This window comes from Streptomyces sp. NPDC006012 (assembly GCF_042871185.1).
Taxonomy (GTDB): Bacteria; Actinomycetota; Actinomycetes; order Streptomycetales; family Streptomycetaceae; genus Streptomyces.
The window spans coordinates 1-57135 of sequence record NZ_JBIAIE010000027.1 but is presented as its reverse complement, the minus strand read 5'-3'; the positions used below and the strand labels follow the sequence as shown (position 1 = coordinate 57135).

Annotated in this window: 51 protein-coding genes and 2 pseudogenes (1 of these 53 only partly in view); 37 read left to right on the top strand and 16 right to left on the bottom strand. The window is 71.8% G+C overall.

Annotated features, from left to right (window positions below):
- Together ACFYPJ_RS32260 and ACFYPJ_RS32255 are read right to left on the bottom strand one after the other, a co-directional pair.
- Positions 1-483 carry the start of an OmpL47-type beta-barrel domain-containing protein gene (locus ACFYPJ_RS32260; protein ID WP_389024865.1) on the bottom strand. The gene continues 1716 nt to the left of window position 1, outside the view, so the window shows 483 of its 2199 coding nt (coding positions 1-483); its start codon is at positions 481-483; its stop codon lies beyond the left edge, outside the window.
- The gene (locus ACFYPJ_RS32255; protein WP_389024863.1) at positions 480-2966 is read right to left on the bottom strand and encodes a ThuA domain-containing protein; all 2487 of its coding nucleotides are present in this window, start codon (positions 2964-2966) and stop codon (positions 480-482) included. The genes ACFYPJ_RS32260 and ACFYPJ_RS32255 overlap by 4 nt, the downstream gene beginning before the upstream one ends.
- 189 nt (positions 2967-3155) lie before the next feature.
- Here ACFYPJ_RS32255 and ACFYPJ_RS32250 point away from each other — a divergent pair, with 189 nt between their 5' ends.
- The 3 genes from ACFYPJ_RS32250 to ACFYPJ_RS32240 all read left to right on the top strand — a co-directional run bounded on the left by ACFYPJ_RS32250 (position 3156) and on the right by ACFYPJ_RS32240 (position 5836).
- Positions 3156-4154 carry a multicopper oxidase domain-containing protein gene (locus tag ACFYPJ_RS32250; protein ID WP_389024861.1) on the top strand — a complete coding sequence of 333 codons (999 nt, stop codon included), beginning with the start codon at positions 3156-3158 and terminating at the stop codon, positions 4152-4154.
- 133 nt (positions 4155-4287) lie between these two features.
- Positions 4288-4692 carry a hypothetical protein gene (locus ACFYPJ_RS32245; protein ID WP_389024859.1) on the top strand — a complete coding sequence of 135 codons (405 nt, stop codon included), beginning with the start codon at positions 4288-4290 and terminating at the stop codon, positions 4690-4692.
- 106 nt (positions 4693-4798) lie between these two features.
- Positions 4799-5836: a LacI family DNA-binding transcriptional regulator gene (locus tag ACFYPJ_RS32240; protein ID WP_389024857.1), complete on the top strand. Its 1038-nt coding sequence runs from the start codon at positions 4799-4801 to the stop codon at positions 5834-5836.
- Positions 5837-5845: 9 nt separating this feature from the next.
- On the opposite strand, the gene ACFYPJ_RS32235 is transcribed toward ACFYPJ_RS32240, so the two are convergent.
- Positions 5846-6829, bottom strand: a complete 984-nt coding sequence (locus ACFYPJ_RS32235; protein ID WP_389024855.1) for a helix-turn-helix domain-containing protein — start codon at positions 6827-6829, stop codon at positions 5846-5848.
- 566 nt (positions 6830-7395) lie between these two features.
- Between ACFYPJ_RS32235 and ACFYPJ_RS32230 the strand changes: the two genes are divergently transcribed.
- The 5 genes from ACFYPJ_RS32230 (at position 7396) to ACFYPJ_RS32210 (ending at position 11471) form a co-directional block, all read left to right on the top strand.
- Positions 7396-7563 (top strand): hypothetical protein, encoded by a 168-nt coding sequence (locus tag ACFYPJ_RS32230; protein ID WP_389024853.1) that lies wholly within the window; start codon positions 7396-7398, stop codon positions 7561-7563.
- Between the two features lie 89 nt (positions 7564-7652).
- The gene (locus ACFYPJ_RS32225; RefSeq protein ID WP_389024851.1) at positions 7653-8402 is read left to right on the top strand and encodes a MauE/DoxX family redox-associated membrane protein; all 750 of its coding nucleotides are present in this window, start codon (positions 7653-7655) and stop codon (positions 8400-8402) included.
- On the top strand, positions 8399-8950 hold the full coding sequence (locus ACFYPJ_RS32220) for a hypothetical protein (RefSeq protein WP_389024850.1): 552 nt from the start codon (positions 8399-8401) through the stop codon (positions 8948-8950). Before ACFYPJ_RS32225 ends, ACFYPJ_RS32220 begins: the two co-directional genes overlap by 4 nt.
- The gene (locus ACFYPJ_RS32215) at positions 8947-10842 is read left to right on the top strand and encodes an ABC transporter ATP-binding protein (RefSeq protein WP_389024848.1); all 1896 of its coding nucleotides are present in this window, start codon (positions 8947-8949) and stop codon (positions 10840-10842) included. Before ACFYPJ_RS32220 ends, ACFYPJ_RS32215 begins: the two co-directional genes overlap by 4 nt.
- Entirely contained in the window at positions 10839-11471 is a 633-nt protein-coding gene (locus tag ACFYPJ_RS32210) for a S26 family signal peptidase (RefSeq protein ID WP_389024846.1), read from the top strand. The genes ACFYPJ_RS32215 and ACFYPJ_RS32210 overlap by 4 nt, the downstream gene beginning before the upstream one ends.
- A 21-nt stretch (positions 11472-11492) precedes the next feature.
- On the opposite strand, the gene ACFYPJ_RS32205 is transcribed toward ACFYPJ_RS32210, so the two are convergent.
- Positions 11493-12284: a VOC family protein gene (locus tag ACFYPJ_RS32205; RefSeq protein ID WP_389024844.1), complete on the bottom strand. Its 792-nt coding sequence runs from the start codon at positions 12282-12284 to the stop codon at positions 11493-11495.
- Positions 12285-12501: 217 nt separating this feature from the next.
- On the opposite strand from ACFYPJ_RS32205, the gene ACFYPJ_RS32200 reads away from it, so the two are divergent.
- The gene (locus tag ACFYPJ_RS32200) at positions 12502-12786 is read left to right on the top strand and encodes a WhiB family transcriptional regulator (protein WP_389024842.1); all 285 of its coding nucleotides are present in this window, start codon (positions 12502-12504) and stop codon (positions 12784-12786) included.
- 206 nt (positions 12787-12992) lie between these two features.
- Positions 12993-13484 (top strand): peptidylprolyl isomerase, encoded by a 492-nt coding sequence (locus ACFYPJ_RS32195; RefSeq protein ID WP_389024840.1) that lies wholly within the window; start codon positions 12993-12995, stop codon positions 13482-13484.
- Between the two features lie 186 nt (positions 13485-13670).
- On the opposite strand, the gene ACFYPJ_RS32190 is transcribed toward ACFYPJ_RS32195, so the two are convergent.
- From ACFYPJ_RS32190 to ACFYPJ_RS32175, 4 genes are all read right to left on the bottom strand, one after another.
- Positions 13671-14645 (bottom strand): acyl-ACP desaturase, encoded by a 975-nt coding sequence (locus ACFYPJ_RS32190; RefSeq protein ID WP_389024838.1) that lies wholly within the window; start codon positions 14643-14645, stop codon positions 13671-13673.
- A gap of 259 nt (positions 14646-14904) precedes the next feature.
- Positions 14905-15681, bottom strand: a complete 777-nt coding sequence (ddaH, locus tag ACFYPJ_RS32185) for a dimethylargininase (RefSeq protein ID WP_389024836.1) — start codon at positions 15679-15681, stop codon at positions 14905-14907.
- 154 nt (positions 15682-15835) lie between these two features.
- Positions 15836-17458, bottom strand: a complete 1623-nt coding sequence (locus tag ACFYPJ_RS32180; RefSeq protein WP_389024834.1) for an ABC-F family ATP-binding cassette domain-containing protein — start codon at positions 17456-17458, stop codon at positions 15836-15838.
- A gap of 287 nt (positions 17459-17745) precedes the next feature.
- Positions 17746-18159, bottom strand: a complete 414-nt coding sequence (locus ACFYPJ_RS32175) for an SsgA family sporulation/cell division regulator (RefSeq protein WP_389024833.1) — start codon at positions 18157-18159, stop codon at positions 17746-17748.
- 204 nt (positions 18160-18363) lie between these two features.
- Here ACFYPJ_RS32175 and ACFYPJ_RS32170 point away from each other — a divergent pair, with 204 nt between their 5' ends.
- Both ACFYPJ_RS32170 and ACFYPJ_RS32165 read left to right on the top strand, forming a co-directional pair.
- Positions 18364-19467, top strand: a complete 1104-nt coding sequence (locus tag ACFYPJ_RS32170) for a WD40/YVTN/BNR-like repeat-containing protein (protein ID WP_389024831.1) — start codon at positions 18364-18366, stop codon at positions 19465-19467.
- A gap of 71 nt (positions 19468-19538) precedes the next feature.
- A complete protein-coding gene (locus ACFYPJ_RS32165; protein WP_389024829.1) occupies positions 19539-20261 on the top strand; it encodes an endonuclease V in 723 nt (240 codons plus the stop codon).
- Here ACFYPJ_RS32165 and ACFYPJ_RS32160 read toward each other — a convergent pair.
- Positions 20210-20398 (bottom strand): hypothetical protein, encoded by a 189-nt coding sequence (locus ACFYPJ_RS32160; RefSeq protein WP_389024827.1) that lies wholly within the window; start codon positions 20396-20398, stop codon positions 20210-20212. The two genes, ACFYPJ_RS32165 and ACFYPJ_RS32160, sit on opposite strands and share 52 nt — an antisense overlap.
- 258 nt (positions 20399-20656) lie before the next feature.
- Between ACFYPJ_RS32160 and mmpA the strand changes: the two genes are divergently transcribed.
- The 4 genes from mmpA to ACFYPJ_RS32140 all read left to right on the top strand — a co-directional run bounded on the left by mmpA (position 20657) and on the right by ACFYPJ_RS32140 (position 25823).
- Complete coding sequence (gene mmpA / locus ACFYPJ_RS32155) at positions 20657-20803, top strand: morphogenic membrane protein MmpA (protein ID WP_389024825.1); 147 nt, start codon at positions 20657-20659, stop codon at positions 20801-20803.
- Positions 20804-21085: 282 nt separating this feature from the next.
- Complete coding sequence (locus ACFYPJ_RS32150) at positions 21086-22240, top strand: CaiB/BaiF CoA transferase family protein (protein ID WP_389024823.1); 1155 nt, start codon at positions 21086-21088, stop codon at positions 22238-22240.
- 136 nt (positions 22241-22376) lie between these two features.
- The gene (locus ACFYPJ_RS32145; RefSeq protein WP_389024821.1) at positions 22377-23591 is read left to right on the top strand and encodes an acetyl-CoA C-acetyltransferase; all 1215 of its coding nucleotides are present in this window, start codon (positions 22377-22379) and stop codon (positions 23589-23591) included.
- Positions 23592-23633: 42 nt separating this feature from the next.
- Positions 23634-25823, top strand: coding sequence for a 3-hydroxyacyl-CoA dehydrogenase NAD-binding domain-containing protein (locus ACFYPJ_RS32140; RefSeq protein WP_389024819.1), 2190 nt, complete (start codon positions 23634-23636; stop codon positions 25821-25823).
- A 64-nt stretch (positions 25824-25887) separates the two neighbouring features.
- Here the strand turns inward: ACFYPJ_RS32140 and ACFYPJ_RS32135 are convergent, their stop codons facing one another.
- Together ACFYPJ_RS32135 and ACFYPJ_RS32130 are read right to left on the bottom strand one after the other, a co-directional pair.
- Positions 25888-26622 (bottom strand): MerR family transcriptional regulator, encoded by a 735-nt coding sequence (locus tag ACFYPJ_RS32135; protein WP_389024817.1) that lies wholly within the window; start codon positions 26620-26622, stop codon positions 25888-25890.
- A gap of 214 nt (positions 26623-26836) precedes the next feature.
- A complete protein-coding gene (locus ACFYPJ_RS32130; protein WP_389024815.1) occupies positions 26837-28324 on the bottom strand; it encodes a M1 family metallopeptidase in 1488 nt (495 codons plus the stop codon).
- 199 nt (positions 28325-28523) lie between these two features.
- On the opposite strand from ACFYPJ_RS32130, the gene ACFYPJ_RS32125 reads away from it, so the two are divergent.
- Positions 28524-30482, top strand: a complete 1959-nt coding sequence (locus ACFYPJ_RS32125) for a Xaa-Pro dipeptidyl-peptidase (protein ID WP_389024813.1) — start codon at positions 28524-28526, stop codon at positions 30480-30482.
- Positions 30483-30680: 198 nt separating this feature from the next.
- On the opposite strand, the gene ACFYPJ_RS32120 is transcribed toward ACFYPJ_RS32125, so the two are convergent.
- Positions 30681-31595: an NAD(P)/FAD-dependent oxidoreductase gene (locus ACFYPJ_RS32120; protein WP_389024947.1), complete on the bottom strand. Its 915-nt coding sequence runs from the start codon at positions 31593-31595 to the stop codon at positions 30681-30683.
- 227 nt (positions 31596-31822) lie between these two features.
- Here ACFYPJ_RS32120 and ACFYPJ_RS32115 point away from each other — a divergent pair, with 227 nt between their 5' ends.
- The gene (locus ACFYPJ_RS32115) at positions 31823-33463 is read left to right on the top strand and encodes an ABC-F family ATP-binding cassette domain-containing protein (RefSeq protein WP_389024811.1); all 1641 of its coding nucleotides are present in this window, start codon (positions 31823-31825) and stop codon (positions 33461-33463) included.
- A 67-nt stretch (positions 33464-33530) separates the two neighbouring features.
- Here the strand turns inward: ACFYPJ_RS32115 and ACFYPJ_RS32110 are convergent, their stop codons facing one another.
- Positions 33531-35948: a Tex family protein gene (locus ACFYPJ_RS32110; protein WP_389024809.1), complete on the bottom strand. Its 2418-nt coding sequence runs from the start codon at positions 35946-35948 to the stop codon at positions 33531-33533.
- Positions 35949-36117: 169 nt separating this feature from the next.
- On the opposite strand from ACFYPJ_RS32110, the gene ACFYPJ_RS32105 reads away from it, so the two are divergent.
- Both ACFYPJ_RS32105 and ACFYPJ_RS32100 read left to right on the top strand, forming a co-directional pair.
- Complete coding sequence (locus ACFYPJ_RS32105; RefSeq protein ID WP_389024807.1) at positions 36118-37077, top strand: GlxA family transcriptional regulator; 960 nt, start codon at positions 36118-36120, stop codon at positions 37075-37077.
- Between the two features lie 177 nt (positions 37078-37254).
- Positions 37255-37887 (top strand): DJ-1/PfpI family protein, encoded by a 633-nt coding sequence (locus tag ACFYPJ_RS32100; RefSeq protein WP_389024805.1) that lies wholly within the window; start codon positions 37255-37257, stop codon positions 37885-37887.
- Here ACFYPJ_RS32100 and ACFYPJ_RS32095 read toward each other — a convergent pair.
- Positions 37874-38629: an enoyl-CoA hydratase/isomerase family protein gene (locus tag ACFYPJ_RS32095; RefSeq protein ID WP_389024803.1), complete on the bottom strand. Its 756-nt coding sequence runs from the start codon at positions 38627-38629 to the stop codon at positions 37874-37876. The genes ACFYPJ_RS32100 and ACFYPJ_RS32095 overlap by 14 nt on opposite strands.
- A gap of 223 nt (positions 38630-38852) precedes the next feature.
- Here ACFYPJ_RS32095 and ACFYPJ_RS32090 point away from each other — a divergent pair, with 223 nt between their 5' ends.
- On the top strand, positions 38853-39347 hold the full coding sequence (locus ACFYPJ_RS32090) for an ATP-binding protein (RefSeq protein ID WP_389024945.1): 495 nt from the start codon (positions 38853-38855) through the stop codon (positions 39345-39347).
- Positions 39348-39353: 6 nt separating this feature from the next.
- Here ACFYPJ_RS32090 and idi read toward each other — a convergent pair whose 3' ends face one another.
- Complete coding sequence (idi, locus tag ACFYPJ_RS32085) at positions 39354-39947, bottom strand: isopentenyl-diphosphate Delta-isomerase (RefSeq protein WP_389024801.1); 594 nt, start codon at positions 39945-39947, stop codon at positions 39354-39356.
- 246 nt (positions 39948-40193) lie between these two features.
- A pseudogene (locus tag ACFYPJ_RS32080) lies at positions 40194-40688 on the bottom strand (cation diffusion facilitator family transporter); the annotation flags it as partial.
- Between the two features lie 511 nt (positions 40689-41199).
- On the opposite strand from ACFYPJ_RS32080, the gene ACFYPJ_RS32075 reads away from it, so the two are divergent.
- From ACFYPJ_RS32075 to ACFYPJ_RS32000, 16 genes and pseudogenes are all read left to right on the top strand, one after another.
- Positions 41200-43017, top strand: coding sequence for a DUF5941 domain-containing protein (locus ACFYPJ_RS32075; protein WP_389024799.1), 1818 nt, complete (start codon positions 41200-41202; stop codon positions 43015-43017).
- On the top strand, positions 43014-43775 hold the full coding sequence (locus tag ACFYPJ_RS32070) for a sugar phosphate nucleotidyltransferase (protein WP_389024797.1): 762 nt from the start codon (positions 43014-43016) through the stop codon (positions 43773-43775). The genes ACFYPJ_RS32075 and ACFYPJ_RS32070 overlap by 4 nt, the downstream gene beginning before the upstream one ends.
- Positions 43763-44824, top strand: a complete 1062-nt coding sequence (locus ACFYPJ_RS32065) for an iron-containing alcohol dehydrogenase family protein (protein WP_389024796.1) — start codon at positions 43763-43765, stop codon at positions 44822-44824. The genes ACFYPJ_RS32070 and ACFYPJ_RS32065 overlap by 13 nt, the downstream gene beginning before the upstream one ends.
- Positions 44802-45581 (top strand): CDP-alcohol phosphatidyltransferase family protein, encoded by a 780-nt coding sequence (locus ACFYPJ_RS32060; protein WP_389024794.1) that lies wholly within the window; start codon positions 44802-44804, stop codon positions 45579-45581. The genes ACFYPJ_RS32065 and ACFYPJ_RS32060 overlap by 23 nt, the downstream gene beginning before the upstream one ends.
- A 23-nt stretch (positions 45582-45604) precedes the next feature.
- Positions 45605-46477 (top strand): glycosyltransferase family 2 protein, encoded by an 873-nt coding sequence (locus tag ACFYPJ_RS32055; protein ID WP_389024943.1) that lies wholly within the window; start codon positions 45605-45607, stop codon positions 46475-46477.
- 75 nt (positions 46478-46552) lie between these two features.
- Positions 46553-47482, top strand: coding sequence for an ABC transporter permease (locus tag ACFYPJ_RS32050; RefSeq protein ID WP_389024792.1), 930 nt, complete (start codon positions 46553-46555; stop codon positions 47480-47482).
- The gene (locus tag ACFYPJ_RS32045; RefSeq protein ID WP_389024790.1) at positions 47475-48263 is read left to right on the top strand and encodes an ABC transporter ATP-binding protein; all 789 of its coding nucleotides are present in this window, start codon (positions 47475-47477) and stop codon (positions 48261-48263) included. Before ACFYPJ_RS32050 ends, ACFYPJ_RS32045 begins: the two co-directional genes overlap by 8 nt.
- Positions 48264-48637: 374 nt before the next feature.
- A complete protein-coding gene (gene hpnC / locus ACFYPJ_RS32040; RefSeq protein WP_389024788.1) occupies positions 48638-49525 on the top strand; it encodes a squalene synthase HpnC in 888 nt (295 codons plus the stop codon).
- Positions 49522-50472, top strand: a complete 951-nt coding sequence (gene hpnD, locus ACFYPJ_RS32035; RefSeq protein WP_389024786.1) for a presqualene diphosphate synthase HpnD — start codon at positions 49522-49524, stop codon at positions 50470-50472. Before hpnC ends, hpnD begins: the two co-directional genes overlap by 4 nt.
- Positions 50472-50615 carry a DUF6380 family protein gene (locus ACFYPJ_RS32030; RefSeq protein ID WP_389024784.1) on the top strand — a complete coding sequence of 48 codons (144 nt, stop codon included), beginning with the start codon at positions 50472-50474 and terminating at the stop codon, positions 50613-50615. Before hpnD ends, ACFYPJ_RS32030 begins: the two co-directional genes overlap by 1 nt.
- Positions 50612-52039 (top strand): hydroxysqualene dehydroxylase HpnE, encoded by a 1428-nt coding sequence (gene hpnE, locus ACFYPJ_RS32025; RefSeq protein ID WP_389024782.1) that lies wholly within the window; start codon positions 50612-50614, stop codon positions 52037-52039. Before ACFYPJ_RS32030 ends, hpnE begins: the two co-directional genes overlap by 4 nt.
- Positions 52039-53172, top strand: coding sequence for a polyprenyl synthetase family protein (locus ACFYPJ_RS32020; RefSeq protein ID WP_389024780.1), 1134 nt, complete (start codon positions 52039-52041; stop codon positions 53170-53172). The genes hpnE and ACFYPJ_RS32020 overlap by 1 nt, the downstream gene beginning before the upstream one ends.
- A gap of 116 nt (positions 53173-53288) precedes the next feature.
- A complete protein-coding gene (shc, locus tag ACFYPJ_RS32015) occupies positions 53289-55319 on the top strand; it encodes a squalene--hopene cyclase (protein ID WP_389024778.1) in 2031 nt (676 codons plus the stop codon).
- Entirely contained in the window at positions 55319-55954 is a 636-nt protein-coding gene (locus ACFYPJ_RS32010; protein WP_389024776.1) for a 1-hydroxy-2-methyl-2-butenyl 4-diphosphate reductase, read from the top strand. Before shc ends, ACFYPJ_RS32010 begins: the two co-directional genes overlap by 1 nt.
- A gap of 5 nt (positions 55955-55959) precedes the next feature.
- Positions 55960-56982, top strand: coding sequence for an adenosyl-hopene transferase HpnH (gene hpnH / locus ACFYPJ_RS32005; protein ID WP_376533890.1), 1023 nt, complete (start codon positions 55960-55962; stop codon positions 56980-56982).
- A gap of 5 nt (positions 56983-56987) precedes the next feature.
- Positions 56988-57135: pseudogene (locus ACFYPJ_RS32000) on the top strand (4-hydroxy-3-methylbut-2-en-1-yl diphosphate synthase); the annotation flags it as partial.

The following is a 57135-nucleotide window of genomic DNA, read 5'->3' as shown; positions in this document are numbered from 1 at the left end:
GCCGTCGACCGTGGCCTTGGTCTCGGGCGGTGTGCTGTCCGAGCCGCCGCCCTCGGTCACCACCAGGACGCCCTGCATCTGGGTGTGGCCGGGGATGGTGCAGTGGTAGAAGTAGCGGCCCGGCGTCAGGTTCACCTCGACGGAGTGCCGGCCGCCCTGGTCGTCGAACGGGTTGGCGAGGATGTTGACCTGGACGTCGCTGTTGTACTCGGGGTCGGAGTTCACGAAGGTCAGCGTGTGCGGCATGCCGGTGGTGTTGCCGGTGGCCGCGCTGTTCTCGAACACGATCGTGGCCTGCCCCGCGACCGCCGTCGTGGGCGCCGACCCGTACTTGGTGATGTCGTCGCCCGCGGTCCAGGTGAGGACCTGCTCGGCCGCCGCCGAAGGCGCGTCGCCGCGCCCGGCGGCCGGCACCGTCTGCAGCCCGAGCAGCACGAGGACGGCGGCCAGCAGGGCCGTGAGGAGTCTTCGTCGTCGTATCACTTCGCCCCCCTGGCGAGTTGGTCGGCCGGTGGCGTCGGACCGCCGCCGGTGTACGTCACCCGCCACAGCGCCGACTTGGAGTCCGAGGTGAAGAAGCCGCGCCCGTAGTCGAGGACGTAGAGCGAACCGTCCGGACCGAACTTCCAGTCCATGAGGTTCTTGATGCCGTCGTTGCCGATCGGCACGATCTTCTTCAGGGACTGCGAGTGCACCGGCAGCCCGCCGTCACCCTGGGTTCTCGGGTCCATGACCACGGCGTTTCGCGGCTGGTCGGCGTCGTAGAAGTCGCCGATGAACCACTTGCCGTCCCAGTACGCGGGCCACTTCACGGCACTGGTGCTGCTCGCGTCGTAGCGGTAGACGGGACCGTTCATCGCGGCCTGCCCGCCGCCCTTGAGCCACGGCAGCCGGTAGGTGGCCTCCTCCTTCTTGTACGAGGGGATCCCGTTCGCGTCACGCGGGTAGTCCGGGCCGCCGCCCTGCGGCGAGTACCAGACGTTGTTGCCGGTGACCGGCGGAAGGTTGACGAGTCCGTCGTTGTTCGGTGACTCGTTCTTCGGGTGGTCGCAGTCGTACCAGCCCAGCGGCTTCGACGGATCGGGCAGGTTGCGGTCCCGGTAGGGCTGCTTGTTGCCCATGCAGTACGGCCAGCCGCGGTTGCTCGCCTTGGTGATGACGGCGAACGTGTCGTACTTCGCCGGTCCCCAGGTGGTCGACGGCTCGCCGGCGTCCGGGCCGACCCAGCCGGCGTACAGGATGTCCGTCGCCTTGTCGACGGAGATGCGCGCGGGGTTGCGCACGCCCATCACATAGATCTCGCCGCGTGTCTTGCCGCCGCCCTCCTCGGTCTCCTTGCCGGTGAAGAGGTTGCCGTCCGGCAGGGTGTACGTGCCGTCGGCCTCCGGGTGGATGCGCAGGATCTTGCCGTTGAGGTTGTTGGTGTTGCCGGCGGTGCGGCGCGCGTCGGCGAAGGAGACACCCTTGTAGTTGGGCTGCGGGTTGTTGCCGGAGTACCCGTCGCTGAACTGGCTGGAGTTGTTGTCGCCGGTGGCGATGTACAGGTTGCCCTTGGAGTCCCAGGCCATCCCGCCGCCCGCGTGGCAGCAGCTGTGCACCTGCACCGGCCACTTGAGCAGTACCTTCTCACTGCTCAGGTCCAGCTTGTTCGTGGTGAGGTCGAGGGTGAAGCGGGAGACCCGCCGCTCGGCCATCTGGGTGTCGCGGTTGAGCTGCGCATGGGGTGTGTAGTGCAGGTACACCCAGCCGTTCTGCTCGAAGCGCGGGTCGAGCTCGATCCCGAGCAGACCCTCCTCGACCTTCGTCAGTTCGTCGCCGCCGCCCTTGTTGCCGAAGACCGTCAACTCGCCCGCGAGGGTGACCTGCTTGGTCTTCGGGTCGTAGACGTGGATCTGGCCCTTGCCCTTGCCCACGTCCGGGTTGTTCCAGTCGGTGATCACGGGCTGCGCGGAGTCCGCGCCGCCGCGGCCGATGTACAGCACCCGCCCGTCGGGCGCGGCGACCATGCCGTGCGGCTCGCCGATCTGGTCGTTCTGCCCGGCCTTGTTGGGCTGGGTGAGGCGTTCGGCGTGGTAGTTGGAGTTGATGGTGGCCTTGCAGTCGGCCTGGGCGAGCCGGGTGGTCCACAGCAGGGCGCCGCGCAGGTGGGCCCGGAAGTCGGTCTCGTCGTACGACGACACCGTGCCGCCCATGCCGGTGTAGAAGGACCGGCCGCCGTCGTAGTCGCGGCACCAGCTGACCGGGTGGTCGGCGCCGTTGGCACCGGTCCCGGGCCGGTACGTCGACTCGCGCACCCGGGCGACCGTGTGCACGTCGCCGGACGGGTTCTTCACCCAGTTGAACCACTGGTCGGGCCGCTTCCATTCGAGCGGCAGGCTCTGCGTGGCCGGATTCAGCCGGTCGCCCACCTCGACCGTGGCCCGTTGGGCCGTCGTCGGACTGGACGAGGCCGGACGGGCGCCGATCAGCCCGGTGAACCAGTCCGAGTACGGTTCCGCGCGGGCCGCGTCATGGATGCCGACGAAACCGCCGCCCGCCTCCATATAGGCTTCCAGGCCCGTTTCCTGGTCCGGGTCGAGGACGTCGCCGCCGCCGGTCAGGAAGACGACGGAGTTGAAGCGGCCGAGCTTGGTCGCGTTGGTGAACACGGCCGCGTCGTCCGTGGCCTCGACGGTGAAGCGCTCCTTGGCGGGGCCCGACAGGCCGATCTTCTCGATCGCCTCGATCCCCGCGTTCACCAACGGTGACTCGTCGCCGGCGGCCGCGGAGCCGTAGAACAGCAGCACTCTTACGTTGGCGCCGCCTGGCGGCGACTTGATCGACATCGTTGTCAAGGATGGGTCCGGGGCCGGCCGCGCGCTCGCGGCCGGGCCCGAGAGGAGTCCGGCCGCGACGATCCCCGCGGTCACGGTGGCCGCCCAGGTCCGTCTCCCCTTGCTTCTGGCGCTCAACGCTCTCAAGTGCATGGGCACCTCCTCGGTCACGGCAACAGCGCCAAGAAAGCTAGGCGGCTTTTCACGACTCGCCAATACCTATGACCGCAATCAAACGAACTTTGTCCTTAGAGTGGATAAACGGCCGCCGGGCCGGTACCGTCGCACAGGTTCATCACAGGTGCACCTCCGCAAAGTCCTTACCAGGGTGGGGAGTTCCGCATGGACAGACGCGCGTTCAACCGCAGGGTGCTGCTGGGCGGCGCGGCGGTCGCGACATCGTTGTCTCTGGCGCCCGAGGCCGTCAGCGCGGTCACACCGCCGCGCACCGCACCGGCCGGCGGCGAGGTCAGGCACATCAAGATCTACGCCGAGAAGCTGGCCGACGGGCAGCTGGGCTACGGCTTCGAGAAGGGCAAGGCGTCGATCCCCGGCCCGCTCATCGAGCTGAACGAGGGCGACACGCTGCACATCGAGTTCGAGAACACCCTGGACGTGGCCGCGAGTCTGCACGTCCACGGCCTCGACTACGAGATCTCCAGCGACGGCACCAAGATGAACAAGAGCGACGTCGAGCCCGGCGGCACCCGCACCTACACCTGGCGCACCCATGCCCCCGGCCGCCGCTCGGACGGCACCTGGCGGGCGGGCAGCGCCGGCTACTGGCACTACCACGACCACGTCGTCGGCACCGAGCACGGCACCGGAGGCATCCGCAAGGGGCTGTACGGTCCGGTCGTCGTCCGGCGCAAGGGCGACGTCCTGCCCGACCGGACGCACACCATCGTCTTCAACGACATGACCATCAACAACCGTGCGCCGCACACCGGGCCGGACTTCGAGGCGACGGTGGGCGACCGCGTCGAGTTCGTGATGATCACGCACGGCGAGTACTACCACACGTTCCACATGCACGGTCATCGCTGGGCCGACAACCGCACCGGGCTGCTCACCGGGCCCGACGACCCCAGCCAGGTGATCGACAACAAGATCGTGGGTCCCGCGGACTCCTTCGGCTTCCAGGTGCTGGCGGGGGAGGGGGTCGGCGCGGGCGCGTGGATGTACCACTGCCACGTCCAGAGCCATTCCGACATGGGGATGGTGGGCCTGTTCCTGGTGAAGAAGACGGACGGGACGATTCCCGGGTACGAGCCGCATGCACCGCATACTGCGCAGGAGACGCCCGCGGCGGGCGGGACGGGTGCCGCGCACAAGCACTGAGGGTCGGAACGCCGAGGCGGCGACCCGGTGTGCGGGCCGCTTTGCATCACCTTGGCGCAGGGGAATCCGCACCTGGTCCGACGGCAGGCGGAGCCGACGGGCCGGCGGGCGGGTCCTCGCCTCCGCGCCGCAGGTGGCCGGCGCGGCCGACGTGGTGCTGCTGGCGACCTGGTCCCGCGCCCCGCTCCTCGGGCTCGCCGACACCCGGCCGGGGCAGCACCTCACCAGCCTCGGCGCGGACGAGCCGGGCAAGCGCGAACTCGCCGACGACCTGCTCGACGCCGCGCTGCTCGTCGTCGACGACCGCGAACTGGCCGTGGGATCAGGCGTGTTGGCCACCTCCGGGCTGCCGGAGACGACGATGGACGCCACCCTCGGCGAGATCCTGGACGGCATCCACCCCGGCCGGACCACGCCCGGCCGGCTCTCCGTCTACGCCCCCGTCGGACTGCCCTGGCAGGACCTGGCCCTGGCCTGGATCGCCTACGAAGAGGCGCGGCGGCGGGGTATCGGCCGCCCGATCGACCTGCTGGCCTGAGCGTCGGCCGCGGGCCCGACGGCAGGGGCCCGCGGGCCGGAGCGCCCTCACTTCCGTGTGCGGCCCGGAGCTATCCTGAGCCGGAACCGCCGAGGGGAGTTCCGCCGTGTCCGAGCCAGCGCCGCGTCCCACACTGGAGGCCGTCGCCGCGCTGGCGGGGGTGTCACGGGCGACCGTGTCCCGCGTGGTCAACGGCGGCCACGGGGTGCGGGAGCTCCTGGTGCAACGGGTCCGGCGGGCGGTCGAGGAACTCGGATACGTCCCCAACCGTGCGGCGCGCAGTCTGGTGACCCGGCGGCACGACGCCGTCGCCGTGGTCATCGCGGAACCGGAGGCCAGGGTCTTCGCCGACCCCTTCTTCAGCATGCAACTGCGCGGAATCAGCAAGGAGTTGACCACGCACGACATCCAACTCGTGCTGCTGCTGACGGAAGGCCGGGACGACCACCCCCGGGTGGCCCGCTACCTGGCCGGCGGACACGTCGACGGCGCGCTCGCCTTCTCGCTCCACATCGACGACCCGCTGCCCGGCCTGATCAGGAGCGCGGGAGTGCCCACGGTCTTCGGCGGGCGCCCCGACTGGAAGGACGAGTCGGGGCGTTCGGTGTACGTCGACTGCGACAACCGGGGCGGGGCGCGTGCCGCCGTACACCATCTCGTCGGGCTCGGCCGGAACCGGATCGCGCACATCACCGGTGCCCTGGACCAGACCTCCGCGGTGGACCGGCTGGACGGCTTCCGGGACGTCATGGGGGACTGCGATCCGCGGCTGGTCGTGGAGAGCGACTTCACCCCGGGCGGCGGGGAGCGTGCCATGCGGGAGCTCCTCGACCGCTGCCCGGACGTCGACGCCGTGTTCGCCGCCAACGACCTCACCGCCTCCGGAGCCCTGCGCGTGCTGCGCGAGAGCGGCCGGCGGGTGCCCGAGGACGTCGCCGTGATCGGCTTCGACGACGTGCTGCCGGTCACCGAGCAGACCGAGCCGCCCCTGACGACGGTCCGCCAGGACATCGAGGAGATGGGCCGGCTGATGGCCCACTTGCTGCTGACGGGCCTCGACCGCAGCCACCGGGGCGAGACGGGGCCGGACTTCCCGGAGAGCATGATCCTGCCGACGACGCTGGTACGACGGGCCTCCGCCTAGGAACAGTGGTCATTTGGTCTCGGGTGGCGATACGGCTGAATGCCGGAAGTCGCGGGGCGACATGCCGTAGGCGGCACGGAACGTGCGGCTGAAGTGCGCCGGGTCGGGGAAGCCCCAGCGGGACGCGATGGCCTGGATGGAACGGGAGCGCTGGGCGGAGTCGGCGAGATCACGGCGGCAGCGCTCCAGCCGGCGCTGCCGGATCCACCCGGCGACGCCCGCGTCCTCGTCGCTGAAGATCCGGTACAGCTGACGGATCGAGATGTCGTGCGCGACCGCGACGGTCTCGGGGCTCAGGCCCGGGTCCGTGAGGTGCCGCTGGATGAAGTCCCGGATGCGTACCTGCAGGGCCCGCTCCCCGGACCGGGGGCCCGTCGCCGCCTCGGCCTCCAGATGGCGGGCGAGGACGCAGCCGAAGAGGTCCATGGTGACCGAGGCCAGGGTCGAACTCGCCGCCGGAGTGTGCTCGGGGGCGTGTTCGGTGAGATCGGTCAGCCAGCGGGCGAACACCCCGCCCATCCCGTGGCGTGCGCTGATCGGGACCGCAAACAACTGCTGCACCGTCCTCTCCGGCAGCGGAAGCAGCTCGCGGGGAAACTGCACGGTCAGGTGCGACCAGGCGCCCGTACAGTGCTGGACATCCCCGTGGTACGGCCGGCTGCTGTGCATCAGTACCAGGTCGCCGCGCCGCAGCGTGATGTCGCCCCGGGCCGTGGAGAGGGTTCCTGCCCCGTTGGCGAAGTAGTTGATCAGATACATCTCCGGGTCGGACTGCCGGATCGTCTTCACCGTCCGTGCGACCCCCAGATGCGGGTACGCCATGGCGGCCGCCTGCAACTCTCCCAGGTCGACGACACGCATCCGCGCCCGGAAGTCGTCCTTGTCCCTGCTGTGCAAGCGGTTGGGCACGTGGGTCCGTGCGGTCGTGTCCGCCCACAGGGCGAATCGCTCCGGCGCCGGGACGATCTCCGTACTGAACTCGCTCACGTGCATGTCTGCCCCCAACTCTGTCCGGTTGTCGTGGTGTTGCACGCGTCCGTCGGCCGGGTCGGCGGACGATGGGCAGGCCGAGGACCACGACGGGACGGCTCGTCGCGGACGCGGACGGCATGCGGGCCGGGTCGCCTGCGGCCGGCCGGCGCACACCTTGTCGCCAGGGCCGGCAGGCGCCGGTGCGGGAATGCTCGCAGTCACGGATTCCCGGCAGCAAGGGCTTGCCGTTGTCCCAGACAGCCGACTGGTGTCCGGGCTGGTCAGGAAACTGTCCGGGGATGTCCGGACAGGGCGTACCAGGCGAAGTCGGCTCATGGGGGCGGTCGGTATCCGCCGGCCGGCCCCTCGCACGGGATACGTCAGCCCCGCTCACCGGTCGTCTGCGGAAACAGACAACACCTGTGCACGGACGGTCAATCACATTCGCTTCCCGTCCCGGCATCGTCGTCGGTGCATCACGAGAACCAGCCTGTGCAGGGCCCGGTGCGCTTGCGGGACGCAGCAACCTCGCGCGCGGACCCTGGCCCTGCCGGGCGTCACGACCACTCAAGGAAAAGGAGTCTCAGGTGTACAGGAAGCTGGAGAACCTCGGTGCCGCCCTGCTGGAGCGGCTTGCCCCCAGGGCCGAGGCGTCGGCCTCGGCGCAGGGCTGCTGGTACGCGTGCATCGCCGGCTACTGGCACGAGTGCTGCGACGGGTCCGGATGCGACCGCTCGGAGAGCCCGTGCCCTTGACGGCCTGATCGTGCCGGGCGGCGCCCCACGCGCCGCCCGGTCGTTCGCCGGGGCCGAGGTCCGTTCCCGGCGAGGAGGGAGTGGCGAGCATGCTGTACGTCACGATCGGTGCACGGTGTCTCCTCGGCGGAGTCTTCCTGCTCTCGGTCGTCAGCAAGGTGAGAGGAGCGGCCGCCTTCGAGGCGTTCGTGGTGTCGGTACGGTCGATGACGGCGGCACCGGGGGACCGGGCCCGCCTGCTGGCCGGCGTCGTCGTGGCTGCCGAGGCGGTGGTGTCCGTACTGCTGCTGGTCCCGGTCCCGGGCCCCCGTGCGCTGGGTCCCGCGGCGGCGGCGGGCCTCCTGTGCGTGTTCACCGCCGCGATCGTGTCGGCCCTGCGCCGGGGGGTGCGGACCCCCTGCCGGTGCTTCGGCGCCGCGTCGGCTCCGACGGGGTGGCGGCACGTGGTGCGGAACACGGCGCTGGTGTGCGTGTCGGTGGTCGCCGCGGCCGGTACACCGGCCTTCGGCCGGGCGCACCCGGCGGGCACGGTGACGGCCGTGGCATCGGGCATCGTGGCAGCGCTCCTCGTCGCGGCCCTGGACGACGTAGCGGCCCTCTTCGGTGCGGGCCCCCGCCCGGCAACCACTACGGGCTCTGTCCGGGGAACCATCACGGGTGGCGGCAGAGGAGCCACTACGGGCTCTGCCCGAGGAACCACTGCAGGCCCCGGCCCAGGAACCACCACAGGCACTGTCCGACGAGCCCCGCACATTCCGGCAACCCGGCAGGTTCCGGCACCCTCCAGGACTTCCGCAACGGTACGGACCCCGGCAGACCACACGGAAAGGCAGCCATGATCTATCTGATCGCGGCCGTGGCGTTCGCGGGAACGCTCGGCGCGTTGAACCTCGTCCTGCTGCTCGGCGTCATCAGGAGGCTGCGGGAACACACCGATCTGCTGGCACCGGGCGCCACGGACGGGCGTGAGCTTCCCGTGATCGCGGTCGGCGAGCGCGTCGGCGAGGCCACGGCCGTCACGGAGAGCGGTGCCGAGATCAGCACGGCACGTCTGGCCGACGCAACCGTGGTGGCCTTCTTCGCCCCGGACTGCCGCCCGTGCCGGGAAAAGGTCCCCGCCTTCGCCCAGTTCGCGCGTCATGTGCCGGGCGGCCGGGACCGGGTGCTCGCGGTGGTGGTCGACGCGGCCGGGGACGGGAGCCTCTTCGCGGACGCGCTCGGCGAGGTGGCACAGGTCGTCGTCGAGACCCCCGACGGCCCGCTGAGTGGCGCCTTCCAGGTCAGGGCGTTCCCCACCGTCCTGCGGGTGGCGCGGCAGCACGGGGCCGTGGTGGTCGCGGAGAACCGGCTGGCCGCGGAACTGACTCCCGCGGCGGCGGCCCGGTGACCCAGGACGACTCGGCAGCGGGCGGGGGCCCGGCCCGGTCGGCGGGGCGCAGGCTCTCGCTCCTGTCGCGGCTTTCGACGGCGGGCGCGCTGGCCGGACGCGCCTGCCCCGGGGTGCTGGTCGCCCACGCGGCCCTCGCCCTGCTGACGGGCGCGGTGCCGGTGGCCGCCGCGTGGCTGACCAAGCGGATGCTGGACGGGCTGGTCGAGGGCGGCCCCGGGCGCGAACTGATCGTGATCAGCGCGGCGCTCGCCGCGGTCGGTGTCCTCGGCCGGCTGGCTCCGCAGCTGAGCCAGTTCTGCAAGGCGGAGACGGACCGCCGCGTGGGGCTGCTGGCGCAGCGTCGGCTGTTCGACGCCGTCAACGGGTTCACCGGGCTGGGGCGTTTCGAGAACCCCCGGTTCCTCGACGAGTTGAGGCTCGCACGCCAGGGTGGTGGCAGCAACCCCGGGCAGGCCGTGGACGGAATCCTGGGTGCCGCGCGTTCCGGGCTGACCATCGCGGGATTCCTCGTCTCGCTGTGGCTGCTCAGCCCCTTGATGACCGTCTTCGCGGTGCTGTTCGGCGCACCGGCCCTGGCCGCGGAGATCAGCCTCTCGCGCAGACGCGCCCGGGTGGCCCAGCGGATGAGCCCGGCCGAACGCCGCGAGTTCTTCTACGGCAATCTCCTCTCCAGCGTGCAGGCGGCCAAAGAGGTGCGGCTGTTCGGGATCGGCCGCTTCCTGCGTGACCGCATGATCGACGAACAGCGCGCCGTCAACACGGCGAAACGGACCGTCGACCGGCGCGGGCTGAAGGTCCAGACGGTCCTGGGCGCACTGTCCGCACTGGCGACGGGCGGCGGACTGCTGTGGTCGATCCAGGCGGCGCACGAGGGCCGGCTCTCCGTCGGGGACGTCATGGTGTTCACCGCGGCGGTCGCGGGTGTCCAGGGCTGTCTGGCCGCGATCGCCGCCGACGTCGCCCGTACCCATCACGCACTGACGCTCCTGGGGCACTACCTCGCGGTGGTCACCGCGGAGCCCGAACTGCCCGTGCGCGCCGCGCCTGAGCGGCTGCCCGCGCTCCGCCGCGGCATCGAACTCCGCGATGTGTGGTTCCGCTACTCGCCCGGGCATCCCTGGGTCCTGCGGGGCGTCAGCCTGTTCATCCCGCAGGGTGCGAGTGTGGCGCTGGTCGGCCTCAACGGGGCCGGAAAGTCGACGCTGGTCAAGCTCCTGTGCCGGTTCTACGACCCGGACCGGGGCGCCATCCTGTGGGACCGGGTCGACATCGGTGAGGTTCGTCCGGAGGAACTGCGCCGCAGGATCGGCGCGGTCTTCCAGGACTTCATGTCCTACGACCTCACCGCGGCCGAGAGCATCGCGCTGGGCGACCTGTCCGCCCTGCACGACCGGGAACGCGTCCGCACCGCCGCCCGCCGCGCGGGTGTGGACGGCGTCCTGCACAACCTGCCGCACGGTTACGACACGCTGCTGTCCCGCTCGTTCTTCCTGGAGTCGGACAAGGACGACCCGTCCACGGGGGTCGTCCTGTCCGGCGGGCAGGCCCAACGGGTGGCGCTCGCCCGCGCGTTCCTGGGTGAAGGCCGGGAACTCCTCGTCCTGGACGAGCCCTCCGCCGGTCTCGACGCCCGTGCCGAATACGAGATCCACACGGCGATCCGGACGCACCGGAGCGGCCGTACCAGCCTGCTGATCTCCCACCGGCTCAGCGCGGTGCGGGACGCCGATCGCATCGTGGTGCTGTCGGGGGGACGCATCATCGAGGAGGGCACCCATGACGCGCTGCTGGCGGCCGGCGGTGACTACCAGCGGCTGTTCGCCCTTCAGGCCGCCGGCTACCAGGACCAGCACCCCGCCGGCCACCCGGTGCGGGGAGGAACCCCATGACCCGGAGCGGGCCGGTCCCCTGGCTGCGGGCCCACCGGGCGCGGGTGCACCGGGCCCGGCGTGCCCGCAGGACCCGCGTGTGCGCCCTGGTCGTCCTGAGCGCCGTGGCGGCGGCCGTGTCCCTGCTCACGAACGCCGACCGGGCCACCGCGGCAGGCTGCGCCGTCCTCACCGGAACCGGGGGCACCGCCTTCGTCCTGTGGCTCTCCCGGACCTGGGCGGTGGTGACGGTGCGCGGGCCCAGCATGGAACCGGCGTACCGGGACGGGGACCGGGTCCTGGTGCGGCGCTCCGCCTCGCCCCTCCAGGGGCAGGTCGTGGTCGTGGAACAGGGGACGGGGCGGTACGCGGGGCAGCGGCGCCCGCTGTCCGCGGCCGCCGGCGCGGTAGCCGTGGCGGAACGTGCCTGGCTGGTCAAACGGGTCGCCGCCGCCGCGGGCGATCCAGTGCCGCCGCGGGCGGTCCCGGCGCCGGCCGGGGCGCCCGGGAGACGCGTGCCCGGGGGCTCGCTGGTGCTGCTCGGGGACAACACGGCCGTCAGCGTGGATTCGCGCACCCTCGGCCTCTTCCCCGATGACCGGGTCCTCGGCGTCGTCGTCCGTACGCTGCCCGCCGCCCGGCGCCCGTGACGGCCGCCGTGCTGCGGGCGCTCACTCCTGCGGGGGCTCGCCCCGGATCACTGCGAAACGGGCGCCCTGAGGATCGGCGAGCCGGGCCATCCGGCCGACGCCCTCCACGGTGGTGGCGGGCATCCGGACGGTGCCGCCCAGCTCCAGCGCCCGGGCGAGCGTGGCATCGGGATCCGCGGCCCCGAAGTACGGCAGCCAGCACGCGCCGGCCGCCGCCTCCGTCGGGTCGTCGGCCAGCGCGACCATCCCGCCGAACATCGCCTCGTCCCCGCCGTCGGCCGGATTGACGCAGGTGTAGGTGCCACCGGGGAAGGGCACGGCCGACGTCTCCAGACCGAGTGTCCGGCGGTAGAACGCGGCGGCCGAGGCGATGTCCGGTGTGTACAGCTCGACCCAGCACAGCGCACCGTTCTCGCTCGCCATGCCCATGCCCTTGAGGTGGCCGGGCTGCCAGACTCCGAACGGCACACCCGCCCGGTCGGCCAGCACCGCCAGCCGGCCCTGTCCCCGTACCTTTGCCGGCCGGCGGAACACCTGGCCGTGGGCGCGTTCGGCGGCGTCTGCCGTGGCCTCGGCGTCCTCGCTCCGGAAGTACACCGTCCAGGCCGCGGGACCCTGCTCCGGGGCGATCGGCACACCCCCGGCGACCGTTCTGCCGTCCAGCTCGAAGACGCCGTAACCGCCGGCGCCGGGGTCCGCCGGCCGCAGACGCCAGCCGAAGAGACCACCGTAGAAGGCCGCGGTGCCGTCGAGGTCGGTCGTGCCGACGTCGACCCAGTTGGGAGCGCCGTCGACGAAACGGGTGGTGAGCATCGTCGCCCTCCTCGGAAGGGTCCCGTCCTGCACAGCCGAGTCTCGCACCGCCCACGGGCGATCGCCCGCCGGCCCGTCCGCATGCCCCGCGGCACTCGGGGTGACCGGCGGGACTGTGCCGGTGTGCTGCGACTCCCGCGCGCCGCCGTGCGCCACGGACCGCCCGCGGAGCATCATCGGGACGGCCACAGGCCCCGGACGCGGCGTTGAGCGCGCATTGAGCGAACGTTTTTCGCCGGACGGCACGATCCTCGCCATGCACTTCGATTCGATCACTTCGCCCGACCTCACCTGGCAGGAGGGGGCGTTGTGCGCGCAGACCGGGGCCGACTTCTTCTTTCCTGAGCCCGGCAGCTCCGTGCGCGAGGCGAAGCGGATCTGCGGCCTGTGCCCGATCCGTTCAGCCTGCCTGGACTACGCGCTGGACCACGACGAGCGGTTCGGCGTCTGGGGCGGCCTGTCGGAGAAAGAACGGCTGGAGCTGCGGCGTACATCCCGCTGAACGGGGGTGGCGCGGGCCCACCGGGGGCCTGCGGCGGCACCGCGCCCCGGCCCCCGCTTCCCCTTGTGCCGGGCGTGCGGGGCATCACACGCGTCAACCGCTCCACTGTGTGGGACCGGGTCCACGGGCCGCCTTCGTACGAGGGGTGAGCGGGCCGGCCGACCGTAGTCGTGGGGCCGCTGCCGGCGGACGATAGATTGGCCGCCATGAGTGAGAACGTGTACTTCGACATCACGATCGACGAGCAGCCCGCCGGCCGGATCGTGTTCCGGCTCTTCGACGACGTGGTGCCCCGCACCGCCGAGAACTTTCGGCAGCTCGCCACCGGCAAGCCCGGTTTCGGCTACGCCGGATCGGTCTTCCACCGGGTGATCCCCCGCTTCATGCTGCAGGGCGGCGACTTCACCGAGGGCAACGGAACCGGCGGCAAGAGCATCTACGGCGGAACTTTCGAGGACGAGAACTTCACCCTCAAGCACGACCGCCCCTACCTGCTGAGCATGGCGAACCGGGGGCCGAACACCAACGGGTCGCAGTTCTTCGTCACCACGATCGTGACCGACTGGCTCGACGGCAAGCACGTGGTCTTCGGCGAGGTGGTCGAGGGCCAGCAGATCGTCGACAAGATCGAGGCCCTGGGCACCCAGAACGGCCGGACCGCGGCGACGGTCAAGATCGCCGACAGCGGGGTCTGCTGAGCCGGGGCCGCAAGGCCTGATTCCATCCCGATGGCGCCGTCGGCCGGCCGACGGCGCCCGCCCCCCCTCCCGACGAGCCCGGTCGAGCGGTGGAGGCAATACCGCGCGGGTCCCGGCACGCGGCCGCGAACCCCGTACGGGCAGCGGCGCACCGCAAGTCCGGTGCGCCGCCTCGGGTGCCGTCGCTCAGACGGCGGCCCGCGCCGCCATCCGAGCCTTGCGCGCGGCCAGCCTCTCGTCGAATTTGGCGGCCTCCGCGTCCAGCCCGCCCAGGAACATCCCGACCTCCTCCTGCGCCTGACGCCCCTCCGGACCCAGCTCGTCCAGCTCCATGACCTTCAGGAAGCGCAGCACGGGCTGGAGCACGTCGTCATGGTGGATCCGCAGGTTGTAGACCTCGCCGATGGCCATCTGGGCGGCGGCGCGTTCGAAGCCGGGGATGCCGTGCCCGGGCATGCGGAAGTCCACCACGACGTCCCGGACGGACTGCATGGTCAGGTCGGGCGCGATCTCGAAGGCCGCCTTCAGCAGGTTGCGGTAGAAGACCATGTGGAGGTTCTCGTCGGTCGCGATCCGGGACAGCATCCGGTCGCAGACCGGGTCACCCGACTGGTGACCGGTGTTGCGGTGCGAGATGCGGGTCGCCAGTTCCTGGAAGGCGACGTACGCGATCGAGTGCAGCATCGAGTGCCGGTTGTCCGACTGGAAGCCCTCGCTCATGTGGGCCATCCGGAACTGCTCCAGTTTGTCCGGATCGACCGCGCGGGAGGCGAGCAGATAGTCGCGCATCACGATGCCGTGCCGGCCCTCTTCGGCCGTCCAGCGGTGCACCCAGGTGCCCCAGGCGCCGTCCCGGCCGAACAGCGTGGCGATCTCGTGGTGGTAGCTCGGCAGGTTGTCCTCGGTCAGCAGGTTCACCACCAGGGCGGTCCGGCCGATCTCGGTGACCTTCGACTGCTCCTTGCTCCAGACCTCGCCGTCCGGGAAGAAACCGGGGAAGTTGCGCCCGTCGCTCCACGGCACGTACTCGTGCGGCATCCAGTCCCGGGTGACCTTCAGATGGCGGTTGAGCTCCTTTTCAACCACTTCCTCCAGGGCGTACAGCAGCCGTGTGTCGGTCCATACGGACGGGCTGCCGAGGTGGGGAGGGGTGATCGTCACAAGAACTCCAGGGGGACGACGGGCACATGGGGGAAGAACCGCTGGAACCGGCGAGTGCGGCGCCGGGAACCTACGCGATCGTAGGCTACGAGACCGTAGGTTACGAAGTCGTAGGTTAAGTGTGGCGTAAACAAGTGCTGTTCAGCGGTGTCGCAGCGGTAGGACGAGCATACGGTGCTGGCACGGTTCCGGAGCCGGCGCCAGTTCCGGCAGGGGTCCGCGGCCCGTGGCCCCGAGCCGTCGACGGGAGGCGCCGCCGTCAGGCGTACAACTCCCGCAACCGCACCGAGAGGCACGTCACACAGCCCTCCAGCTTCTCGAACTCGCCGATGTCCACCGGGACCACCTCGTGGCCCAGGCCGGTCAGCAATTCCCGTGTCCTCGGTGCGCTGGCGGCCATCAGCAGCTTGTCGCCGCCGAGCAGCACGATGTGCGCGCCGGACTCCTCGGGCACCGACAGGAAGCGGGGGAAGAGGGAGGGCCGGTCCACGTGCGGGATGTGCCCGAGCACCGTGCCGTCGGGCAGGGCGGTGACTGCGGACTTCAGGTGCAGCACCCTGCTCACCGGCACGGCGACCACGCGAGCGCCCAAGGGTTCGAAGGCCGCCCGCAATTGCCGCACACCGGCCGCGTCGGTGCGTCCGCCCCGGCCCACGTAGACGGTGTCGCCGACCTTGAGGACGTCCCCGCCCTCCAGGGTCCCCGGCTCCCAGATCCAGTTCACCGAGCAGCCGAGGCGGGCGACGGCCTCTTCCACCCCGGCGGTCTCGCCGCGCCGGGACTCGGCGCCGGGCCGGGCGATCAGCGCCACGTTCCGGTACATCACCACGGTGTCCTCGACGAACACGGCGTCCGGGCAGTCGTCGGCCGGCTCCACCTCGATCGTCTCCCAGCCGTGCGCGCGCAGCGTCCCGACGTACGCCTCCCACTGCTCGACGGCCAGGTCCACGTCCACCGTCTGCCGTTCGACATGGGTCACCAGCCCGTCGGCGAGGCGCGGGCCGGGTCGGCGGACGAGGGCCTTCTTGCTGGGCACGGCTGGCCTCCGGATCGGCGGGGCGGTGCCGGCGCCGGTCATGCGGTGCCGGTCCGCCATCATGCAGGGCGGACCGGCACCCGGGACACCCCCTGGCGCCGGGCCATGGTGTGCGTCGTGTGCCGGCCCGTCCGCCGGGACGCATGCCGCGGCACTACGCGGGGTCCCCGACCGCCTCCGGTGTGGTCTCCGTCAGTTCGCCGTTCTCCAGGAGCAGCCAGCGGGTGATGCCGGCCGACCTCAGGAACGGCAGGTCGTGACTGGCCACCAGCAGGGCCCCCTCGTACGACTCCAGGGCCGTGGTCAGCTGCCGGACACTCGCCATGTCCAGGTTGTTGGTCGGCTCGTCGAGCATGAGGAGCTGCGGCGCGGGCTCCGCCAGCATCAGCGCGGCCAGGGCGGCCCGGAAGCGTTCCCCGCCGGACAGGGTCCCAGCCTTCCGGTCGGCCCGGGCGCCGCGGAACAGGAACCGGGCGAGCCGGGCCCGGATCCGGTTGCCGGTGGCGTCCGGCGCGAACCGGGCCACGTTCTCGGCGACGGTCAGTCCGCCGTCGAGGACGTCGAGCCGCTGCGGCAGAAAGCGCAGAGGTACGTGCGCCGTCGCCTCGCCCGCCACCGGCGGCAGGTCACCGGCGATGGTGCGCAGCAGCGTCGTCTTGCCCGCGCCGTTGCGCCCGACCAGCGCGATCCGCTCCGCCCCGCGCACGTCGAGGCCGTCGACGCGCGCTCCGTACCTCAGCTCCAGGTTCCGCAGGGTGAGGACGCCACGGCCCGGCGGTACGGCCGTGTACGGCAGGTCGACGCGGATCTCGTCGTCGTCCCGTACGGCGTCCACGGCCTCGTCGAGCCGTTCCCTGGCCTCGGACAGCCGCTCCTCGTGCAGGATGCGGTGCTTGCCCGCGGACTCCTGCGCCGCGCGTTTGCGCGCCCCCATGACGATCTTCGGTTCGCGTTTCTGCTCGAACATCTTCTGGCCGTACCGCTTGCGGCGGGCCAGTTTGACCTGGGCGTCGGCCAGTTCGCGCCGCTGCTTGCGGACGTCGGCCCCGGCCATCCGCACCATGCGCTCGGCGGCCTCCTGTTCGGTGGCGAGCGCCGCCTCGTACGCCGTGAAGTCGCCGCCGTACCAGGTGATCCGTCCGGCGCGCAGATCGGCGATCTGGTCGACCAGGCCGAGGAGTTCCCGGTCGTGGCTGACCACGACCAGCACACCCGGCCAGGACGCGACGGCCGCGTACAGCCGCCGGCGCGCGTACAGGTCGAGGTTGTTGGTGGGCTCGTCGAGCAGCAGCGCGTCCGGGCGGCGCAGCAGCAGCGCGGCCAGCCGCAGCAGCACCGACTCGCCGCCGGAGACCTCACCGACGGTACGGTCCAGGCCGATGTGGCCCAGGCCGAGTTCGCCGAGGGTGGCGACCGCGCGCTCCTCGACGTCCCAGTCGTCGCCGACCGCCTCGAAGTGCTGATCGGCGGCGTCGCCCGCCTCGATGGCGTGCAGGGCGGTGCGCCGGGCGGCGATCCCGAGGGCCTCGTCGACGCGGAGTGCGGTGTCGAGCGTGACGTTCTGCGGGAGGTAGCCGATCTCGCCGGTCACCCGGACGGTGCCGCCGGCGGGGGTGAGGTCGCCGGCGAGCAGCTTCAGGAGGGTGGACTTCCCGGATCCGTTGACGCCGACGAGTCCGGTGCGGCCGGAGGCGAAGGCGGCGTCGAGACCGTCGAGGACGGGGGTGCCGTCGGGCCAGGCGAAGGACAGGGAGACGCAGGTGAGAGAAGCAGACATGGGGGCCTCGCGGTTGCTTGGTGTGGTCGGGGCAAACGCGTGTCGAGGCACCGCTGGGCGACAACCGGGGGACCGGGGCCAGGGAAACGGCCTGTGCCGAAGGACGGCTCGGACGCCGAGGTCGCACGCTGCGCACACCTCACGGGTGTGACGCGGTGTCTCAGGACCTCAGACGAGCAACGTCCTTCTCCAATCGGCGGCAACAGGACCACGCAGCACCGTACGAGGGGGTACCGCGGCTGTCAACGCGTTTTCGGACCGCTGCGAGGCGTGGGTGGCGGCGGCCGTCAGGGCCGGCGCATCAGCTCGGCCAGTTCGTGGTCGAGGTCGAGTTGGAGGTGTTCCAGGCCGAGCGGCACCAGATCGCCGGTGGCCTTGAGGAAACTGCGGATCTCACCCGAGCGGACGTGCACGACCGCTGTGCCCTCACTGGCGTGGAATTCCAGCACGGTGCGGTCGTACCCGTACGGCCGCACCCGCACGTCGCCGTTGCCCTCGCACCCGTGCAGGCCGGCCGCGAGGAGGTCCCGGGCGAAGGTCCAGCTGACGTCCACGCCGTCCAGGGTGGCCGGTCCCGGGAAGGTCATGGACACGGCGAACGGGTCGCGCCGGTCGTAGCGCAGTGTGGCGGGAAAGCTCTGCATGCGCGGGGCGGCGGCGACAAGGCGGGCTTCCACGGGCTGCTCGATGACGGTGGACAACGCCTTGCTCCCTCGTGACGGCTGGACCAACGTGCGGGTGGTCGACCCTGGCACTGGAAGAGACGACGAAACGGCCGCATCCGTGCACACGCGTTCCGAGTGACCTCGGTCACCGCGGACGCGCCCGCGCGCCGGTCCGGACCGGCGCGCGGGCGCGTCCCGGACTCTGGACGGCGGCGGGGGAGTGGGCTAGCTTCGCCCGCCATGAGGCGCTTGGGGAGCACGCGACGCAGGGGACGTACGAGTCGAGTGGTGGCCGCGGGGGTGGCCTGCGGGGCGGCGCTGGCCGCGCTCACCGTGGGACCCGCCGAGGCCCGGCCGCTCGGCCACCGCGCCCCCCACTGGGACCTCAAGGACACCGGCGCCTCCGCCGTCCGCTTCCGCGGCCTGTCGGCCGTGGATCGTCGTACGGCCTGGCTGGCCGGCACCGGCGGCACCGTGCTGCGCACCACGGACGGCGGGGCGAGGTGGCGGAACGTCTCGCCGCCGGGCTCCGCCGACCTGGAGTTCCGCGACGTCGAGGCGTTCGATGCGCGCCGCGCGGTGGTGCTGGCCATCGGCGAGGGCGAGGCGTCCCGCGTCTACCGCACCGACGACGGCGGCGCCACCTGGACGGAGTCCTTCCGCAACAACGACCCGAAGTCCTTCTACGACTGCCTCGCCTTCTTCGACCGTCGCCACGGCCTCGCCATGAGCGACCCGGTGGACGGAAGGTTCCGCATCCTCTCCACGTCCGACGGCGGGCGCAGCTGGCGGGTGCTGCCGGCCGCCGGCATGCCGCCCGCCCTGGACGGCGAGGCGGGCTTCGCGGCCGGCGGACAGTGCCTGGTGACGTCCGGGTCCGCGGACGTCTGGCTGGCCACGGGCGGCGGCGCCGACGCGCGCGTGCTGCACTCCGCCGACCGCGGACTGACCTGGACCGCCGCCGGCACACCGCTGCCGGCGGGCGACCCGGCCCGCGGAGTCTTCGCCCTCGCCTTCCGGGACCGTACCCACGGCCTCGCCGTCGGCGGCGACTACCGCCCGGGCCGGCCCTCGCCCCGGGCGGCGGCCGGCACGTCCGACGGCGGCCGCACCTGGCGGCCCGCCGCCACGGCTCCGCCCGCCTACCGCTCCGGCGTCGCCTGGCTCCCGCACAGTCGCACCGCGGCCCTCGCCGTCGGCCCGACCGGCACCGACCTGACGACCGACGCCGGCCGCACCTGGCGGACCATCGACACCGGCTCGTACGACACGGTGACCTGCACCCCCGACCTGAGCTGCTGGGCGGCGGGGGAGCAGGGGCGGGTGGCACGCCTGGAGAGCTGACGTAACGGACCGACTGCGACGGACCCGCGGCGACCGGTGATCCCGGGCCGCCCCGTAGGCTCGTCCCCACCATGACGACCCTAGCGCTGCCCGAGAACTGGCCCGTGACCGAGAAACAGGCGCGCGCGGTGCAGGACGCGCTGCGGGGCCGGGTGGTGCTGGACGAGCCCGGACCGCCACCCGGGACGGGCCGGGTCACCGGGGTCGACGTCGCCTACGACGACGGCCGCGACCTCGTCGCGGCCGCGGCCGTCACGCTGGACGCGGCCACCCTGGGGGTGGTCGCCGAGGCGACCGCCGTCGGCCCGGTGGCCTTCCCGTACGTGCCCGGTCTGCTGGCCTTCCGTGAGATCCCCGCCGTGCTGGCCGCGCTCGACGCGCTGCCCGGCCCGCCCGGACTGGTCGTCTGCGACGGCTACGGGCTGGCCCACCCGCGCCGCTTCGGGCTCGCGAGCCACCTCGGCGTCCTCACCGGCCTGCCCACCATCGGCGTCGCCAAGAACCCGTTCACCTTCGCCCACGACGACCCGGCACCGGGCCGGGGCAGCGCCACCCCGCTGCGCGCGGGCGACGAGGAGGTCGGCCGCGCCCTGCGCACCCGGGACGCCGTCAAACCGGTCTTCGTCTCCGTCGGCCACCGGGTGAGCCTGGACAACGCCTGCGCCCATACGCTCGCGCTCACCGCGGGTTTCCGGCTCCCGGAGACGACCCGCCGCGCGGACGCGCTGTGCAGGCGGGCGCTTCAGGAGGCGACGATGCGCCACTCCCCGACCTCGCGGTACCCGGAGTCGTAGACGGCCGAGCCGTCTCCGGGTTCGAGCGCGTAGTGACCGAGGTTTCCGCCCCAGTAGCGCAGGATCCGGCCCAGTTCCCCGGCTCGGTCGCCGGCCGTCGCCGTGTCGTCGACGGCGACCTCCAGAACGAACTTCACGCTGTTTTCCTCCTTGGACCTTGGGCTTCCATTGTTTCATTGAACTCCCCATTGGCACTTTTCCGATCAGGGCCGTTGTAGGCACGCGGTCATCCTCCGAAAAGTCTCAAAGGGAGGAAGAGGGATGGGGGAGGGGACGGCGGTCAGGCCGCCGTCCGCACGTGCGGTCCGTGCCCGCGGTCGCAGCCGTGCCGCAGATGCGCCGTCTGAGTACCTGTACGGATGTGGTCCCGCCGGCCGACCGGCAGGCTGGGCCGCATGACGACCTCACCCTGCCCGCGGCCGGCGCCGCGGCGTCCCCGTCCCACCGGGCGTGCCGCGGCCCTCGCGCTGGCACTCGGCGTACTGGCGGGACTCGCCTGGACGGCGGGAATGATCTACACCCTGGTCGGCTGGATCCGATGAGGACTCGATGGGCCCGTCCCGGACGGCGGAAGCAGGCCGGCAGCTGATCCCGGCGCCGGCTTACCCGAACGGCCCTCCCTCGCCGCCGCCGTACATAGGCGACCGCGCTCCGCCGGACCCGGGCGCACGGCACGCCCCCCGCACGGACGGCCGGTCGTGGCGACGTGCGGGTAACTATGGGTAACTTGGCTGAGCGCTTGTTCATCCGGCCTTGTGCCCGGTGGAGCGTGTTCCTAGCATCAGTGGTGTTACATCGCTTGTGTCACATCGACTGGGGGTCGCATGACCACGGCAGGGGCGCCGACGAAGGGACAGGGCCCGCTCGCGGGGCTGCGCGTGGTCGAGCTGGCCGGTATCGGACCCGGTCCGTTCGCCGCCATGCTCCTCGCCGACCTGGGCGCCGACGTCGTCCGCGTGGACCGGCCCGGGACCCCGCAACTCGCCGTCGATCCGGCCCACGACGTCACCAACCGCAACAAGCGCTCCGTGATCGTCGACCTGAAGTCCGCCGACGGCCCGGCCCGCGTCCTCGACCTGGCCGAGCGGGCGGACATCCTGATCGAGGGCTTCCGGCCGGGCGTGGCCGAACGGCTCGGCGTCGGCCCCGAGGACTGCCACGCCCGCAACCCGCGACTGGTCTACGGACGGATGACCGGCTGGGGACAGGACGGCCCGCTCGCCGACCGCGCCGGCCACGACGTCGCGTACATCGCCGTCACCGGCGCCCTCGGCATGATCGGCGCCCCGGACGAGCCGCCCCCCGTGCCCGCCAACCTGGTCGGGGACTACGCGGGCGGCTCCCTCTACCTGGTCGTCGGCGTGCTCGCCGCCCTCCACCACGTACGCGAGACCGGTGCGGGCCAGGTCGTCGACGCCGCCATCGTCGACGGCACCGCGCATCTCACCGCGATGATCCACGGCATGCTGGCCGCCGGCGGCTGGCAGGACCGGCGGGCCGCCAACCTGCTGGATGGCGGCTGCCCGTACTACGGCACCTACGAGACCGCCGACGGCGCATACATGGCCGTCGGCGCCCTGGAACAGAAGTTCTACGAGGAGTTCCTGCGGCTGCTCGGCCTGGACGAGCTGATCCCGGCCCGCAAGGACTGGACCCGATGGGGTGAACTGCGCGAGCGGATCGCCGCCCGGTTCAAGTCCCGTACCCGCGACGAGTGGACGGCCGTCTTCGCGGACTCCGACGCGTGTGTGGCGCCCGTCCTGTCGCTGCGCGAGGCCCCGCACCACCCGCACCTCGCCGCCCGCGGCACCTTCACCGACCACGCAGGCATCACCCAGCCGGCCCCCGCACCCAGGTTCTCCGCGACCCCGACCGCGGTCCGTACCGCTCCCGCCCGGCCCGGGGCGGACACCGCGGACGTGGCGCGCGACTGGCGCGTACCCGGCTTGCTCTGCGCCCCCGACGGGGACGACGCATGATGGAACCGCCTTCCCCCCGAGCCGCGCCCCGCCCGGCGGTCCGGACCAGCGCGGTCCGGACCACAGCGGACCTGCCCTGGCCTCCCGCGCAGCCCGAAGTCCCCTCGCTCCGCAACCCTCGTGGAAAGGCCCCTCAGTGAGCACCGAAGCGTACGTGTACGACGCGATCCGCACCCCGCGCGGCCGCGGCAAGGCGAACGGCGCCCTGCACGGCACGAAGCCCATCGACCTGGTCGTCGGCCTCATCCACGAGATCCGCGCCCGCTTCCCCGGCCTCGATCCGGCGGCGGTCGACGACATCGTGCTCGGCGTCGTCGGCCCGGTCGGCGACCAGGGCTCGGACATCGCCCGGATCGCCGCCATCGCGGCCGGGCTGCCGGACACCGTGGCGGGCGTACAGGAGAACCGCTTCTGCGCCTCCGGTCTGGAGGCGGTGAACATGGCCGCCGCCAAGATCCGGTCCGGCTGGGAGGACCTGGTGCTCGCGGGCGGCGTCGAGTCGATGTCCCGGGTGCCGATGGCCTCGGACGGCGGCGCCTGGTTCAACGACCCGATGACCAACCTCGCCGTCAACTTCGTCCCGCAGGGCATCAGCGCCGACCTGATCGCCACCATCGAGGGCTTCACCCGGCGCGACGTCGACGAGTACGCCGCGCTCTCCCAGGAACGCGCGGCCACCGCCTGGAAGGAGGGCCGCTTCGAGCGCTCCGTGGTCCCCGTCAAGGACCGCAGCGGCCTCGTCGTCCTCGACCACGACGAACACCCGCGGCCCGGCACCACCGCCGACTCGCTCGCCAAGCTGAAGCCGTCCTTCGCGGACATCGGCGACCTCGGCGGCTTCGACGCGGTGGCGCTCCAGCGGTACCACTGGGTCGAGAAGATCGACCACGTCCACCACGCGGGCAACTCCTCCGGCATCGTCGACGGCGCCGCGCTCGTCGCCATCGGCTCCAAGGAGGCCGGCGAGCGGGGCGGACTCACCCCGCGCGCCCGGATCGTCTCCGCGGCCGTCTCCGGCTCCGAGCCCACCATCATGCTCACCGGACCCGCGCCCGCCACCCGCAAGGCGCTCGCCCGGGCCGGACTGACCATCGACGACATCGACCTCGTCGAGATCAACGAGGCGTTCGCGGCCGTCGTCCTGCGCTTCGTGAAGGACATGGGTCTCAGCCTCGACAAGGTAAACGTCAACGGCGGCGCCATCGCCCTGGGCCACCCGCTCGGCGCCACCGGCGCGATGATCCTCGGCACCCTCGTCGACGAACTGGAACGCCAGGACAAGCGCTACGGCCTCGCCACCCTGTGCGTGGGCGGCGGCATGGGCATCGCCACGATCGTCGAACGCATCTGACCTCCCCAGCGGCAGATTTCCCGACTTCAACGGAGACCCCTCATGACCACGAGCACCACCATCCGCTGGGAACAGGACGACACCGGCGTCGTCACGCTCGTCCTCGACGACCCCGACCAGTCCGCCAACACCATGAACCAGGCGTTCCGGGAGTCGCTGGCCGCGATCACCGACCGTCTGGAGGCCGAGCGCGACTCGATCCGCGGCGTCATCGTCACCTCCGCCAAGAAGACCTTCTTCGCGGGCGGCGACCTGCGCGACCTGATCCGGGTCACGCCCGAGACCGCCCAGGAACTCTTCGACGGCGGCATGGCGATCAAGCGCAACCTGCGCCGCATCGAGACCCTCGGCAAGCCCGTCGTCGCGGCGCTGGGCGGCGCCGCCCTCGGCGGCGGTTACGAGATCGCCCTCGCCTGCCACCATCGCATCGCCCTCGACGTACCCGGTTCGAAGATCGGCTGCCCCGAGGTCACCCTCGGCCTGCTGCCCGGAGGCGGCGGCGTCGTGCGCACCGTACGGCTGCTCGGCATCACCGACGCGCTGCTGAAGGTGCTCCTCCAGGGCACCCAGTACAACCCGAGGCGCGCGCTGGAGAACGGCCTGATCGACGACGTCGCCGGCACGCCCGAGGAGATGCTGGCCAAGGCGCGCGCGTTCATCGACGCCAACCCCGAGTCGCAGCAGCCCTGGGACAGGCCCGGCTACCGCATCCCGGGCGGCACCCCGGCCAACCCGAAGTTCGCGGCCAACCTGCCCGCCTTCCCGGCCAGCCTGCGCAAGCAGACGAACGGCGCCCCCTACCCGGCCCCGCGCAACATCCTCGCCGCCGCCGTCGAGTCCTCCCAGGTCGACTTCGCCACCGCCGAGGCCGTCGAGGCCCGCTACTTCGTGGAACTGGCCGCCGGGCAGACGGCGAAGAACATGATCCAGGCGTTCTTCTTCGACCTGCAGGCCGTCAACTCCGGCGCCAGCCGGCCGCAGGGCATCGAGCCCCGCCAGGTCCGCAAGGTGGCCGTGCTCGGCGCCGGGATGATGGGCGCGGGCATCGCCTACGCGTGCGCCCGCGCGGGCATCGACGTCGTCCTGAAGGACGTCTCCTCCGAGGCGGCCGCCAAGGGCAAGGGCTACTCCGAGAAACTGTGCGCCAAGGCCGTCGCCAAGGGCCGCTCCACCAAGGAGAAGGCCGACGCGCTGCTCGCCCGCATCACGCCCACCGCCGAAGTGGGCGACCTCGCGGGCTGTGACGCGGTGATCGAGGCCGTCTTCGAGGACACCGCGCTCAAGCACAAGGTCTTCCAGGAGATCGAGAGCGTCGTCGCGCCCGACGCGCTGCTGTGCTCCAACACCTCGACCCTGCCCATCACCGCGCTCGCCGAGGGCGTGCAGCGGCAGGCCGACTTCATCGGGCTGCACTTCTTCTCGCCGGTCGACAAGATGCCGCTCGTCGAGATCATCAAGGGCGAGCGCACCGGCGAGGAGGCCGTCGCCCGCGCCTTCGACCTGGTCCGGCAGATCAACAAGACGCCGATCGTCGTGCACGACTCGCGCGGCTTCTTCACCTCCCGCGTCATCGGCCACTTCATCAACGAGGGAGTGGCGATGGTCGCCGAGGGCATCGAGCCCGCGTCGATCGAGCAGGCGGCGGCGCAGGCGGGCTACCCGGCGAAGGTGCTCTCCTTGATGGACGAGCTGACCCTCACCCTGCCCCGCAAGATCCGAAACGAGTCGAGGCGGGCCGTCGAGGAGGCGGGCGGCACCTGGACACCGCACCCCGCCGAGGCCGTCATGGACCGCATGGTCGACGAGTTCGGCCGCACCGGCCGCAGCGGCGGGGCCGGGTTCTACGACTACGACGCGGACGGCCGGCGCACCGGGCTGTGGCCGGGGCTGCGCGAGCACTTCACCCGGCCCGGCCACCGGATCCCGTTCGGCGACATGCAGGAGCGCATGCTGTTCGCCGAGGCGCTGGACACCGTACGGCTGCTCGAAGAGGGTGTGCTGACCTCGGTCGCCGACGCCAACATCGGCTCGGTCTTCGGCATCGGCTTCCCCGGCTGGACCGGCGGTGTGCTCCAGTACGTCAACGGCTACGAGGGCGGGACCGGCACCGGGCCGGCCGGCTTCGTCGCACGCGCGCGTGAACTCGCCGAGCGCTACGGCGAGCGGTTCACCCCGCCCGCCCTGCTGGTCGAGAAGGCCGATAAGGGGGAGGTCTTCACCGACGCCCGCTGAGGCCGGCGGCACCGCCGTGGGGCGGCCCCTCAGGGGGGTTGCCGCACGCTCAGCCGCGCGACACTCAGGAGGATCCGGACGGCGCGGCCGGCTCGTCCGGCGCCCGTCCGTCCCCCAGCCAGACCCGCAGCTCCTCCTTCAGGGACCGCTGGAAGGCGGTCAGCAGGGCCTGGACGACCAGGGGCTGCATATGGGCGGACAGTGAGCGCACGTCCCGGGCGTCCCGCTCCGCCACCTCCTCGCGCAGCAGCCGCGACATCTCGTGCGCCGCCGCGCGGGCGTGCTCCAGCAGCACGCCGCGGGCCGCGAGGATCGACGCCTGCGACAGTGGCACGTCGAGCAGTTCGACACCGAGCCTGAGCAGCCCGAGGTCGACCCGGAACGCGTCCCCGGCCCGCTCGACCACGTCCATCGCCGTCAGCCGGTCCAGGTCGCCCCCGTCCAGCGGACGCCCCGCCCGGCGCTCAAGCTCCGCGCGGGTGAGGGTCCGCGCCGCGTCCGGTGCCCACGAGGACACCACCGCACGGTGCACGGCCAGGTCGTGCGCGGTCAGATCCGGTGGCAGCCGGTGCAGATAGCGCTCGATCGCGGCCAGCGTCATGCCCTGGCTCTGCAACTCCTCGATCAGCGCGAGCCGTGCGAGGTGGCCCTGCCCGTAGTGACCCACCCGGCGGGGCCCGATCGCCGGGGGCGGCAGCAGGCCCTTGGTGCTGTAGAAGCGGACCGTGCGGACCGTGACGCCGGCCCGCGCGGCCAACTCGTCGATGGTGAGGGGTGGCTCCTCGGCGTCGGTCGTCATGCGCAGCAGTATCGCTGTCCCACCACCACTGTGAAACCTCGCGAGGTCCCCGGCCGGGGAGGACGTGGCCGCCTCTGTCAGCCGAGGGCGCGGGGAACAGGGGTCAGGTTCCCCGTGTTCGGGCGAAGCCGCGAACACGGGGAAGCGACGACCGGCCACGACGCACCCGCCGACGAGATCAGCCGATCACCGTCCCGCCCCTCCCGCGGAGGGCTCAGTGCGCGTCGTTCGTCGCCGCGATCTTCTTCCACGACTTCGGCTGGACGGGGGTGGCCTGGACCTTGGCGCCCGCCGTGCCGCGCACCGCGGGCGCGGCCGGCTTGGCCGGCTGGAACAGCCAGGTGTCGAACAGCGCGGCCAGCGGCTTCCCGGACACCTGCTCGGCGTACTTCCGGAAGTCCGTCACGGACGCGTTGCCGTACGCGTGCTCCTTCGGCCAGCCCTTCAGGATGGCGAAGAACGCGTCGTCGCCGACCTCGTTGCGCAGCGCCTGGATGGCCACCGCGCCCCGGTCGTAGACGGCGGTGTCGAACTGGTTGTCCGCACCGGGGTCGCCGGGTGCCACCGTCCAGAACGGGTCGTCGGCCGGGTGCGAGGCGTAGGTGTAGTCCGCCAGTTCCTGCGCGGTGCCCTCACCCTCGTGCTCGGACCACAGCCACTGCGCGTACCGGGCGAAGCCCTCGTTGATCCAGATGTCCTTCCAGTCCTTCAGCGACACGGAGTCGCCGTACCACTGGTGGGCCAGCTCGTGCACGACCACCGAGGTGTTGGAGCCGTTCGCGAACTGCTTCGGGCTGTAGAACACCCGCGTCTGCGTCTCCAGCGCGTAGCTGGTGGTCGTGTTGGGCACATAGCCGCCGGCCGAGGCGAACGGGTACGGGCCGAAGTACCCGCTCAGCCAGTCCAGGATCTCCCCGGTCCGCTCCACGCTCGCCCGGGCCGCGCCGTCGTTGTCCCCGAGGTCCTTGCTGTAGGCGTTGACGACCGGGACCCCGCCCTCGGAGGTGCTGGTCGTGAGGTCGAACCTGCCGACCGCGAGCGTGGTCAGATAGGTGGCCTGCGGCTTGTTCTGGCGCCAGGTGTAGCGGGTCCAGCCGAGTCTGGAACTGGTCGACTGGAGTGTGCCGTTGGAGATGGCCTGGGTGCCGTCCGGCACGGCCACCGACACGTCGTAGGTGGCCTTGTCGAGCGGATGGTCGTTGCTCGGGTACCACCACCAGGCGGCCTCGGGCTCGTCCGCGGCGACGGCACCGTCCGGGGTGCGGTGCCAGGTCGAGAACCCGTACGCGGTCTTCGTGGACGGCACTCCGCTGTAGCGGACCACGACCGTGACCGGCGTGCCCTTCGTCAGGGGCGTCTTCGGGGTGATCTCCAGCTCGTGCTCGCCGGAGGTGGCGAAGGCGGCCTTGGCGCCGTTGACCCGGACCTCGCTCACGTCCAGCAGGAAGTCCAGGTCGAAGCGGGACAGGTCCTGCGTGGTCCGGGCCAGGATCGTCGCCGTGCCGTCGAGTTCGTCCGTCGCGGGCTGGTACTGCAGCCGCAGGTCGTAGTGGGAGACGTCGTAACCGCCGTTGCCGTAGTACGGGTAGTAGGGGTCACCGATGCCCGGAGCGCCGGGGGTGTAGCTCGCGGCCGACGCCGGTACCGCCAGCAGGAGGGAGGCCGCCGCGAGAGCGCCCGGCGCGAAGATTCTGCGGTGCACATGAGCTCCAAGTCGTAGGGGCACTGAGCCTGTTCGCAGCCTATTCAGTCCCGCCGCCTCCTGACGTGTCCACGCCCCGCGCTGTCACACGATCGCCATTCGGCCGTCATGAGGCGGCCCGTGCCACGCGCATGTTCCGGCCCCCCGGCGTGCCACGTGTCCTCTTCTTCACGGGAGTTGGCCGGGGTACCGTCCGCGCATGCCGAAACGTATGCGCTTCACGATCTGGAGACCGCTCGCGGCAGCAGCCGTCGTCGCCCTGACGGCTGCCTTCCTCACTCCGACGGCCCAGGCCGCCACCGGCCCGGCAGCCCGGGAGAGCAAGCCGGTCTACTCCTACGCGAACGCCGTCCGCGAGGCCGTCTGGGTGGACACCGGCCTCGACGCCGACGGCGACGGACACACCGACCGGGTCGCCGCCGACATCGTCCGGCCCCACGAACCCGCCCAGCAGGGCCGCAGGATCCCCGTCATCATGGACGCGAGCCCCTACTACTCGTGCTGCGGGCGCGGCAACGAGAGCCAGCTGAAGACGTACGACGCCCAGGGGCGCGTCGTGCAGATGCCCCTCTTCTACGACAACTACTTCGTGCCCCGCGGCTACGCCGTCGTGGGCGTCGACCTCGCCGGCACCAACCGCTCCGACGGATGCATCGACGTCGGCGGACGCTCCGACATCCAGTCCGCCAAGGCCGTGATCGACTGGCTGAACGGCCGCGCCAGGGCCTACACCAGCCGCACCGGCACCACCACCGTCAGCGCGGGCTGGAGCAACGGCAGAACCGGCATGGTCGGCAAGAGCTGGGACGGCACCATCGCCAACGGCGTCGCCGCCACCGGCGTCGAGGGACTTCGGACCATCGTCCCGATCAGCGCGATCTCCTCCTGGTACGACTACTACTTCGCCCAGGGCGCCCCGCTGTACGACTCCGGACCCGACTGGCTGGCCGGCGCCGTCGAGAGCGACGCCGCCCTCACCCGGTGCGCCGCCGTGCAGCGCACACTCGTCGACGGCGCCCCGCGCACCGGCGACTGGACCCGGCTGTGGAGCGAACGGGACTACGTCAAGGACGCGGGCAAGGTCCGGGCCAGCATCTTCCTCGTGCACGGCATGCAGGACCTCAACGTCCGCACCAAGAACTTCGGCCAGTGGTGGGACGCCCTCGCCGCGCACGGCGTCGAGCGTAAGATCTGGCTCTCCCAGACCGGGCACGTCGACCCCTTCGACTTCCGGCGCGGCGCCTGGGTGGACACCCTGCACCGCTGGTTCGACCATGAACTCCTCGGCTACGACAACGGGATCGACCGGGAGCCGATGGCCGACCTCGAACGCCGGCCCGACCAGTGGGTCACGTCCGCGCTCTGGCCGCCGCGCGGCACCGGCACCACCACCCTGCGGCCCGCCGCCGGCGACCTGGCGGGCGTCGGCACACTCGGCCTGCGCCCCGGCCACGGCACCGAGAGCTTCACCGACGACCCGGGTCTGAGCGAGACCGACTGGGCCGCGGCGATCGGCAGGCCAACCCCCGAGAAGGCCGGGTTCAGCACCGGTCCCCTCCGCCGCGACCTGCGTCTGTCCGGGTCCTCCGCGGTGACCGTGACCGCCACCCCGTCCGCGCCGACGGCCCATCTGTCCGCCGTCCTCGTCGACCTCGGCCCCGACACCGTCCGGGACCACGCCGACTCGGGCGAGGGCATCACCACCGGCACCGACCGGAACTGCTGGGGCGAGAGCACACCCGGGGACAGCGCCTGCTTCAAGGAGACCCGGGCGAAGACGGCGGCCGTCGACTACACGGTTCTCAGCCGTGGCTGGGCCGACCTCGGCACCTACGCCGACCGCGGCAAGGGCGTCCCGCTCACTCCGGGCAGGCCCTACACGATCACGCTCGACCTGGCCGCGACCGACCATGTCGTCCCGGCCGGCCACCGCCTTGCGCTGATCGTCGCGGGCACCGACAGGGGCCTCATCGATCCGCCGGCCGACAGGCCCGCACTCACCCTGGACCTGGCCCGTACGTCCGCCCGGGTACCGCTGGTCGGCGGCGCGGCCGCGTTCGCCCGTGCCGCCTCCGGCGCGGCGTCCACCGCACCCGGCGCCGCGGCCCTGGACGGCGTCCGGGCGCCGCACGCCGTGCAGCGGGTCCCGGCGAGCTGACCGGGAAGGGGCGGCCGGGTCCGGACCCGGCCGCCCCGACGCCGCTCGGCCGCCCACACCGCGGCTCAGCCGCCCCACCCCGGCGGTGCCGCGGGGCGAGCCGTCCCGGCACCGGCCCGGCACAGCAGGGCCGGCACCGCCCCGCACCGGGCTGGAACCGTCCCGGCACCGGCCCGGGGCCTGTCGCAGCCCCGGCGCTCAGGTCTCGGCCAGCCCGGCCGCCTCCCGGGCACACCCCCAGGCCACGGTCACCCCGGCCCCGCCGTGCCCGTAGTTGTGCACCAACGTCCGCCCGCCCGGCAGCGTCCCGTGCTCCAGCCGTACCGTGGGCCGCGTCGGACGCAGGCCCACCCGGTGCCCCAGCACCCGCGCCCCGGCGATCTCCGGCCGGACCGCCGCGCACCGGGCGACGATCTCCTCGGCGGTGCGCGGGTCGGGTTCCAGGGACCACACGTCCCGCTGCGCGGTGCCGCCCAGGATCAGCCCGTCCGGCTGCGGGAAGAAGTAGGCCGAATCGCCCGCGGTGTCGTCGACCGAGGTGAACCAGGTGGTGATCCCCGGGTTCTCCACGACGACCAGCTGCCCCCGGACCGGCCGCACCGCCGGGTCGGGCACCAGCGCACGGGCGCCGAGACCGGTGCAGTTGACCACGGCGGCGGCGGGCACCGCGGCCAGGTCCGACACCGTCCGCTCCTCGACCACCCCGCCGGCCGCCGTCAGCCGCTCCCGCAGCCACACCAGATGGGCCGGCATGTCGACCAACGGCAGCCGCGCCCACACCCCGCCGCCGTCGTCCGTGGCCCGCAGCCCCGGCACCCGCGCCGCCCACGGCCCCAGATCGGCCGGACGGATTCCGAGGTGCACGCCGTCCACCATGCGCACGCCCGTCCGCTCGGGCTGCCGCGCCAGTTCCTCGTACACGACGAGGGAGGTGAGCGCCCAGTCGCCGACCAGCCGCTCCGGCTCGATGCGGTACGGCCACCACAGCGCGCCGGCCACCGCCGAGGTGGTCCGCTCGACGGGCTCCCGCGTCCACACCCGCACCCGCCGGCCGCCGTCGGCCAGCACCACGGCGGTCGTCAGCCCGATGACCCCGCCACCGATCACGATCACTTCGTCACTCGGCTCATGCTCCACGCGGGGACGATAGAACCTCGGCGCCCGAACGGCAGGACCCGCGCGCGGATCGCGCCACGGGCGCGGCGGATTTTGCCCCGTCATGCTCACATCCATGCCGTTCCAGTGATACTCACACCATGTCTGGTGATGCTCACCGTGTTCGGGGCATACACGACCTTCGGCGTGGCACCGGCCGACCGACGACTAGGATCGGCGCTCTGATGACTGCCACCCTCGTCGCCAAGAACCTCGCCGCCGGGCACGGCGACCGCTCGCTCTTCTCCGGCCTCGACCTCGTCGTCGCGCCCGCCGACGTGATCGGTCTGGTCGGCGCCAACGGCGCGGGCAAGTCCACGCTGCTGCGGCTGCTCGCCGGACTCGTCCCGCCCGAGCAGGGCGAACTGCGGCTCTCGCCGCCGACCGCGACCGTCGGCCATCTGCCGCAGGAACCCGAGCGCAGGCCGGACGAGACCGTGCACGCGTTCCTGGCCCGCCGCACCGGCGTCGCCCGCGCCCAGCGGCTGATGGACGAGGCCACCCAGGCACTCGTCGACGGAGCGCCCGGCGCCGACGACGCCTACGCCGCCGCCCTGGAGCGCTGGCTCGGCCTGGGCGGCGCGGACCTGGAGGAGCGGACCGAGGAGGTCCTCGACACGCTCGGACTGGCCGTCGGCCCCGACCAGCCGATGACCTCGCTGTCCGGCGGCCAGGCGGCCCGCGCCCAACTCGCCTCGCTGCTGCTGTCCCGCTACGACGTCTTCCTGCTCGACGAGCCCACCAACGACCTCGACCTGGACGGCCTGGACCGCCTCGAACGCTTCGTGACCGGCCTGCGCGCGGGCACGGTCGTGGTCAGCCACGACCGTGAATTCCTCACCCGCACCGTCACCAAGGTCCTCGAACTCGACCTCGCCCAGCGGCAGATCAACCTGTACGGCGGCGGCTACACCGCCTATCTGGAGGAGCGCGAGGTCGCCCGGCGGCACGCCCGGGACGACTACGAGGAGTACGCCGACAAGAAGGCCGCCCTTCAGGACCGGGCGCAGACGCAGCGCTCCTGGATGGACAAGGGCGTACGCAACGCACGCCGCAAGGCGGCCAACGACAACGACAAGGCCGGCCGCAAGTTCCGCAGCGAGGCCAGCGAGAAACAGGCCGCGAAGGCCCGGCAGACCCAGCGCATGATCGAACGGCTGGACGTCGTCGAGGAGCCGCGCAAGGAGTGGGAACTGCACATGGAGATCGCCTCCGCGCCCCGCTCCGGCGCCGTCGTCGCCACACTCAGGGATGCGGAGGTGCGCCGTGCGGACTTCGTCCTCGGCCCGGTGTCACTCCAGATCGACTGGGCGGACCGGATCGCGGTGACCGGCGCGAACGGCGCCGGCAAGTCGACCCTGCTCGGTGCGCTGCTCGGCCGGGTCCCGCTGACCGCGGGGCACGCCGCGCTCGGCTCGGGTGTCCTGGTCGGCGAGGTGGACCAGGCCCGTGCGCTGTTCCACGGTGCGGAGTCCCTGCTGGACGCGTTCCGCGCGGCGGTCCCCGACACCGAGCCCGCCGAGGTCCGCACCCTGCTGGCCAAGTTCGGCCTGAAGGCGGACCACGTGCTGCGCCCGGCCGCGACCCTCTCCCCGGGCGAACGCACCCGGGCCGCCCTGGCGCTCCTGCAGGGCCGGGGCGTCAACCTCCTGGTCCTGGACGAGCCGACCAACCACCTCGACCTGCCCGCCATCGAACAGCTCGAATCGGCCCTCGACGCCTACGAGGGCACGCTGCTCCTGGTCACCCACGACCGCCGCATGCTGGACGCCGTCCGTGTCACCCGCCGCCTGGAGGTGGCCGACGGCAAGGTCGGCGAGCGCTGACCGCACCGGGCCCGGTTCCTCACGTCGTACCTGAGGAGCCGGGCCCGGACCGTTCGCGCGCGTCGGTTCAGCGGCGGTCGTTCTTCGAGTCGAGCAGGCCCGCGCGCCGCAGCGCGTCCGCCATCGCGCTGTTGGCGGGCGGCGGTGCCTGGCGCCCGCCCCGGTCGCCGCCGCGGCCCTGCCGCTGTCCCTGCCGCTGCTGGCCCTGGCCCTGGCCCTGGCCCTGGCCCTGACGCTGCTGCGGCGGGCGGCCGCCACCGCCGCGCTGCGGCTGCCCCTGCGGCGCGGCCTCGTCGTCCAGCCGCAGCGTCAGCGAGATCCGCTTGCGCGGGATGTCCACGTCCAGGACCTTCACCTTGACGATGTCCCCGGGCTTCACGACGTCCCGCGGGTCCTTGACGAACGTCCGCGACATCGCCGAGACATGGACGAGGCCGTCCTGGTGGACACCGACGTCCACGAACGCCCCGAAGGCCGCCACGTTCGTGACCACGCCCTCCAGGATCATCCCGGACGCGAGGTCGGAGAGCTTCTCCACGCCCTCCTTGAAGGTGGCCGTCTTGAACGCGGGCCGCGGGTCGCGTCCCGGCTTCTCCAACTCCTTGAGGATGTCGCTCACGGTCGGCAGCCCGAACGTCTCGTCGACGAACTCGGACGGCTTCAGCGAGCGCAGCAGGCCCGTGTTGCCGACCAGCGCGGCCACCTCCTGACCGCTGGTCTTCACCATCCGCCGCACCACCGGATACGCCTCCGGGTGCACGCTGGAGGCGTCCAGCGGGTCGGTGCCGCCGCGGATGCGCAGGAAGCCCGCGCACTGCTCGAACGCCTTCGGGCCCAGCCGGGCCACGTTCTTCAGTTCGGAGCGGGACGTGAACGGCCCGTTCGTGTCCCGGTGCGCCACGATGTTCTCGGCCAGGCCGGAGGAGATGCCGGACACTCGCGCGAGCAGCGGCACGGACGCCGTGTTGACGTCCACGCCCACGCCGTTCACACAGTCCTCGACCACCGCGTCGAGCGAGCGGGACAGCTTCACCTCGGACAGGTCGTGCTGGTACTGGCCCACGCCGATCGACTTCGGGTCGATCTTCACCAGTTCGGCCAGCGGGTCCTGCAGCCGCCGCGCGATCGAGACCGCGCCGCGCAGCGACACGTCCATGTCCGGCAGTTCCTGCGAGGCGTAGGCGGAGGCCGAATACACCGAAGCGCCGGCCTCCGACACCATCACCTTGGTGAGCTTCAACTCCGGGTGCTTGGAGATGAGTTCACCGGCGAGCTTGTCGGTCTCCCGGGACGCCGTGCCGTTGCCGATCGCGACCAGTTCGACCGCGTGCTCCTTCGCCAGCCGGGCCAGGGCGGCGATCGCCTCGTCCCACCGGTTGGCCGGCACGTGCGGATGGACGACGTCCGTCGCCGCCACCTTGCCGGTCGCGTCGACCACGGCCACCTTCACGCCCGTACGGAAGCCGGGGTCCAGGCCCAGCGTGGCCCGGGTGCCCGCCGGCGCGGCGAGCAGCAGGTCCCGCAGGTTGGCGGCGAACACGTCGACCGCCTGGTCCTCGGCGGCGGTGCGCAGCCGCAGGCGCAGGTCGATGCCGAGGTGGACGAGGATCCGGGTGCGCCACGCCCAGCGCACCGTGTCCTGCAGCCACTTGTCGGCCGGGCGGCCACGGTCGAGGAGGCCGTAGCGGTGCGCCACCATCCCCTCGTACGACGACGCGGCCGTCGGCGACTCGGACGGCTCCTCCGGCTCTAGGACGAGGTCCAGGACCTCTTCCTTCTCACCGCGCAGCATCGCGAGGATGCGGTGCGAGGGCAGTTCGGTGAACGGCTCGGCGAAGTCGAAGTAGTCGGCGAACTTGGCGCCCGCCTCCTCCTTGCCCTCGCGCACCCTGGCGGCCAGCCGCCCCCGCGTCCACATGCGCTCGCGCAACTCGCCGATGAGGTCGGCGTCCTCCGAGAACCGCTCGGTGAGGATCGCCCGCGCGCCGTCCAGGGCGGCCTGCGGATCGGCGACGCCCTTGTCGGCGTCGACGAAGGCGGCGGCAGCAGCGAGCGGTTCGACCGTCGGGTCGCCGAGCAGGCCGTCCGCCAGCGGCTCAAGACCCGCCTCGCGCGCGATCTGCGCCTTGGTCCGCCGCTTCGGCTTGTACGGCAGGTAGATGTCCTCCAGACGCGCCTTGGTCTCGGCGCCCCGGATCTGTGCCTCCAGTTCCTCGGTGAGCTTGCCCTGCTCGCGCACCGACTCCAGGATCGCCGTCCGCCGCTCCTCCAGCTCCCGCAGGTAGCGCAGCCGCTCCTCAAGCGTGCGCAGTTGCGCGTCGTCGAGCATCTCGGTCGCTTCCTTGCGGTAGCGGGCGATGAAGGGCACCGTCGAACCGCCGTCGAGCAGCTCCACCGCGGCCTTCACCTGCCGCTCCCGTACGCCGAGCTCCTCGGCGATCCTGCCTTCGATGGACCCTACTTCGATGGACCCGGGTGTCGTCACGATCCCGTACCGCCTTCTCCACTGAGGTTGCGCGGCAATTGTGGCAGGTGGCACCGACAACCCGGGATCAGGGCGCACCCGACGCACGGGCGCGTCGGCCGGTCCGATGGCAGGAAAGGTGGGAAACACGTCATTGCGGCCGTCCCCGGGGGCGCGAAGAATCGACGGTATGGCGCAGCGAACCATCCTCGTCGTTCTCTTCGACGACGTGCAGAGCATCGACGTCACCGGCCCGGTGGAGGTCTTCGCCGGGGCCGAGCGGTGTTCCCCGGGGACGTACCGGATCCGTACCGCGTCCCTGGACGGGGCCGCGGTGCGTACGTCCAGCGGTCTCACCCTGGTGCCGGACGAAGCACTCGACGAGGTGTCCGATCCGCACACGCTGCTCGTCCCCGGCGGGCCCGGCACCCGGCGGCCCGATCCCCGGCTGACCGCGTGGCTGCGCGTCCACGGCCCGCGTGCCGGGCGTCTGGTCTCCGTCTGCACGGGCGCGCTCCGGCTCGCCGAGGCCGGCCTCCTGGACGGCCTCAGGGCCACCACGCACTGGGCGTACTGCGACCGGCTGGCCCGCGACCACCCGGCCGTGCGGGTCGACGCGGACCCCATCTACGTACGCGACGGGCGCGTCGCCACCTCGGCCGGGGTGACGGCGGGCATCGACCTCGCACTCGCCCTCGTCGAGGAGGATCTCGGCCGGGACGTCGCGCTCACGGTCGCCCGCCGTCTCGTGGTGTTCCTGCGCAGGCCCGGCAACCAGGCCCAGTTCAGCGTCCAGCTGGCGGCGCAGACCGCCCGGCGTGAACCCCTCCAGGAGGTGCAGCGGTGGATCACCGAGCACCCGGCCGCCGACCTGACCGTCGAGGCGCTGGCGGCCCGGGCCGCGCTCTCCCCGCGCCACTTCGCGCGCGCCTTCCAGTCCGAGACCGGCACGACGCCCGGCCGCTACGTCGACCGGGTGCGCCTGGAACACGCCCGCCGTCTGCTGGAGGACACCGGCGACGGCATCGGGGAAATCGCCCGGGCCTGCGGCTACGGCACGCCCGAGGCCATGCGCCGCGCCTTCACCCGGGCAATGGGTGCGCCCCCGGCGGAATACCGACGCCGCTTCCGCCCCGCCCCCACCAGCTGACCCCGACCATGCCGGCCATCGACCCGACGGTGCCAGGCCATCGACACCGACCGTCCGACCACCTGCCCGACCACCTGAGCACCGCACCTGGACGCGTCCCCGTGGGGAGTCCCGCGTACCCCGTACCCGTACCCGTACCCGTACTCCGTGCCGTACCCGTGCCTGGAAAGGGAACCCATGCAGATCGCCATCGTCCTCTACGACCGCTTCACCGCCCTGGACGCCGTCGGGCCCTACGACACGCTCGGCCGTCTCCCCGGCGCCGAGACCGTGTTCGTCGCCGAGCGCACCGGACCCGTGCGCAACGAGACGGGGAACCTTGCCCTCACGGCCGACCGGACGCTCGCCGACGTGCCGGACCCCGACATCGTGATCGTGCCCGGCGGCCCCGGCCAGACCCCGCAGATGGACAACGCGGTCCTCCTGGACTGGCTGCGGACCGCCGACGCCACCAGCACCTGGACGACCTCGGTGTGCACCGGCTCGCTGCTGCTCGCCGCCGGGCTGCTCGACGGCCGGCGTGCCACCTCGCACTGGCTGGCGCTCGACGCCCTGACGGGGTTCGGAGTGCGGCCGACGGGGGAGCGGGTCGTCTTCGACGGCAAGTACGTCACCGCGGCCGGCGTCTCCTCCGGCATCGACATGGGTCTCGCCCTGCTGGGCCGGATCGCCGGGGACGAACAGGCGCAGGCGGTGCAGCTGCTGACGGAGTACGACCCGCAGCCGCCCTACGACGCGGGCTCCCCGGAGAAGGCGCCCGCCCACCTCGTCGAGGGATTCCGCGCCGGCAGCCGCTTCAGCGTGGCGTAGACACGCTGAAGGTGAAGCGCGGCGGGCGGCGCTCCAGGAACGCGGCGACGCCCTCCGCGGTGTCGCTGCTGCCGTCTGCCTGCTGCGCCCAGTGGCCGTCCCGGTCGGTGCGGCCGTTCGCGAACTCCTTGGCCGCGGCCTGCGTCAGCTGCGACCGGGAGGCCAGGAGCCGGCCGAACTCCGCCACCCGCTTGTCCAGTTCGCCCTCCGGCAGCACCTCGTCGACGAGGCCCGTGCGCAGGGCCCGGTCCGTGTCGATCAGCTCGCCCGAGAACAGCAGGTACTTGGCGGTGGCGGGACCCACCAGCGACATCAGCCGCCGGGTCGCGGACGCCGGATAGACGATGCCGAGCTTCGCCGGAGTCACCCCGAACAGCGCCCCGGCCTCGGCGAACCGCAGGTCGCAGGCCGCCGCGAGCTGCGCCCCGCCGCCCACGCAGTGACCCCGCACGGCCGCGAGCGCCGGCTTCGGGAACGCGGCGAGCGCTTCCTCGGCGGCCACGGCGAGCCGCTGCGCCTCCTCGGGTGAGTCCTGGAGGGTGGAGATGTCGGCCCCGGCGCAGAAGGTGCCGCCCTCGCCGGTGAGCACCAGCGCCCGCACGCCCGGATCGGCGGCCAGGGCGTCGAGCAGTGGCGGCAGCGACCGCCACATGGCGGCCGTCATGGCGTTGCGTTTGGCCGGGTGGTGGACCACGACGGTGGCGACCGAGTCGGTGACCGAGTGCAACAGCTGGGGCTCCATGAGCCGGATGCTATCGGGCGTGGTCGGACGAGCCGTACAAACGGAAGAGTTCGCGAAGACAGCCTGCGGACGACAGGAGCAGTCCCGCACCTGACCAGGTCATACGCCAACGGTCAGAAACGCTCGATAGCAGCTGATTTGACGTCACTGCGGTGGACCGGAGCGGAGCGTTGCCAACACTCGACGTGTGGTGACAATCGAGCGCAAGGGTGGCGACCGGACCATGGACGATGATGGGCGCGGGTGCGGCCCGCGCCCCGGGCGGGACGACCGGCGATCGCCGGATCCACTGCCGTACGAAGGAGTCTGGCGGTTCACCGCCCCCGCCGTCGACGCGTCGGTGCCGCAGGCGCGACACGCCGTACGGGACCTGCTCGCCCGCCAGGGTGTGCCGGTCTCGCAGGACCTGGTCCACGGGCTGTTGCTGATCGTGTCCGAACTGGTCACCAACGCGGTCAAACACGCGGCGCTGCTGTCGCCGATGCTCGCCGTGGAGGTCGCCGTCGGCGCGGAGTGGGTGCGCGTGGCGGTGGAGGACAGTCATCCCTACCGCCCGACGGCCCTGGAGGCCGATCACGGCCAGACCGGCGGGCGAGGACTGCTCCTGGTGCGTGAGACGGCCAGGGAGGCGGGCGGCACGCTCGACGTGGCGCACACCGCGAGCGGCGGCAAGGTGATCTGGGCCGCCCTGCCGCTCACCTCCGTGCGGCCGCGGTGAGGTGGCTCACCAGCCCGCGGAATCCCCGGTCAACTCCCTGATCGCGGGCCGGGCCGCGTCCAGGACGGTCATGAACCAGGTGGAGAAAGTGTCCCGCGCGTGCCGTTCCGCCAGCTCGGCCGGGGTGACGAAGGCGGTCGCCGCGACCTCCTCCGGGTCCGGCGCCGCCGTGGCCTGCACCAGGCCGACGAACAGGTGGTTGTACTCCTGCTCGACCAGGCCCGAGGCGGGATCCGGGTGGTTGTAGCGCACCGTGCCCGCCTCCGCGAGCAACGACGGCGACACCCCCAGCTCCTCATGGGTGCGCCGGGCCGCCGCCGCCAACGGCGCCTCGCCCGGGTAGGGGTGGCCGCAGCAGGTGTTGGACCACACACCCGGGGAGTGGTACTTGCCGAGCGCCCGCTGCTGGAGCAGCAGCCGGCCGTGCTTGTCGAAGAGGAACACCGAGAAGGCGCGGTGCAGCTGTCCCGGCGACTGATGGGCGGCGAGCTTCTCCGCCGTGCCGATCGTCACACCCTTCTCGTCGACCAGTTCGAGCAAAATCGCCTCTGCGGTGCCGTTCGACGAACTGTGCGTCGTGCTGGCCGGTGTGATCGACATAACCATCCTTCGCCTCGGTCTTCGCACCCCAAGTCTGCCGTACGAACCCGGCACTCCCGGCACTTCCCGGCACGTCCGCATGTCCCGCGCGCGGGACGGACCGCGGCCGCTCCGGGAGCCGGAAGGGGGACCCGGTAGACGATCGTGCCCGACGCGTCCGACCGGGAACCGCCCTGGGGCGTCGAACACCCGATCGAAGGGTGTGCCGGACCGCCGGCCCAGGCAGAGTGCGGTCCGGGGTGTGCGTCACAGGCACACTTCCGCCTCGTGCGCCACGTGTCCACCCGGCTCCAGCTGGAAGGTGCAGTGTGCCACGCCGAAGTGGCGCCCGAGACAGCCCTGCAGGTCGTGCAGTGCCTTCTCGTGCCCGACGGCGCTGAGTGTGTCCGAGCGCACGACCACGTGTGCGGAGACCACCGGCAGGCCGGAGGTGATCGTCCAGGCGTGCAGGTCGTGGACGTCCTCCACGTCGTCCAGCGCCAGGATGTGCGCACGCACCCGCGCCATGTCGACGCCCTTCGGCGCCGCCTCCAGTAGCACGTCCAAGGTCTCGCGCAGCAGCTTCACCGTACGCGGGACGATCATCGGGCCGATGACCAGCGACGCGATCGGGTCCGCGGGCTGCCAGCCGGTGGCCAGGATCAGCGCGGCCGAGACGAGCACCGCGAGCGAGCCCAGGGCGTCCGCGGCCACCTCCAGGAACGCGCCGCGCACGTTCAGGCTCTCCTGTCGTCCCCGCAGTGAACTACGGGTGGGGGGTATCCGGCAATGCGGCACTGAACACCGTTGTCGTCTGCTCTGACCTGCGAAAATGAAGTTCGGGTCACAAGGTGGCTCCAGTACTCAGAGGGATGTGCCGGCACGCAACGGGAGGTCCACCGCCGCCGCCCCGTCGGCTGCGGGCGGCTCAGGTGTGTCCGGCCCCGTCGGCGGGCCGGCCGACGGACCTTCGTCCCTTGTACGGTCACCCCCCTTGTACAGATACATACGGAACATCTGCTGTGCCCGCCCATGCCTGTTCTGTGGGCACAACCGCGGGGCGTGGTTTGGCGGTCGGGCCTTGATCGCTGATGATGATCTCGGCAAAGGCCGGGTCGGTCCGCGTCGACCGGATCGTTAACGGCCGGTGAACAAGGCCCCCCAGGTATCCGATAACCTCTGCCGACATGCCGCCCGGGAGCCATGGACGAGCGGCGCCCCGACACAGCAGACGGCCGGCGCGGACGCGTCGGCACCCAGGGAGTGAGTTCGGTTGTCGACCGCCATCGTCACCGGTCAGCCGGTGCCCGGATCGTCGCTGGAGAACGATCTGCGGCTGCTGGGCTTCGAGGTGCGGTCGGCCGCCGACGCCGCCGACGCCGCGGCCCTCCTCGCGGCCGTACCGGCCGACCGCCGCGTGGCCCTCGTCGACGCCCGTTTCGTCGGCCACCCGCACGCGCTGCGCCTCGGCCTCACCGACCCCCGCTTCCCGCTCGCGGCCGTCGCGGGCGCCGTCACCGCCCAGCCGGCCGGCCGCGAGGCCCTGACCCGCGCGCTGGCCGGGCCGACCACGGCGGGCGGCGGCACGGCCCTGGCGGTCGACAGCCTCGCCGACCGGGTCGTCACCACCCTGGACGCCGAGGGCGCCGAGGTGCACCGCCCCGAGCTGGGCAGCCTGGTCGCCGCCGTCCCCGGCGACCCGCAGGCGCGCAACGAAGCACGGCAGGCCGTCGCCGCCGTCGACGACGAGGCGGTACGCCTGCGGTCGGCCGTGAAGGCCCGCGACGGCTTCTTCACCACGTTCTGCATCAGCCCGTACTCGCGCTACCTCGCCCGCTGGTGCGCCCGTCGCGGCCTGACCCCCAACCAGGTCACCACCGCCTCGCTGATCACCGCGCTGATCGCGGCGGGCAGCGCGGCCACCGGCACCCGCGGCGGCTTCGTCGCGGCCGGCCTCCTGCTGATCTTCTCCTTCGTGCTGGACTGCACCGACGGCCAGCTCGCCCGCTACTCGCTGCAGTACTCCACGCTCGGTGCCTGGCTGGACGCCACCTTCGACCGGGCCAAGGAGTACGCGTACTACGCGGGCCTCGCCCTCGGCGCGGCGCGCGGCGGCGACGACGTCTGGGCCCTCGCCCTCGGCGCGATGGTCCTGCAGACCTGCCGGCACGTCGTGGACTTCGCCTTCAACGAATCGAACGCCGGGGATCCGGCCGACACCGCCGACACCAGCCCCACCGCCGCCCTCTCGGGCCGGCTCGACAGCGTCGGCTGGACGGTGTGGCTGCGCCGGATGATAGTGCTGCCCATCGGCGAACGATGGGCCATGATCGCGGTCCTCACGGCCGTCACCACCCCTCGCATCACTTTCTACGTGCTGCTCATCGGCTGCGCCTTCGCCGCGACCTACACCACCGCGGGCCGGGTGCTGCGCTCCGTGGCCCGCAGGCGAGGGCGGACCGACCGGGCGGCCCGGGCGCTGGCGGACCTCGCGGACTCGGGCCCGCTCGCCCGTGCCTTCGCCCGCCTCGGCGGGCGCGGGCTGCCCGGCCTCGCCGTCCCCGCCGTCGCGCTGGCCGGCGGAGCCGTCGTGGTCTGCGCCGCCGCGCTGTCCGACTTCGGCAGCGCGCTGCCCGTGGCCGGAGCCGTCGTCTACGCCGTGACCTCGGGCCTCGTCGTCGCCCGCCCCCTCAAGGGCGCCCTCGACTGGCTGGTCCCGCCCTTCTTCCGGGCCGCCGAGTACGGCACCGTGCTCGTCCTCGCGGCCAAATCCGGGGTGAACGGAACCCTTCCTGCGGCTTTCGGCCTGGTGGCAGCCGTCGCCTACCATCACTACGACACGGTCTACCGGATCCGCGGTGACGCCGGAGTGCCGCCGGCCTGGCTGGTGCGCGTCATCGGGGGGCACGAGGGGCGGACGCTGCTCGTCACCGTCCTGGCCGTGCTGCTGACCGCCGCGCAGTTCAAGGTCGCGCTCACGGTCCTCGCCGTGGTCGTCGCCCTGCTGGTGCTCGCCGAGAGCATCCGCTTCTGGGTGGCCTCCCACCTGGGTGGCGCGCCCGCCGTACACGACGAAGGAGAAACCGCATGATCGGCCTCGTGCTCGCGGCCGGCGCCGGACGGCGCCTGCGGCCCTACACCGACAGCCTCCCCAAGGCTCTGGTGCCGGTGCGCAACGCGGCGCAGGAGGGCATAGAGGACCAGGTCACGGTGCTGGACCTCACCCTCGGCAACTTCGCCGAGATCGGCCTGACCGAGGCCGCGATCATCGTCGGGTACCGCAAGGAGGCCGTGTACGAGCGCAGGGCGGCCCTGGAGCGGAAATACGGCCTGAAGATCAACCTCATCGACAACGACAAGGCCGAGGAGTGGAACAACGCCTACTCCCTGTGGTGCGGCCGTGACGCCCTCAAGGACGGCGTGATCCTCGCCAACGGGGACACCGTCCACCCGGTCTCCGTCGAACGGACCCTGCTGGACGCCCGTGGCGGCGGCAAGAAGATCATCCTCGCCGTGGACACGGTGAAGTCGCTGGCCGACGAGGAGATGAAGGTCGTCGCCGACCCCGACCGGGGCATGCGGCGGATCACCAAGCTGATGGACCCGGCCGAGGCCACCGGCGAGTACATCGGCGTCACCCTCATCGAGGGCGACGCCGCCCCCGATCTGGCCGACGCGCTCAAGACCGTGTGGGAGACCGATCCGCAGCAGTTCTACGAGCACGGCTACCAGGAACTCGTCGACCGCGGTTTCCGGATCGACGTGGCTCCGATCGGCGACGTGAGCTGGGTCGAGATCGACAACCACGACGATCTCGCCCGGGGACGGGAGATCGCGTGCCAGTACTGACCCGGCTCATCCCCTCGCCGGTCGTGGTGGACATCCGCCCGGGTGCCCTCGACGACCTGGCCGGTGTACTGGCCGACGAACGCATCTCGCACTCCGGGCGGCTGGCCGTCGCCGTCAGCGGCGGCTCCGGCGCGCTGCTGCGCGAGCGGATCGCCCCCTCGCTGCCGGGCGCCTCCTGGTACGAGGTCGGCGGCGGCACCCTCGACGACGCGGTCCGGCTGGCCGGGGACATGCGGGCCGGCCGCTACGACGCGGTGGTGGGCCTCGGCGGCGGCAAGATCATCGACTGTGCCAAGTTCGCCGCGGCCCGGATCGGTCTGCCGCTGGTCGCCGTCCCGACGAACCTCGCGCACGACGGCCTGTGCTCGCCCGTCGCCACCCTCGACAACGACGCGGGCCGCGGCTCCTACGGCGTGCCCAACCCGATCGCGGTCGTCATCGACCTGGACGTGATCCACGAGGCTCCCGTCCGGTTCGTGCGCTCGGGCATCGGCGACGCGGTCTCCAACGTCAACGCGATCGCCGACTGGGAACTGTCGAACCGCGTCACCGGCGAGAAGATCGACGGCCTGGCCGCGGCGATGGCCCGGCAGGCCGGCGAGGCCGTGCTGCGGCACCCGGGCGGCATCGGCGACAACGACTTCCTCCAGGTGCTGGCCGAAGCGCTGGTCCTCAGCGGTATCGCGATGTCGGTGTCGGGCGACTCCCGCCCGTCCTCCGGCTCCTGCCACGAGATCAACCACGCCTTCGACCTGCTGTTTCCCCGGCGCGCGGCGAGCCACGGCGAGCAGTGCGGCCTGGGCGCGGCCTTCGCGATGTATCTGCGGGGGGCGCACGAGGAAGCGGCGTACATGGCCGAGGTGCTGCGCAGGCACGGCCTGCCGGTCCTGCCGCACGAGATCGGCTTCACGGCGGACGAGTTCGTCCGGGTCGTGGAGTTCGCTCCGGAGACCCGGCCCGGCCGCTACACCATCCTCGAACACCTCGACCTCAAAACCCATCAGATCAAGGACATCTACGTCGACTATGTCAAGGCCATCGGTAGCTGAACTGCGTACGGTCGTCCATCCCCCGGGGGTGAAGGACCGGCGCAGCGGTGAGCACTGGATGGGGCGCCTCTACATGCGCGAGGTGTCCCTGCGCGTGGACCGTTATCTGGTCACCACGCGGGTCACGCCCAACCAGCTCACCTACCTGATGACCGTCTTCGGCGTCCTCGCCGCCCCGGCCCTGCTGGTGCCGGGGATCGCCGGCGCCGTGCTCGGTGTGGTGGCGGTCCAGCTGTATCTGCTGCTGGACTGCGTCGACGGTGAGGTCGCCCGCTGGAAACAGCAGTACTCGCTCGGCGGGGTCTACCTGGACCGGGTGGGCGCCTACCTGACCGACGCCGCGGTCCTCGTCGGCCTCGGGCTGCGCGCCGCCGACCTGTGGGGCCCGGGTCGGATCGACTGGCTGTGGGCCTTCCTCGGGACGCTCGCCGCGCTCGGTGCGATCCTGGTCAAGGCCGAGACCGACCTCGTCGGCGTGGCCCGTCACCAGGGCGGGCTGCCCCCGGTCGCGGAATCCGCCGCCGAGCCGCGCTCGTCCGGCATGGCGCTGGCCCGCAGGGCCGCGGCGGCCCTCAAGTTCCACCGGCTGATCCTCGGGATCGAGGCGACCCTGCTGATCCTGGTCCTGGCCGTCGTGGACGAGAGCAGGGGCGATCTGTTCTTCACCCGGCTGGGCACCGCGGTGCTGGCCGGCATCGCGCTGGTGCAGACCCTGCTGCACCTGGTGTCCGTCCTGGCCTCCAGCAGGCTGCGGTGAGCGCCGTGGACACCTTCCCGTCGCTGCGGGTCGGCGCGGTGATCATCACCATGGGAAACCGCCCCGACGAACTGCGCGCCCTGCTCGACTCGGTCGCCAAACAGGACGGCGACCCGATCGCGGTGGTCGTCGTCGGCAACGGCTCGCCCGTGCCGGACGTCCCCGAGGGCGTACGCACCTTGGAACTGCCCGAGAACCTGGGCATACCGGGCGGGCGCAACGTGGGCATGGAAGCCTTCGGACCCGGCGGCCGCGACGTCGACATACTGCTCTTTCTCGACGACGACGGACTGCTCGCCCGCCACGACACCGCAGAGCTGTGCCGTGCGGCCTTCGCCGCGGACCCGCGGCTCGGTATCGTCAGCTTCCGCATCGCCGACCCGGAGACCGGCGAGACCCAGCGCCGGCACGTGCCGCGGCTGCGCGCCGCCGACCCGATGCGCTCCTCCCGGGTCACCACCTTCCTCGGCGGCGCCAACGCCGTCCGCACCGGGGTCTTCGCCGAGGTCGGCGGCCTGCCGGACGCGTTCTTCTACGCCCACGAGGAGACCGACCTGGCCTGGCGGGCCCTGGACGCGGGCTGGATGATCGACTACCGCTCCGACATGGTGCTGTACCACCCGACGACCGCCCCCTCCCGGCACGCGGTGTACCACCGCATGGTCGCCCGCAACCGGGTCTGGCTGGCCCGCCGCAACCTCCCCGCGCTCCTGGTCCCCGTGTACCTGGGGGTCTGGCTGCTGCTGACCCTGCTGCGCCGCCCCTCCCGTCCGGCCCTGCAGGCCTGGTTCGGCGGGTTCCGGGAGGGCTGGGCCACCGCGTGCGGGCCGCGCCGGCCCATGAAGTGGCGTACGGTGTGGCGGCTGACCCGACTGGGTCGGCCCCCGGTGATCTGACAAGCTCGGTTCCAGGGGGCCCGCGCGGCGCCCGGCCCCACTCGATGACGCACTCGGAGAGGAAAGTTTCCACGCGTGAGTGAGACAGCGCACGACGGCGGGATCGCGATGACCACGAGCCGGTCCTCCGACGAGGGACTGACGCCGGGGCAGCTCGCCGCCAAGTACGGGCTGACCGTGAGCGGCGCCCGGCCCTCGCTCGGTGCGTACGTCCGTATGCTCTGGGGGCGGCGGCACTTCATCCTCGCCTTCTCCCAGGCGAAGCTGACGGCCCAGTACAGCCAGGCCAAACTCGGCCAGGTGTGGCAGGTGGCCACCCCGCTGCTGAACGCGGCCGTCTACTACTTCATCTTCGGCCTGATCCTGCACGCCAGCCGGGGGATGTCGCACGACGTGTACATCCCGTTCCTGGTGACCGGCGTGTTCGTGTTCACCTTCACGCAGAGTTCGATCATGTCGGGCGTGCGCGCCATCTCCGGCAATCTGGGCCTGGTGCGCGCCCTGCACTTCCCGCGCGCCTCGCTGCCGATCTCCTTCGCGCTCCAGCAGCTCCAGCAGCTGCTGTTCTCGATGATCGTGCTGTTCGTGGTGGCGGTCGGCTTCGGCAGCTATCCCGGCCTGTCCTGGCTGCTGATCCTGCCGGCGCTCGCGCTGCAGTTCCTCTTCAACACCGGGCTGGCGCTGGTCATCGCCCGCCTGGGCGCCGGGACGCCGGACCTGGCGCAGCTGATGCCGTTCGTGCTGCGGACCTGGATGTACACCTCCGGTGTCATGTTCTCGATCAGCGCGACGCTCGAAGGCCGCCCCGAGTGGATCGTGCGTCTGCTCCAGGTCAATCCGGCCGCGGTCTACATGGACCTGATGCGCTTCGCGCTCATCGACGGCTACGACTCCTCGAATCTCCCGCCGCACGTCTGGGGCATCGCCCTGTGCTGGGCCCTGGCCGCCTTCGCCGGGGGGTTCGTGTACTTCTGGAAGGCGGAGGAGAGGTACGGCCGTGGCTGAGCAGAGTACCGGGCAACCCGTCCCGACCGTCATCGCGGAGGACCTGCACATCGTCTACCGAGTCAACGGCGCCCGTACCGGCCGGGGCAGCGCCACCGCCGCCCTCAGCCGCATCCTCGGGCGCGGCTCCGACGACACGGCGCGGGGTGTGCGCAAGGTGCACGCCGTACGCGGCGTGTCGTTCATCGCCTACCGGGGCGAGGCCGTCGGCCTGATCGGCTCCAACGGGTCGGGCAAGTCCACCCTGCTGCGGGCCATCGCCGGGCTGCTGCCCCCCGAGAGCGGCAAGGTCTACACCAACGGCCAGCCCTCGCTGCTCGGGGTGAACGCGGCCCTGATGAACGACCTGACCGGCGAGCGCAACGTCATCCTGGGCGGCCTGGCCATGGGCATGTCGCGCGAGGACGTCAGGGAGCGCTACCAGAACATCGTCGACTTCTCCGGCATCAACGAGAAGGGCGACTTCATCACCCTGCCCATGCGCACCTACTCCTCCGGCATGGCCGCCCGGCTGCGGTTCTCCATCGCCGCCGCCAAGGACCACGACGTCCTCATGATCGACGAGGCGCTGGCCACCGGCGACCGGTCCTTCCAGAAGCGCTCCGAGGCGCGCATCCGGGAGCTGCGCAAGGAAGCCGGCACCGTCTTTCTGGTCAGCCACAACAACAAGTCCATCCGTGACACCTGCAATCGGGTCCTGTGGTTGGAACGGGGTGAACTGCGGATGGACGGACCGACCGACGAGGTGCTCAAGGAGTACGAGAAGTTCACGGGCAAGTAGCCCGACACGCCCGGGGCCCCGCCGGAACCTTTCCGGCGGGGCCCTTCGTGTGCAAAAGAAACGTCAACTCGCAGTCCGTCAAGGAATCTTGGAAGCAATCGGTGTGTTGTTGTGATGCGCAGGACACCCCCGCGAACCTCGCTGCGTTGTACAACGTAAACTGTGTCGGTCCCGGAAAGTGGCAAGTGGGGCGATAATGCGCGACACCCTCCGCCGGGCGCCGTCACGGACGGCTGGGCGGCGTGTCCGAAATAGTGTGTATTGGTTTGGCAGTGTAGAACGGGAGATGTGACGGCAATGGCTACGGAAACTCCCCAGCTCAGCGCAGCATGTGCCGTCCGCGCCCCGGGCAGTGCCCGGTGACGGGATTCGACATGGCGCGCTCGGGAAGCCCGGAGCGCAGCACGCTCGACAAGGCCGCGGGAGAGAACTTCCCCGTGGCTCCGTTCTTCCTGCCCAGGCCCTGGCGCGACGACCTGATGGCGGTCTACGGCTTCGCCCGCCTCGTCGACGACATCGGCGACGGCGACCTCGCCCCGGGTGGTGCCGACGCCCGGCTGCTCGGCGTGTCGCCCGCGGACGCGGAGGACCGGCTCGTCCTCCTCGACGCCTTCGAGGCCGATCTGCGCCGCGTCTTCGACGCCACCCCGCGCCACCCGCTGCTGCGGCGCCTCCAGCCCACGGTGCGCCGCCGCTCCCTGACCCCCGAACCCTTCCTCGGCCTGATCGCGGCCAACCGCCAGGACCAGCTCGTCAAGCGGTACGAGACCTACGACGACCTCCTCGCGTACTGCGAACTGTCCGCCAACCCCGTCGGCCGCCTCGTCCTCGCCGTCACCGGCACCTCGACCCCCGAGCGGATCCGTCTCTCCGACTTGATCTGCACCGCGCTGCAGATCGTCGAACACCTCCAGGACGTGGCCGAGGACTTCGGCCGCGACCGGATCTATCTGCCGGCCGAGGACATGAAGCGTTTTCATGTCCAGGAGGCGGATCTCGCCGCGAAGACCACGGGCGCATCCGCGCGCGCCCTGGTTGCGTACGAAGTCCAACGCGCCCGCGACCTCCTGAATGAAGGCGCCCCCCTTGTGGGTAGCGTCCACGGAAGGTTGAAGCTGCTGCTCGCGGGATTCGTGGCGGGGGGGAGGGCGGCGATCCGAGCGATCGTCGCTGCCGAATACGACGTACTTCCCGGCCCGCCCAAGCCCGGCAAGGTCCAGTTGCTGCGCGAGGTGGGCGTGACTCTGCGAGGAGAGGGGTGATCCGGGCTGTGGAGTCGGAAGCGAACGTGTCCGCACCGGTACTCGCCGCCTATAGCTACTGCGAGGCCGTGACCGGGCAGCAGGCCCGTAACTTCGCGTACGGCATCAGGCTGCTGCCGACGCCCAAGCGGCGCGCGATGTCGGCGCTGTACGCCTTTTCCCGGCGTGTCGACGACATCGGCGACGGTGAGCTGGCGGACGACGTCAAGGCCACGCGGCTCGACGAGACCCGGGCGCTGCTCGCCCGGGTCCGCGCGGGCGAGGTCGCCGAGGACGACACCGACCCGGTCGCCGTGGCTCTCGACCATGCCGCGCGGGTGTTCCCGATTCCGCTCGGGGGCCTCGACGAGCTCATCGACGGCGTGCAGATGGACGTCCGCGGTGAGACATATGAGACCTGGGACGACCTGAAGGTGTACTGCCGCTGCGTGGCCGGGGCCATCGGCCGGCTCTCGCTCGGCATGTTCGGTACCGAACCGGGAGCGCGCGGCGTCGAGCGCGCGTCCGAGTACGCCGACACACTGGGTCTCGCCCTGCAACTGACCAACATCCTCCGGGACGTCCGGGAGGACGCCGAGGGCGGCCGTACCTATCTGCCGGCCGATGACCTCGCCAAGTTCGGCTGCTCGGCCGGGTTCAACGGACCGACGCCGCCGGAGGGTTCCGACTTCGCGGGTCTCGTGCACTTCGAGGTGCGCCGGGCCCGGGCCCTTTTCGCCGAGGGCTACCAGCTGCTGCCCATGCTCGACCGGCGCAGCGGTGCGTGCGTCGCCGCCATGGCCGGGATCTACCGCCGGCTGCTCGACCGCATCGAGCGCGAGCCCGAGGCCGTGCTGCGCGGCCGGGTCTCGCTGCCCGGGCACGAGAAGGCGTATGTCGCCGTGCGCGGACTGTCCGGACTCGACGCCCGGCACGTGGCCCGGCAGACCGTCAGGAGGCGTGCCTGATGGACCCGAGAGGACAGGAAGACCCCGGTGACTCCGCCGGGGAACGAGCAACCTTCCGATGCGGCGTGGCGTCCCTGACTGAGATGGCCCGCCGCGTCCCGTACCACTGGCGTGGCGGGCGGGCACGGGAGGACGCGCGATGACCGGAGGGAAGCAGCCCGAGGGACCGCAGGCGGACATCCCGGGGCGCACCGGGCGCAGTGCCGTCGTGGTCGGCGGCGGTCTCGCCGGTGTCACGGCCGCGCTCGCGCTCGCGGACGCAGGCGTCCGCGTCACCCTGCTGGAGAGCAGACCGAGACTGGGCGGTCTCGCCTTCTCCTTCCAACGCGGCGACCTGACCGTGGACAACGGCCAGCACGTGTACCTGCGCTGCTGCACCGCCTACCGCTGGTTCCTCGACCGGATCGGGGGAGCGGAACTGGCACCGGTGCAGAACCGCCTCGACGTACCCGTCCTCGATCTCGCCAGACCCGAGGGACGGCGGCTCGGCAGACTGCGGCGCGATCCGCTGCCCGTACCCCTGCATCTGGGCCGGAGTCTGGCCGCGTATCCGCACCTGTCGCTCGCCGACCGGGCCAGGGTGGGGCGTGCCGCGCTCGCGCTCAAGGGACTCGACCTCGCCGATCCGACCCTGGACACACAGGACTTCGGCGGCTGGCTGGCCGCTCACGGCCAGTCGGCGCGCGCCGTCGAGGCCCTCTGGGACCTGGTCGGGGTCGCCACCCTCAACGCGGTCGCGGGCGACGCCTCGCTGGGGCTCGCCGCGATGGTGTTCAAGACCGGTCTGCTGTCCGACCCGGGAGCCGCCGACATCGGCTGGGCACACGTACCCCTGGGAGAACTGCACGACCGTCTGGCCCGCAAGGCGCTCGACTCCGCGGGCGTCCGTACCGAGATCCGTGCACGTGTCACCTCCGTCTCCACCCATGAGAACGGTGGATGGAGCGTTCAGGTTCCCGGTGAGACGCTGCGTTGCGACGCGGTCGTGCTCGCCGTGCCCCAGCGCGAGGCCCACGGTCTGCTCCCGCCCGGTGCCCTCGACGACCCCGAGCGCCTGCTGCAGATCGGCACCGCGCCCATCCTCAACGTCCATGTGATCTACGACCGCACGGTGCTGAAGAAGCCGTTCTTCGCAGCCCTCGGCACCCCGGTGCAGTGGGTCTTCGACCGCACCCACGCCTCCGGGCTGCGCACCGGCCAGTATCTGGCCTTGTCCCAGTCGGCCGCGCAGGACGAGATCGACACCCCCGTGGCCGAGCTGCGCGAGCGCTACCTGCCCGAACTGGAGCGGCTGCTCCCCGGCGCGCGCCGGGCGGAAGTGACGGACTTCTTCGTGACCCGTGAGCGCACGGCGACGTTCGCCCCCACCCCGGGCGTCGGACGGCTGCGGCCCGGCGCCCGTACCAATGCCCCCGGCCTCTGGCTGGCCGGAGCGTGGACCGCCACCGGGTGGCCCGCGACCATGGAGAGTGCGGTCCGCAGCGGTGTGAACGCCGCCGACGGGGTGCTCAGCGCCCTGGGCCGGCCCCGCCCGAGTCACCTCTTCGCGTTCGAGGAGGCGGCCTGATGCCCGATCAGCATGCGGCAGCCCCCCGCACCCCCCGTACTGCAAGAAGAGGAGAGACCGTGCCCACTGTGCCCGAGGCCGAGACGGCCGCTCAAGCGACCGCGGTCGATGTGATCGCGCTCCTGGAGCGCGGCCGGACCCTGGCCACACCGGTACTGCGGGCGGCCGTCGACCGCCTGGCCCCGCCCATGGACACCGTGGCCGCCTATCACTTCGGCTGGATCGACGCCCAGGGCAACCCCGCCGAATCCGACGGCGGAAAGGCCGTGCGCCCCGCTCTCGCCGTGCTGTCCGCCGAGGTCGCCGGCGGTGCGCCGGAGACCGGTATCCCCGGCGCGGTCGCCGTGGAACTGGTCCACAACTTCTCGTTGCTGCACGACGACCTGATGGACGGCGACGAACAGCGTCGGCACCGCGACACCGTCTGGAAGGTGCACGGCCCCGCCCAGGCAATCCTGGTCGGCGACGCCCTGTTCGCCCTCGCCAACGAGATCCTGCTGGAACTGGCCACGGTCGAGGCGGGCCGTGCCACCCGCCGGCTGACCACCGCCACCCGGGCCCTGATCGACGGTCAGGCACAGGACATCTCCTACGAGCACCGCGACCGCGTCAGCGTCCCGGAGTGCCTGGAGATGGAGGGCAACAAGACCGGAGCCCTGCTCGCCTGCGCCTCCTCCATCGGCGCGGTGCTCGGCGGCGCGGACGACCGCACCGCCGACACCCTGGAGAAGTACGGCTACCACCTCGGCCTGTCCTTCCAGGCCGTCGACGACCTGCTCGGCATCTGGGGCGACCCGGAGTCCACCGGCAAGCAGACCTGGAGCGACCTGCGCCAGCGCAAGAAATCCCTGCCGGTCGTGGCCGCGCTCGCGGCGGGCGGCACCGCCTCGGAGCGGCTCGGCGAGATGCTTGCCGCCGACGCCAAGAGCAGCGACTTCGAGAACTTCTCCGAGGCGGAGTTCGCGGCCCGTGCAGCCCTCATCGAGGAAGCGGGCGGCCGTGAGTGGACCGCCGAAGAGGCACGCCGCCAGTACACCATCGCCATCGATGCTCTGAACGCCATCGACATGCCCGAGTCGGTTCGGGCCCGGTTCACAGCGCTCGCCGACTTCGTAGTAGTCCGAAAGAGATGATCACTATCAGTCCAATGACCCTCGCGTAGTCGCCGGCCGGTGTCGCGGGATGACAGACATCGGCCGACGGCGGACCCACAGCAGCATGACTTGCAGGACTGCAAGAAGGGGAAGCCATGACAGCGACGACCGACGGAAGTACCGGGGCGACCATGCCGCCCCGCGCTGCCTCGGCCAGCGAAGTCCAGTTCACGACCCCCGCGGCGGACGGGGTAAAAAACGCCGCCACTCGCGCCGTACAGCGCGCCACCGACTTCCTGCTCACGCAGCAGGACGCCGAGGGCTGGTGGAAGGGCGACCTCGAAACGAACGTCACCATGGACGCCGAGGATCTGCTCCTGCGCCAGTTCCTGGGCATCCGCGACGAGGCGACGACGCTCGGTGCGGCTCTCTACATCCGCGACGAACAACGCGCGGACGGCGCCTGGGCCACCTTCTACGGCGGCCCCGGGGAACTCTCGACCACCATCGAGGCGTACGTAGCCCTCCGGCTGGCCGGCGACGCGCCCGACGCACCGCACATGGCCAAGGCGTCCGCCTGGATCCGGGAGCGGGGCGGCATCGCCGCCGCCCGTGTCTTCACACGGATCTGGCTGGCCCTGTTCGGCTGGTGGAAGTGGGAGGACCTGCCGGAGCTGCCGCCCGAGCTCATGTACTTCCCGAAGTGGTTCCCGCTGAACATCTACAACTTCGGATCCTGGGCGCGGCAGACCATCGTGCCGCTCACCATCGTCTCGGCGAAGCGCCCGGTGCGCCCGGCGCCGTTCCCGCTGGACGAGCTGCACACCGACCCGGACCGTCCCAACCCGCCGCAGCCGCTTGCTCCGGCACTGAGCTGGGACGGCCTGTTCCAGCGGCTGGACAAGGTGGTGCGCGGCTACCGCTCGATCGCCGTGCGCCGGCTGCGCGGCGCCGCGATGAACTCCGCGGCCCGCTGGATCATCGAGCGGCAGGAGAACGACGGCTGCTTCGGCGGTATCCAGCCGCCGGCCGTGTACTCGGTCATCGCCCTGCACCTGCTGGGCTACGACCTCGAACACCCGGTGATGCGGGCGGGCCTTCAGTCGCTGGACCAGTACGCCGTGTGGCGCGAGGACGGCTCCCGGATGATCGAGGCATGCCAGTCCCCGGTGTGGGACACCTGTCTGGCCGTGATCGCCCTCGCCGACGCGGGCCTGTCCGCCGATCACCCGCAGCTCGTCAAGGCCGCCGACTGGATGCTCGGCGAGGAGATTGTGCGGCCCGGCGACTGGTCCGTCAAACGGCCCGGACTCCCGCCGAGCGGGTGGGCGTTCGAGTTCCACAACGACAACTACCCCGACACCGACGACACCGCCGAGGTGCTGCTCGCCCTGCGCCGGGTCAGACACCACGACCCGGACCGCATCGAGAAGGCCATCGGACGCGGGGGGCGCTGGCTGTTCGGCATGCAGTCGAAGAACGGCGCGTGGGGCGCCTTCGACGCCGACAACACCAGCCCGTTCCCCAACCGGCTGCCGTTCTGCGACTTCGGCGAGGTCATCGACCCGCCGTCGGCCGACGTCACCGCGCACGTCGTCGAGATGCTCGCGGTCGAGGGCCTGGCCGACGACCCGCGCACCCGGCGCGGCGTCGACTGGCTGCTGGCCGAACAGGAACCGGAGGGCTCCTGGTTCGGCCGCTGGGGCGTCAACTACCTCTACGGCACCGGATCCGCGGTGCCCGCGCTGGTCGCGGCCGGGCTGCCCACCTCGCACCCGGCGATCCGGCGCGCGGTCTCCTGGCTGGAGTCGACCCAGAACGACGACGGCGGCTGGGGCGAGGATCTCCGCTCCTACGACGACGTCAAGGGCTGGAGCGGGCGCGGCGACTCGACCGCCTCACAGACCGGGTGGGCGCTGATGGCCTTGCTGGCGGCGGGGGAGAAGGAGTCCAAGACCGTCGAGCGCGGCGTCGAGTGGCTGGCCGGCACCCAGCGTGAGGACGGCTCCTGGGACGAGCCGTACTTCACGGGCACCGGCTTCCCCTGGGACTTCTCCATCAACTACCACCTGTACCGGCAGGTGTTCCCGCTCACCGCGCTCGGCCGGTACGTGCACGGCGAGCCCTTCACCGACCGGGGCGCCGGGGCGGCCGGAGCGCCCCGCGCCGACGGCGAGGGGGGCTGATGAGTACCCAGCCCGCCCCGCTGCTGATCGCCTGCGCGCTCGGCATCGAGCACTTCGCTCTGCGCGCGGGCGAGCGCGGCGGGGCCGGCGGGCCGGTCACGGTCCTGCGGACCGGCATGGGGCCGAGGGCGGCGGAACGCTCCGTCGCCCGGGCCCTCGCCGATCCGGCGCTCGCCGGGGCCGCCGTGGTGGCCACCGGCTTCTGCGCGGGCCTCGCCCCCGGTATGCACCCCGGCGACCTGGTCGTCGCCGAGGAGACCCGGGACCCGCGGGGCGACGTCCCCTGCGCGGGGACCGACCTGCTGGTCAAGGAGCTGACCCGGACCGTGCCCGGACGCACGGTCCACACCGGCCCGCTCACCGGCTCGGACCACGTGGTCCGGGGCAACGAGCGGTCGGACCTCCTCGACACGGGTGCGATCGCGGTCGACATGGAGTCGGCCGCCACGCTCCTGAGCGCCGTGCGGACGGGCGAGCGCCCCGTCGCTGCCGTACGGGTGGTCGTGGACGCTCCGGAACATGAACTCGTCCGGATCGGCACGGTGCGCGGTGGAATATCTGCATTCCGTGTTCTTCGCTCTGTCCTGCCTGCATTTCTTGAATGGCACCGTTCTTTGCTGCTCCCTCGGAGGTGAGCCAGATGGCCATGCCACTGCGCCAGTCCATCAAGGTCGCTACGTACCTGGCTGAACAGAAATTCCGCAAGCGCGACAAGTTTCCGCTCATCGTCGAGCTGGAACCGCTGTTCGCCTGCAACCTCAAGTGCGAGGGTTGCGGCAAGATCCAGCACCCGGCCGGGGTGCTCAAGCAGCGTATGCCGGTGGCCCAGGCCGTCGGCGCGGTGCTGGAGTCCGGTGCGCCGATGGTGTCGATCGCCGGCGGCGAGCCTCTGATGCACCCGCAGATCGACGAGATCGTGCGGCAGCTGGTGGCCAAGCGGAAATTCGTCTTCCTGTGCACCAACGCCATGCTGCTGCGCAAGAAGATGGACAAGTTCACGCCCTCGCCCTACTTCGCCTTCGCCGTGCACATCGACGGGCTGCGTGAACGGCACGACGAGTCCGTTGCCAAGGAAGGCGTGTTCGACGAGGCCGTGGCGGCGATCAAGGAGGCCAAGCGGCGCGGCTTCCGGGTCACCACCAACTCGACCTTCTTCAACACGGACACCCCGCAGACGATCGTCGAGGTGCTCAACTTCCTCAACGACGACCTCCAGGTCGACGAGATGATGATCTCGCCCGCCTACGCCTACGAGAAGGCCCCCGACCAGGAGCACTTCCTCGGCGTCGAGCAGACCCGCGAACTGTTCAAGAAGGCGTTCTCGGGCGGCAACCGGCGGCGCTGGCGGCTCAACCACTCGCCCCTCTTCCTGGACTTCCTGGAGGGCAAGGTCGACTTCCCGTGCACGGCGTGGGCGATCCCGAACTACTCCCTCTTCGGCTGGCAGCGCCCCTGCTACCTGATGAGCGACGGCTATGTGCCGACGTACCGCGAACTGATCGAGAAGACCGACTGGGACAAGTACGGCCGCGGCAAGGACCCGCGCTGCGCCAACTGCATGGCGCACTGCGGCTACGAGCCCACCGCCGTCCTCGCCACCATGGGATCGCTCAAGGAGTCGCTGCGCGCCATGCGTGAGACGGTCTCCGGGAACCGGGAGTGACACGTATGACCGCAATTTCCCTCGGTGTTCCCGAGATCCCGCCCCGGCCGATCGCCGTGCGCCGCGTGTCGCGGCAGATCCATGTCGGTTCGGTGGCGGTGGGCGGGGATGCGCCTGTCTCGGTCCAGTCGATGACGACGACGCGTACGTCGG

Bases quoted from the DNA above. Each gene is read 5' to 3' on its own strand.
- ACFYPJ_RS32255 (WP_389024863.1), bottom strand. From the start codon at position 2,966: ATGCACTTGAGAGCGTTGAGCGCCAGAAGCAAGGGGAGACGGACCTGG.
- ACFYPJ_RS32250 (WP_389024861.1), top strand. From the start codon at position 3,156: ATGGACAGACGCGCGTTCAACCGCAGGGTGCTGCTGGGCGGCGCGGCG.
- ACFYPJ_RS32235 (WP_389024855.1), bottom strand. From the start codon at position 6,829: ATGCACGTGAGCGAGTTCAGTACGGAGATCGTCCCGGCGCCGGAGCGA.
- ACFYPJ_RS32225 (WP_389024851.1), top strand. From the start codon at position 7,653: ATGCTGTACGTCACGATCGGTGCACGGTGTCTCCTCGGCGGAGTCTTC.
- ACFYPJ_RS32220 (WP_389024850.1), top strand. From the start codon at position 8,399: ATGATCTATCTGATCGCGGCCGTGGCGTTCGCGGGAACGCTCGGCGCG.
- ACFYPJ_RS32210 (WP_389024846.1), top strand. From the start codon at position 10,839: ATGACCCGGAGCGGGCCGGTCCCCTGGCTGCGGGCCCACCGGGCGCGG.
- ACFYPJ_RS32205 (WP_389024844.1), bottom strand. From the start codon at position 12,284: ATGCTCACCACCCGTTTCGTCGACGGCGCTCCCAACTGGGTCGACGTC.
- ACFYPJ_RS32195 (WP_389024840.1), top strand. From the start codon at position 12,993: ATGAGTGAGAACGTGTACTTCGACATCACGATCGACGAGCAGCCCGCC.
- ACFYPJ_RS32180 (WP_389024834.1), bottom strand. From the start codon at position 17,458: ATGTCTGCTTCTCTCACCTGCGTCTCCCTGTCCTTCGCCTGGCCCGAC.
- ACFYPJ_RS32170 (WP_389024831.1), top strand. From the start codon at position 18,364: ATGAGGCGCTTGGGGAGCACGCGACGCAGGGGACGTACGAGTCGAGTG.
- ACFYPJ_RS32165 (WP_389024829.1), top strand. From the start codon at position 19,539: ATGACGACCCTAGCGCTGCCCGAGAACTGGCCCGTGACCGAGAAACAG.
- mmpA (WP_389024825.1), top strand. From the start codon at position 20,657: ATGACGACCTCACCCTGCCCGCGGCCGGCGCCGCGGCGTCCCCGTCCC.
- ACFYPJ_RS32150 (WP_389024823.1), top strand. From the start codon at position 21,086: ATGACCACGGCAGGGGCGCCGACGAAGGGACAGGGCCCGCTCGCGGGG.
- ACFYPJ_RS32140 (WP_389024819.1), top strand. From the start codon at position 23,634: ATGACCACGAGCACCACCATCCGCTGGGAACAGGACGACACCGGCGTC.
- ACFYPJ_RS32135 (WP_389024817.1), bottom strand. From the start codon at position 26,622: ATGACGACCGACGCCGAGGAGCCACCCCTCACCATCGACGAGTTGGCC.
- ACFYPJ_RS32125 (WP_389024813.1), top strand. From the start codon at position 28,524: ATGCCGAAACGTATGCGCTTCACGATCTGGAGACCGCTCGCGGCAGCA.
- ACFYPJ_RS32115 (WP_389024811.1), top strand. From the start codon at position 31,823: ATGACTGCCACCCTCGTCGCCAAGAACCTCGCCGCCGGGCACGGCGAC.
- ACFYPJ_RS32105 (WP_389024807.1), top strand. From the start codon at position 36,118: ATGGCGCAGCGAACCATCCTCGTCGTTCTCTTCGACGACGTGCAGAGC.
- ACFYPJ_RS32100 (WP_389024805.1), top strand. From the start codon at position 37,255: ATGCAGATCGCCATCGTCCTCTACGACCGCTTCACCGCCCTGGACGCC.
- ACFYPJ_RS32095 (WP_389024803.1), bottom strand. From the start codon at position 38,629: ATGGAGCCCCAGCTGTTGCACTCGGTCACCGACTCGGTCGCCACCGTC.
- ACFYPJ_RS32090 (WP_389024945.1), top strand. From the start codon at position 38,853: ATGGACGATGATGGGCGCGGGTGCGGCCCGCGCCCCGGGCGGGACGAC.
- idi (WP_389024801.1), bottom strand. From the start codon at position 39,947: ATGTCGATCACACCGGCCAGCACGACGCACAGTTCGTCGAACGGCACC.
- ACFYPJ_RS32070 (WP_389024797.1), top strand. From the start codon at position 43,014: ATGATCGGCCTCGTGCTCGCGGCCGGCGCCGGACGGCGCCTGCGGCCC.
- ACFYPJ_RS32060 (WP_389024794.1), top strand. From the start codon at position 44,802: ATGTCAAGGCCATCGGTAGCTGAACTGCGTACGGTCGTCCATCCCCCG.
- hpnC (WP_389024788.1), top strand. From the start codon at position 48,638: ATGGCGCGCTCGGGAAGCCCGGAGCGCAGCACGCTCGACAAGGCCGCG.
- ACFYPJ_RS32030 (WP_389024784.1), top strand. From the start codon at position 50,472: ATGGACCCGAGAGGACAGGAAGACCCCGGTGACTCCGCCGGGGAACGA.
- hpnE (WP_389024782.1), top strand. From the start codon at position 50,612: ATGACCGGAGGGAAGCAGCCCGAGGGACCGCAGGCGGACATCCCGGGG.
- ACFYPJ_RS32020 (WP_389024780.1), top strand. From the start codon at position 52,039: ATGCCCGATCAGCATGCGGCAGCCCCCCGCACCCCCCGTACTGCAAGA.
- shc (WP_389024778.1), top strand. From the start codon at position 53,289: ATGACAGCGACGACCGACGGAAGTACCGGGGCGACCATGCCGCCCCGC.
- ACFYPJ_RS32010 (WP_389024776.1), top strand. From the start codon at position 55,319: ATGAGTACCCAGCCCGCCCCGCTGCTGATCGCCTGCGCGCTCGGCATC.
- hpnH (WP_376533890.1), top strand. From the start codon at position 55,960: ATGGCCATGCCACTGCGCCAGTCCATCAAGGTCGCTACGTACCTGGCT.